The sequence below is a fragment of the Amycolatopsis sp. NPDC047767 genome (assembly GCF_040704195.1).
Taxonomy (GTDB): Bacteria; Actinomycetota; Actinomycetes; order Mycobacteriales; family Pseudonocardiaceae; genus Amycolatopsis.
Genome location: NZ_JBEYSJ010000049.1, coordinates 1 through 57,671, shown reverse-complemented (window position 1 = coordinate 57,671; position 57,671 = coordinate 1). Strand labels below are relative to the sequence as shown.

General features: G+C 70.6%; 50 protein-coding genes and 1 pseudogene (1 of these 51 running past the window's edge). 17 read left to right on the top strand and 34 right to left on the bottom strand.

Features of this window, described 5'->3' with window-relative positions:
- The 7 genes from mmsB to AB0878_RS45600 form a co-directional block, all read right to left on the bottom strand.
- Positions 1-332: the start of a 3-hydroxyisobutyrate dehydrogenase gene (gene mmsB / locus AB0878_RS45630; protein ID WP_366588969.1), read on the bottom strand. Its footprint begins 553 nt before the window's first position; the window shows 332 of its 885 coding nt (coding positions 1-332); the start codon lies at positions 330-332; its stop codon lies beyond the left edge, outside the window.
- On the bottom strand, positions 329-1,366 hold the full coding sequence (locus tag AB0878_RS45625) for an enoyl-CoA hydratase/isomerase family protein (RefSeq protein ID WP_366588966.1): 1,038 nt from the start codon (positions 1,364-1,366) through the stop codon (positions 329-331). Before AB0878_RS45625 ends, mmsB begins: the two co-directional genes overlap by 4 nt.
- A complete protein-coding gene (locus AB0878_RS45620; protein ID WP_366588964.1) occupies positions 1,363-2,502 on the bottom strand; it encodes an acyl-CoA dehydrogenase family protein in 1,140 nt (379 codons plus the stop codon). Before AB0878_RS45620 ends, AB0878_RS45625 begins: the two co-directional genes overlap by 4 nt.
- Before the next feature lie 8 nt (positions 2,503-2,510).
- Positions 2,511-4,010 carry a CoA-acylating methylmalonate-semialdehyde dehydrogenase gene (locus AB0878_RS45615; RefSeq protein ID WP_366588962.1) on the bottom strand — a complete coding sequence of 500 codons (1,500 nt, stop codon included), beginning with the start codon at positions 4,008-4,010 and terminating at the stop codon, positions 2,511-2,513.
- Positions 4,011-4,359: 349 nt separating this feature from the next.
- Entirely contained in the window at positions 4,360-4,593 is a 234-nt protein-coding gene (locus AB0878_RS45610) for a hypothetical protein (protein ID WP_366588959.1), read from the bottom strand.
- 76 nt (positions 4,594-4,669) lie between these two features.
- Positions 4,670-5,749 carry an MFS transporter gene (locus AB0878_RS45605; protein ID WP_366588957.1) on the bottom strand — a complete coding sequence of 360 codons (1,080 nt, stop codon included), beginning with the start codon at positions 5,747-5,749 and terminating at the stop codon, positions 4,670-4,672.
- Positions 5,713-6,015, bottom strand: coding sequence for a hypothetical protein (locus tag AB0878_RS45600; protein ID WP_366588955.1), 303 nt, complete (start codon positions 6,013-6,015; stop codon positions 5,713-5,715). Before AB0878_RS45600 ends, AB0878_RS45605 begins: the two co-directional genes overlap by 37 nt.
- Before the next feature lie 141 nt (positions 6,016-6,156).
- Here AB0878_RS45600 and AB0878_RS45595 point away from each other — a divergent pair, with 141 nt between their 5' ends.
- Positions 6,157-6,861 (top strand): GntR family transcriptional regulator, encoded by a 705-nt coding sequence (locus AB0878_RS45595; protein ID WP_366588953.1) that lies wholly within the window; start codon positions 6,157-6,159, stop codon positions 6,859-6,861.
- A 106-nt stretch (positions 6,862-6,967) separates the two neighbouring features.
- Complete coding sequence (locus AB0878_RS45590; protein WP_366588950.1) at positions 6,968-8,209, top strand: alpha-hydroxy acid oxidase; 1,242 nt, start codon at positions 6,968-6,970, stop codon at positions 8,207-8,209.
- Positions 8,210-8,837: 628 nt separating this feature from the next.
- On the opposite strand, the gene AB0878_RS45585 is transcribed toward AB0878_RS45590, so the two are convergent.
- On the bottom strand, positions 8,838-10,079 hold the full coding sequence (locus AB0878_RS45585; RefSeq protein WP_366588948.1) for a TetR/AcrR family transcriptional regulator: 1,242 nt from the start codon (positions 10,077-10,079) through the stop codon (positions 8,838-8,840).
- Between the two features lie 288 nt (positions 10,080-10,367).
- Here AB0878_RS45585 and AB0878_RS45580 point away from each other — a divergent pair, with 288 nt between their 5' ends.
- From AB0878_RS45580 to AB0878_RS45555, 6 genes are all read left to right on the top strand, one after another.
- Entirely contained in the window at positions 10,368-11,681 is a 1,314-nt protein-coding gene (locus AB0878_RS45580) for a Rieske 2Fe-2S domain-containing protein (protein ID WP_366588945.1), read from the top strand.
- The gene (locus AB0878_RS45575) at positions 11,674-11,952 is read left to right on the top strand and encodes a hypothetical protein (RefSeq protein WP_366588943.1); all 279 of its coding nucleotides are present in this window, start codon (positions 11,674-11,676) and stop codon (positions 11,950-11,952) included. Before AB0878_RS45580 ends, AB0878_RS45575 begins: the two co-directional genes overlap by 8 nt.
- Before the next feature lie 177 nt (positions 11,953-12,129).
- A complete protein-coding gene (locus tag AB0878_RS45570) occupies positions 12,130-13,461 on the top strand; it encodes an MFS transporter (RefSeq protein ID WP_366588941.1) in 1,332 nt (443 codons plus the stop codon).
- Positions 13,462-13,597: 136 nt separating this feature from the next.
- Entirely contained in the window at positions 13,598-14,584 is a 987-nt protein-coding gene (locus AB0878_RS45565) for a PDR/VanB family oxidoreductase (RefSeq protein WP_366588938.1), read from the top strand.
- A gap of 49 nt (positions 14,585-14,633) precedes the next feature.
- A complete protein-coding gene (locus AB0878_RS45560; protein WP_366588936.1) occupies positions 14,634-15,740 on the top strand; it encodes an NADH:flavin oxidoreductase/NADH oxidase in 1,107 nt (368 codons plus the stop codon).
- Positions 15,741-15,824: 84 nt separating this feature from the next.
- Positions 15,825-16,487 carry a GPR1/FUN34/YaaH family transporter gene (locus tag AB0878_RS45555; protein WP_366588932.1) on the top strand — a complete coding sequence of 221 codons (663 nt, stop codon included), beginning with the start codon at positions 15,825-15,827 and terminating at the stop codon, positions 16,485-16,487.
- Between the two features lie 112 nt (positions 16,488-16,599).
- Here AB0878_RS45555 and AB0878_RS45550 read toward each other — a convergent pair whose 3' ends face one another.
- The 7 genes from AB0878_RS45550 to AB0878_RS45520 all read right to left on the bottom strand — a co-directional run bounded on the left by AB0878_RS45550 (position 16,600) and on the right by AB0878_RS45520 (position 24,607).
- A complete protein-coding gene (locus AB0878_RS45550) occupies positions 16,600-17,364 on the bottom strand; it encodes an alpha/beta fold hydrolase (protein WP_366588930.1) in 765 nt (254 codons plus the stop codon).
- 38 nt (positions 17,365-17,402) lie between these two features.
- On the bottom strand, positions 17,403-18,752 hold the full coding sequence (locus AB0878_RS45545; RefSeq protein ID WP_366588928.1) for an MFS transporter: 1,350 nt from the start codon (positions 18,750-18,752) through the stop codon (positions 17,403-17,405).
- 96 nt (positions 18,753-18,848) lie between these two features.
- Positions 18,849-20,009, bottom strand: coding sequence for a CapA family protein (locus AB0878_RS45540; RefSeq protein WP_366588925.1), 1,161 nt, complete (start codon positions 20,007-20,009; stop codon positions 18,849-18,851).
- Positions 20,010-20,130: 121 nt separating this feature from the next.
- Entirely contained in the window at positions 20,131-20,982 is an 852-nt protein-coding gene (locus AB0878_RS45535) for a MaoC family dehydratase N-terminal domain-containing protein (protein ID WP_366588922.1), read from the bottom strand.
- Positions 20,979-22,154 (bottom strand): CaiB/BaiF CoA-transferase family protein, encoded by a 1,176-nt coding sequence (locus AB0878_RS45530; protein WP_366588918.1) that lies wholly within the window; start codon positions 22,152-22,154, stop codon positions 20,979-20,981. The genes AB0878_RS45535 and AB0878_RS45530 overlap by 4 nt, the downstream gene beginning before the upstream one ends.
- Complete coding sequence (locus tag AB0878_RS45525) at positions 22,155-23,540, bottom strand: carboxylesterase family protein (protein ID WP_366588916.1); 1,386 nt, start codon at positions 23,538-23,540, stop codon at positions 22,155-22,157.
- Positions 23,537-24,607 carry an LLM class flavin-dependent oxidoreductase gene (locus tag AB0878_RS45520; protein WP_366588913.1) on the bottom strand — a complete coding sequence of 357 codons (1,071 nt, stop codon included), beginning with the start codon at positions 24,605-24,607 and terminating at the stop codon, positions 23,537-23,539. The genes AB0878_RS45525 and AB0878_RS45520 overlap by 4 nt, the downstream gene beginning before the upstream one ends.
- Before the next feature lie 140 nt (positions 24,608-24,747).
- On the opposite strand from AB0878_RS45520, the gene AB0878_RS45515 reads away from it, so the two are divergent.
- A complete protein-coding gene (locus AB0878_RS45515; protein ID WP_366588911.1) occupies positions 24,748-26,193 on the top strand; it encodes an aldehyde dehydrogenase in 1,446 nt (481 codons plus the stop codon).
- Between the two features lie 10 nt (positions 26,194-26,203).
- Here the strand turns inward: AB0878_RS45515 and AB0878_RS45510 are convergent, their stop codons facing one another.
- From AB0878_RS45510 to AB0878_RS45500, 3 genes are all read right to left on the bottom strand, one after another.
- Positions 26,204-26,962, bottom strand: a complete 759-nt coding sequence (locus AB0878_RS45510; RefSeq protein WP_366588908.1) for an IclR family transcriptional regulator — start codon at positions 26,960-26,962, stop codon at positions 26,204-26,206.
- A gap of 180 nt (positions 26,963-27,142) precedes the next feature.
- A complete protein-coding gene (locus AB0878_RS45505; RefSeq protein WP_366588906.1) occupies positions 27,143-27,967 on the bottom strand; it encodes a CoA ester lyase in 825 nt (274 codons plus the stop codon).
- A gap of 27 nt (positions 27,968-27,994) precedes the next feature.
- Positions 27,995-28,504 (bottom strand): flavin reductase family protein, encoded by a 510-nt coding sequence (locus tag AB0878_RS45500; RefSeq protein WP_366588903.1) that lies wholly within the window; start codon positions 28,502-28,504, stop codon positions 27,995-27,997.
- Positions 28,505-28,678: 174 nt separating this feature from the next.
- Between AB0878_RS45500 and AB0878_RS45495 the strand changes: the two genes are divergently transcribed.
- Positions 28,679-29,575 (top strand): TIGR03619 family F420-dependent LLM class oxidoreductase, encoded by an 897-nt coding sequence (locus AB0878_RS45495; RefSeq protein ID WP_366588901.1) that lies wholly within the window; start codon positions 28,679-28,681, stop codon positions 29,573-29,575.
- 141 nt (positions 29,576-29,716) lie between these two features.
- Positions 29,717-30,529: an SDR family NAD(P)-dependent oxidoreductase gene (locus AB0878_RS45490; RefSeq protein WP_366588898.1), complete on the top strand. Its 813-nt coding sequence runs from the start codon at positions 29,717-29,719 to the stop codon at positions 30,527-30,529.
- Positions 30,530-30,655: 126 nt separating this feature from the next.
- On the opposite strand, the gene AB0878_RS45485 is transcribed toward AB0878_RS45490, so the two are convergent.
- The 3 genes from AB0878_RS45485 to AB0878_RS45475 all read right to left on the bottom strand — a co-directional run bounded on the left by AB0878_RS45485 (position 30,656) and on the right by AB0878_RS45475 (position 33,342).
- Complete coding sequence (locus AB0878_RS45485; protein WP_366588896.1) at positions 30,656-31,084, bottom strand: nuclear transport factor 2 family protein; 429 nt, start codon at positions 31,082-31,084, stop codon at positions 30,656-30,658.
- A gap of 386 nt (positions 31,085-31,470) precedes the next feature.
- Positions 31,471-32,370, bottom strand: a complete 900-nt coding sequence (locus AB0878_RS45480) for an HAD family hydrolase (protein WP_366588894.1) — start codon at positions 32,368-32,370, stop codon at positions 31,471-31,473.
- 21 nt (positions 32,371-32,391) lie between these two features.
- Positions 32,392-33,342, bottom strand: coding sequence for a formylglycine-generating enzyme family protein (locus AB0878_RS45475; protein ID WP_366588891.1), 951 nt, complete (start codon positions 33,340-33,342; stop codon positions 32,392-32,394).
- Between the two features lie 225 nt (positions 33,343-33,567).
- Here AB0878_RS45475 and AB0878_RS45470 point away from each other — a divergent pair, with 225 nt between their 5' ends.
- The gene (locus AB0878_RS45470) at positions 33,568-35,925 is read left to right on the top strand and encodes an arylsulfatase (protein WP_366588889.1); all 2,358 of its coding nucleotides are present in this window, start codon (positions 33,568-33,570) and stop codon (positions 35,923-35,925) included.
- Between the two features lie 74 nt (positions 35,926-35,999).
- On the top strand, positions 36,000-36,632 hold the full coding sequence (locus AB0878_RS45465) for a GAP family protein (protein WP_366588886.1): 633 nt from the start codon (positions 36,000-36,002) through the stop codon (positions 36,630-36,632).
- Between the two features lie 42 nt (positions 36,633-36,674).
- Here the strand turns inward: AB0878_RS45465 and AB0878_RS45460 are convergent, their stop codons facing one another.
- The 8 genes from AB0878_RS45460 to AB0878_RS45425 all read right to left on the bottom strand — a co-directional run bounded on the left by AB0878_RS45460 (position 36,675) and on the right by AB0878_RS45425 (position 48,994).
- Positions 36,675-37,406: a hypothetical protein gene (locus AB0878_RS45460; RefSeq protein WP_366588884.1), complete on the bottom strand. Its 732-nt coding sequence runs from the start codon at positions 37,404-37,406 to the stop codon at positions 36,675-36,677.
- Entirely contained in the window at positions 37,399-40,419 is a 3,021-nt protein-coding gene (locus AB0878_RS45455) for a DEAD/DEAH box helicase (RefSeq protein ID WP_366588881.1), read from the bottom strand. The genes AB0878_RS45460 and AB0878_RS45455 overlap by 8 nt, the downstream gene beginning before the upstream one ends.
- A 66-nt stretch (positions 40,420-40,485) precedes the next feature.
- On the bottom strand, positions 40,486-41,388 hold the full coding sequence (gene thpD / locus AB0878_RS45450; RefSeq protein ID WP_366588878.1) for an ectoine hydroxylase: 903 nt from the start codon (positions 41,386-41,388) through the stop codon (positions 40,486-40,488).
- Between the two features lie 397 nt (positions 41,389-41,785).
- On the bottom strand, positions 41,786-42,253 hold the full coding sequence (locus tag AB0878_RS45445) for a hypothetical protein (RefSeq protein ID WP_366588876.1): 468 nt from the start codon (positions 42,251-42,253) through the stop codon (positions 41,786-41,788).
- 196 nt (positions 42,254-42,449) lie between these two features.
- Complete coding sequence (locus tag AB0878_RS45440; RefSeq protein WP_366588873.1) at positions 42,450-43,448, bottom strand: ROK family glucokinase; 999 nt, start codon at positions 43,446-43,448, stop codon at positions 42,450-42,452.
- Positions 43,445-44,233, bottom strand: a complete 789-nt coding sequence (locus AB0878_RS45435) for an HAD family phosphatase (protein WP_366588870.1) — start codon at positions 44,231-44,233, stop codon at positions 43,445-43,447. The genes AB0878_RS45440 and AB0878_RS45435 overlap by 4 nt, the downstream gene beginning before the upstream one ends.
- On the bottom strand, positions 44,217-47,534 hold the full coding sequence (otsB, locus tag AB0878_RS45430; protein WP_366588867.1) for a trehalose-phosphatase: 3,318 nt from the start codon (positions 47,532-47,534) through the stop codon (positions 44,217-44,219). The genes AB0878_RS45435 and otsB overlap by 17 nt, the downstream gene beginning before the upstream one ends.
- Positions 47,535-47,536: 2 nt before the next feature.
- Positions 47,537-48,994, bottom strand: a complete 1,458-nt coding sequence (locus AB0878_RS45425) for a sugar porter family MFS transporter (protein WP_366588865.1) — start codon at positions 48,992-48,994, stop codon at positions 47,537-47,539.
- A 224-nt stretch (positions 48,995-49,218) separates the two neighbouring features.
- On the opposite strand from AB0878_RS45425, the gene AB0878_RS45420 reads away from it, so the two are divergent.
- A complete protein-coding gene (locus tag AB0878_RS45420) occupies positions 49,219-49,671 on the top strand; it encodes an archease (protein WP_366588862.1) in 453 nt (150 codons plus the stop codon).
- A 41-nt stretch (positions 49,672-49,712) separates the two neighbouring features.
- Here the strand turns inward: AB0878_RS45420 and AB0878_RS45415 are convergent, their stop codons facing one another.
- From AB0878_RS45415 to AB0878_RS45400, 4 genes are all read right to left on the bottom strand, one after another.
- On the bottom strand, positions 49,713-50,435 hold the full coding sequence (locus tag AB0878_RS45415; RefSeq protein ID WP_366588858.1) for a glutamine amidotransferase: 723 nt from the start codon (positions 50,433-50,435) through the stop codon (positions 49,713-49,715).
- Positions 50,428-51,711, bottom strand: a complete 1,284-nt coding sequence (locus AB0878_RS45410) for a MurT ligase domain-containing protein (protein WP_366588856.1) — start codon at positions 51,709-51,711, stop codon at positions 50,428-50,430. Before AB0878_RS45410 ends, AB0878_RS45415 begins: the two co-directional genes overlap by 8 nt.
- Before the next feature lie 440 nt (positions 51,712-52,151).
- Positions 52,152-52,850 carry a DUF6308 family protein gene (locus AB0878_RS45405; RefSeq protein ID WP_366588854.1) on the bottom strand — a complete coding sequence of 233 codons (699 nt, stop codon included), beginning with the start codon at positions 52,848-52,850 and terminating at the stop codon, positions 52,152-52,154.
- An 81-nt stretch (positions 52,851-52,931) separates the two neighbouring features.
- A complete protein-coding gene (locus AB0878_RS45400; protein ID WP_366588851.1) occupies positions 52,932-54,119 on the bottom strand; it encodes a hypothetical protein in 1,188 nt (395 codons plus the stop codon).
- A gap of 349 nt (positions 54,120-54,468) precedes the next feature.
- On the opposite strand from AB0878_RS45400, the gene AB0878_RS45395 reads away from it, so the two are divergent.
- Positions 54,469-55,431: a GlxA family transcriptional regulator gene (locus AB0878_RS45395; RefSeq protein ID WP_366588848.1), complete on the top strand. Its 963-nt coding sequence runs from the start codon at positions 54,469-54,471 to the stop codon at positions 55,429-55,431.
- A 6-nt stretch (positions 55,432-55,437) separates the two neighbouring features.
- On the opposite strand, the gene AB0878_RS45390 is transcribed toward AB0878_RS45395, so the two are convergent.
- Complete coding sequence (locus AB0878_RS45390) at positions 55,438-56,172, bottom strand: hypothetical protein (RefSeq protein ID WP_366588846.1); 735 nt, start codon at positions 56,170-56,172, stop codon at positions 55,438-55,440.
- A 218-nt stretch (positions 56,173-56,390) separates the two neighbouring features.
- Between AB0878_RS45390 and AB0878_RS45385 the strand changes: the two genes are divergently transcribed.
- Positions 56,391-57,347, top strand: a complete 957-nt coding sequence (locus AB0878_RS45385) for a M24 family metallopeptidase (protein WP_366588844.1) — start codon at positions 56,391-56,393, stop codon at positions 57,345-57,347.
- Positions 57,348-57,422: 75 nt separating this feature from the next.
- A pseudogene (locus AB0878_RS45380) lies at positions 57,423-57,671 on the top strand (FAD-dependent oxygenase); the annotation flags it as partial.

The following is a 57,671-nucleotide window of genomic DNA, read 5'->3' as shown; positions in this document are numbered from 1 at the left end:
TGGTGCCCCGCCGCCACGGCCAGCTCGGCCGCGGCGCGGGCGTCGGCCACCTCGATCGTCGAACAGTCGACGAACAACGTGCCGGGTTTCGCCAGCGGCACGATCGACCGGTAGCAGTCGAGGACGTGCTTGCCGCTCGGCAGCATCGTGATCACCACCGAGGCGGCGGCCACCGCCTGCCCGGGAGAGTCCGCAAGGGACAGACCGCTGTCGCGAGCGGCGCTGACGGCCTCCGGCATCGGGTCGTAACCCGTCACCTGCTCCCCCGCCTTGACCAGGTTGGCGGCCATCGGGCCACCCATGTTGCCCAGTCCGAGGAACGCGATGGTCATCGTGCCCACACTCCCTTCAGTTCGGCTTCACCGAGGTCGGCGAAATACGAAGCCACCAGCTCGTCGTCCACTTCGGCCAGGGTCGCCGGCGACCAGCGGGGCGAGCGGTCCTTGTCGATGATCTGCGCACGCACACCCTCGGCGAACTCGGCCGAGCGGAACGCGCGGTGCGAGATCCGGTACTCCTGCGCCAGCGCGTCGCCCAGATCGGTCATGGCGGCGGCCGACCGCAACGCGCGCAACGTCACCTTGAGCGCCGTCGGCGACTTGCCCTCGATCTCCTTCGCCGCCGAGACCGCTTCCTCGCCCCCGCCACGCAGGCGATCGAGGATCTCCTCGACGGTGTCCGGCGCGTAGCAGTGGTCGATCCACGCCCGCGCCGCCGCCAGCCGGCTCGGCGGCGCCGGTTCGGCGACGAGCTCGAGTGCGGCGTCCGGCGTCCGGCTCGCCAGGGCGTCGAACAGGTCGGGCAGCCGCCGCGCGGGCACGTAGTGGTCGGCGAGTCCACAGTGGATCGCGTCCGAGGCCGAGAGCCGGCCCGCCGTCAGCGCGACGTGCGTGCCGGCCTGGCCCGGCGCGTGTGCGAGCAGGTAGGTGCCACCGACGTCGGGGACGAAGCCGATCCCGGTCTCGGGCATGGCCACGCTCGAGCGGTCGGTGACCACGCGGTGGGTGCCGTGCGCGGCGATGCCGACACCGCCGCCCATGACGATGCCGTCCATCACCGCGAGGAAGGGCTTGGGATAGCGGCCGATCAACGCGTTCATCCGGTACTCGTCAGCCCAGAACTCCAGCGACGCGGTGCCACCCGAGCGGGCGTCGTCGTGGATGGACCGGATGTCACCGCCCGCGCACAACCCCCGGTCGCCGGCCCCGTCGACCACGACGGCCCGCACGACCGGATCGACGCGCCACGCGAGCAGGTGCTCGGTGACCGCCCGGACCATGTCGTGGGTCAGCGCGTTCAGCGCCCGGGGCCGGTTGAGGGTGATCCGGCCGACTCCACTGTGGACGAGAAACTCGACGTCGCTCATGCCGCCTCCGCCAGCATCCGGCGGGAGATGATCAACTGCATGATCTCGTTGGTTCCTTCGAGGATCTGGTGCACGCGCAGGTCGCGGACGATCTTCTCCACCCCGTACTCGGCGAGGTAGCCGTAACCGCCGTGCAGTTGGAGTGCCTCGTTGGCGACTTCGAACCCCGTGTCGGTGCAGAACCGCTTCGCCATCGCCGACAAGGCCGTCGCTTCGGGGTCACCGCTGTCGCAGGCGTGTGCCGCCCGCCACAGCAGCGTCCGCCCGGCCTCCAGCCCGGTCCGCATGTCCGCCAGGCGGAAGCGCAGCGCCTGCGCATCGGCCAGCGGCGCCCCGAACGCGCTGCGCTCGGTCAGGTGCCGCACGGTCTTGGCCAGCGCCGTCCGTGCCCCGCCCAGTGAGCAGGCCGCGATGTTGAGCCGGCCACCGTCCAAAGCGGACATCGCGACCGGGAACCCACCACCTTCGCCGCCCAGCAACGCCGTGGCCGGAACCCGGACTTCGTCGAAGCGGACCTGGCGGGTCGGCTGGGCGTTCCAGCCCATCTTGACCTCGTTCGGCCCGAAGGACAGCCCCCGCGTGTCGCGCTCCACGACGAAGGCCGAGATGCCGTGCGCGCCCGGCCCGCCGGTGCGCGCGAACACCACGTAGACCTCCGACGTGCCGGCACCGGAGATGAACTGCTTCACCCCGTCCAGCACGTACTCGTCGCCCTCGCGCCGCGCCCGGGTGGTCAGCGCGGCCGCGTCGGAGCCGGCACCCGGCTCGGTGAGGCAGTAGCTGCCCAGCGCCTCCATCGTCGCCATCCGCGGCAGGTACGCCTGCCGCTGGTCCTCGTCGCCGAACCGGTCGATCATCGCGGTGACCATGTTGTGGATCGACACGTAGGCCGCGATCGACGGGCAGCCTTCGGCCAGCGCCTCGAACACCAGCACCCCCTCGAGGCGCCCGAGCTCGCTCCCGCCGACGTCGTCGGGCAGGTACAGACCGCCGAATCCGACCTCGGCCGCCTTGCGCAACACGTCCACCGGAAAATACTTGTCCCGGTCCCATTCCACCGCACGCGGCGCGAGGTGCTCGGCGGCGAACTCCGCCGCCGTCTCCCCCAGCCCGCGCTGTTCCTCACTCAGCCACATGGGTCACCTCACGCCATCGTGGGCATGACGAAGCTCGCGCTCTCCCGGGTGCCCGAGGGCCAGCGCGAGGTCACGGTCTTGGTCTTGGTGTAGAAGCGCACCGCGTCCGGACCGTGCTGGTTGAGGTCCCCGAAACCGGAGCGCTTCCAGCCCCCGAACGTGTGGTGGGCGATCGGCACCGGGATCGGCACGTTCACCCCGACCATGCCGGTGTCCACCCGCGCGGTGAAATCCCGGGCGGTGTCACCGTCGCGGGTGAAGATCGCCACGCCGTTGCCGTACTCGTGTTCACTCGGCAACCGCAGCGCCTCCTCGTAGTCCGCCGCACGCACCACCGACAGCACCGGACCGAAGATCTCGTCGCGATAGATCCGCATCCCGGGGTGCACCCGGTCGAACAGGCACGCGCCGAGGAAGAACCCGCTCTCGTGGCCCGGCACGGTGAGGTCCCGTCCGTCGACGACGAGCTCCGCACCTTCGGCCACACCCAGGTCCACGTACTCCCGCACGCGCTGCAACGCGGCCGCGGTCACCAACGGGCCGAAGTCGGCGGTCTCGTCGAGCGCCGCACCGACCTTCAGCTCGCGCGTCCGCGCGGCCAGCCGCTCCACGAGCGCGTCGGCCGTCGCCTCACCGACGGGCACCGCGACCGAGATCGCCATGCACCGTTCGCCGGCCGAGCCGAACCCGGCGCCGACCAGTGCCTCCACGACCTGGTCGAGGTCGGCGTCGGGCATCACGATCATGTGGTTCTTCGCACCGCCGAAGCACTGCGCCCGCTTGCCGTGCGCCGCGGCCTGCTCGTACACGTACTGCGCGATGTCGGACGAACCCACGAAGCCGAGCGCCGCGACGCGCGGGTCGACCAGCAACGCGTCGACTGCTTCCTTGTCGCCGTTGACCACGGAGAACACGCCCGGCGGCAAACCCGCCTCCAGGAACAGCTCCGCCAGCCGCAGCGGCACCGACGGGTCGCGTTCGGACGGCTTGAGGACAAACGCGTTACCGCAAGCGATCGCCGGGCCGGCCTTCCACAACGGGATCATCGCCGGGAAGTTGAACGGCGTGATCCCTGCCACCACCCCCAGCGGCCGGCGCATCGAATAGACGTCGATGCCGGTGCCCGCGCTGTCGCTGAACTCGCCCTTGAGCAAGTGCGGGATGCCGACCGCGAACTCCACGACCTCCAGGCCGCGCTGGATGTCGCCGCGCGCGTCGGCCACCGTCTTGCCGTGCTCCGAGGACAGCAGTCGCGCCAGACTGTCCTCTTCGGACCGGACGAGGTCCAGGAACCGCATGAGGACACGGGCCCGGCGCTGCGGATTCCACCGCGCCCACTCGCGCTGCGCAGCCACCGCCGCGTCCACGGCCGCGGACACTTCGGCCGCCGAGGCGAGCGGGACCCGCGCCTGCACGGCGCCGGTACTGGGATCGAACACGTCGGAGAACCGCCCGGACGTACCGGGAACCGGCTTGCCGCCGACGAAGTGGGTGAGTTCGGCTGTCACCGTGCTGCCTTTCCTCGGTGCGCGCAGAGCGCGCAAAGTCTGGTGAATCGAGAGGAGTCCGTCCGCGTACCGCCGTGGTGCGCCGTGACACCGGCCGGCCGGGCGATGCCGGCCCGCAGCGGTGAGACCGCACCAGGGCCGCCCCGTCATCCCTACACAATGGACACTTGGACACCATAAAGTAGGAAGTCCAACTATATGGTGTGGCGTATCCCTCATCTGAATGGCCGGCTGTTTCCTGCCGATACCAGCGTCGGAAGAAGACTCAAAAGTGTTGCGGGCACACCGAAATCGGCCCCGGGACGAAGGACCCGGCGCCGGGCCGGTCAGGGACCGATACGCGGTTCGCTCAGCACCCTTCGGCAGCAACCTCCGCGACCTGGAGTGCCGCGGCGGGCGCGAGCGAGCCCGATTGCGGTGCGAACGCGGGTTTGACGACGGCGCGGTGACAGTGCTGGCACACCGGCACGGGATTCGGGGAGATCCGGCCCAGCACGGCGGTCAGCCCGGGCACGGCAATCTCGGTGCAGATCGCGCGCCCGTGCCCCATCGGCGCGCACAGGCACTGGCAGTCGGTTCTCATCGCCACTCCCTTCGGCTCTTCGGCAAGATGGCGGGTGCGGTCCGCGCGATGCGGAGCGCGGACCGTACCGCGAACTTCACGCCGACTCGGGTACCGGGACGATGTCGCCCACCTGCAGGTCGGCATTGCGCGTCTCCGCAATGGCCACGACGCACCCGAGGCTCACGACCGACAGCGCCGCCATCAGGACGCCGATCGAAATGCTGCCGAACGCGCCCGCCAGCGGTGCCGCGATGAGCGGCGGGATCGCGCCGCCCAGCACCCCACCGAGGTTGTAGGCGAGTCCGGCGCCGGAGTAACGGCACCGCGCGTCGAACGTCTCCGGAAGCAGCGAGCCCATCGGCCCGTAGGAGATGCCGAGCACGGCGAAGGTACCGGCGAGCCCGATCGCGAACGCCGAGGCCGACCCGCTGTCCACGATCGGGAACAGCACCACCGACCACACTGCCGCCGCGCCGAAACCGATGAGCATCACCGGACGGCGGCCCCACCGGTCGCACAGCACCGCGGACCCGACCGTCGTCGCCGCCATCGCGGCGCCGCCGACGATCCCGGCCACGAGCACGACCGTCCGCCCGTGGTGCAGCTGCGCGGTGCCGTAGCTGGTGAGGTACGCGGAAGCCATGTAGAAGAGCGTGAACACCCCGGTGATCGCGCCGCCGCCCAGAAGCACCTGCCGCCACTGCGTGCGCAGCAGCACCACCAGGGGCGCCCGCGGGACCCGCTGCCGGCTCACCACTTCCCGGAACACGGGCGTCTCGTCGACCCGCAGGCGGACGACGAGCCCCACGGCGATGAGCACGGCACTGAGCAGGAACGGGATGCGCCAGCCCCACGAGAGGAACTCCGGGCTGTCGTTCCCGAGCGTGACGCTGGTGAGCAGGAAGGTCACACTGCTGAAGATGAACGCGATCGGAGCACCGAGCTGGGCGAACATCCCGAAGAACCCGCGCCGTCCAGCAGGTGCGTGCTCCGCGGCGAGCAAGGCCGCTCCCGCCCACTCGCCGCCGACCGCGAAGCCCTGGATGAGCCGCAACGCGACCAGCGCCCAGGGAGCGGCCGAGTGCCACGTCTCGGCCCCGGGCAACGCACCGACCGCGAGCGTCGCCAGCCCCATCATCAGCAGCGTGACGACCAGGGTCCGCTTGCGGCCCATCCGATCTCCGAGGTGCCCGAACACGAGGGCCCCACCGGCCGGGCGACGAAGGCGACGCCGAAGGTGGCGAAGGAGGCGACCGCGCCCGCCGTCGCACCCAGCGCCGGGAAGAAGACCTTCGGGAACACCAGCGCGGCGGCCGTCCCGTACACGTAGAAGTCGTAGAACTCGATCGTCGTGCCGGCGAAGCTCGCCGCAGCCACGTTTCGCGTGCGCGTCGGCCGCCTGCTCGCGGCTGTCCGGCCGTCGTCCAGTGAGTCGGTCAACTCTGACCACCTTCTCGTCGGGGCCTCGTGGGCCTATCTCGGCAAAGATTGTTGCACAAAATCTCGCGAGTTGAGCTACAAATCTTTGCGGTAGTGTTGTTGATGTACGTCGGGGCAGGCTGCGAGGGAGGACGCGAGGTCGTGGCGAGGTCATCTGGAGCGTCGCGCGGAGGAGACGGCGCCACCGCACCGGAGCGCGTCGCGGCACTGATGCGCGACGAGCTGTTCGACGGTGCCTACCCGGTGGGGACCCGATTGCGAGAAGAACTGCTCGCCGACCGCTTCGACGTGGGCCGGCACACGGTGCGTGCCGCACTGCGCCTGCTCGCCGAACGTGGTCTCGTGGTCCACGAACGCAACCGCGGTGCGGTCGTTCCGGCGCTGACGCAGCAGCGGATCGACGAGATCTTCGACTTCCGGACCGTGCTCGAGGTGGGCGCCTTGCGCATGGCGCTGGCCAACGGAGCCGATCTCTCGCCGATGCGGCACGCCGTGGAGAAGCTCGAAGGCCTTGCCGCGCAGGCGGACCCTCCGTCGTGGCGCGAGCTGACCGAAGCCCACGGCGACATCCACGAGGCCATCGTGCGAGCCGCGAACAACTCGCATCTGCTGACCTCCTACGGTCGCTGCCAGGACGAAGTGCGGGTCCTGCTCACCGTGATCCGCCCCGAGTTCAACGCCTCGCGCCTGGCGCTGCTGCACCGGCAGCTCCTGGACAAGGTCATGGTCGGCGGAGACGTCGCGATCCAGGCGCTCGTGGACGACCTGGAGCTCGCGGGCCGCGCGGCACTGGTGTCCGCGCTGCGGCGCGCGGAGACCGACGCCGCCCGCATTTTCGGCATCTGAGCACGCAACCCGGCGGATTTGCCCGCCGCAGGCCTTGCGTTCGCCGAGATTGTGTCACAAACTTGCGGCCTATTGCGACACTGGAGTCCGGAGGTCTGTAATGGTCATGTCGGCGCCCGCGGTGCGAGCCGGACGAACGCCGAGGCGTCGTCCGCGGTGGTCGGAGCTGAAGCCGCTCCTCAACCCACGGCTCCCCCAGGGTGATCGCTTGCAACGGCGGCTGGACCGGGCGCACACCATCAGCGACCTGCGAGCCATGGCCCGCGCGCGGACACCGCGGTCGGTCTTCGACTACGTCGACGGCGCGGCGGAAGGCGAGCTCAGCCTCTCCGCCGCCCGCAGGACGTTCGAGGAAGTCCGGTTCCGGCCCCGAGTGCTGCGAGACGTCAGCTCGGTGGACACCACCCGGCGCATCCTCGGCGCGGCCGCCTCCCTGCCCTTGGTGCTGGCCCCGACCGGCTTCACGCGGATGATGCACCACCGGGGTGAGCTCGCCGTCGCGCGAGCCGCGGCGCGGGCCGGCGTGCCCTATTCGCTGTCCACCATGGGCACCAGCTCGATCGAGGACGTCGCGGCCGCGTCGGGGACGGGGCGGCGGTGGTTCCAGCTGTACCTGTGGCGTGATCGCGCCGCCGGCAAGGAGCTCATCGCCCGGGCCCGGGACAACGGCTACGACACGCTCGTGCTGACCGTCGACACCCCGGTGGCCGGAGCCCGGCTGCGCGACGTCCGCAACGGCATGACCATCCCGCCCAGCCTCAGCTTCCGCACGCTCGCCGACATGTCGCGGCACCCCGCGTGGTGGCTGAACCTGCTGACGACCGCGCCACTGGAATTCGCCTCGCTGAGCCACTGGGAAGGCACGGTCGGCGACCTCGTGAACCACATGTTCGACCCGGCCGCGGTGCTCGACGACCTCCACTGGCTGCGCGGGACCTGGGACGGATCCCTGGTGGTCAAGGGGATCCAGCACGTCGAAGACGCGAAGGCCGTCGTGGAGGCGGGCGCCGACGCCGTCGTCGTGTCGAACCACGGCGGGCGCCAGCTCGATCGCGCGCCGCTGCCCCTGCAACTGCTGCCCGGGATCGTCGCCGCCGTGGGGCGGCGCGCGGAGGTCCTGATCGACACCGGCGTCCTCAGCGGCGCGGACCTCGTCGCCGCCGTCGGCCTCGGGGCGACCGGGGTCATGGTCGGCCGCGCCTACCTCTACGGACTGATGGCCGGAGGAGAACGCGGCGTCGACCGCGCACTGGAGATCTTCGCGACCGAGACCCGGCGTACGTTGCAACTGCTGGGCGCCCGGTCACTGGACGAGCTGGAGCCCGATCAGGTCGTCCTCCCCCACTGACCGGGCGCGCGGGCTTCCGATCCCGCCCGGATCAGCTCGGTCCGAACGCGCCACGCCCAGGATCAAGGAGCCGTCGTAGGAGTGTGCCGTCAGGACGGTCGGACCGTCCTGGGCTTCGAGCGCGCGGCGCGCCGCGGCAATCCGCCGCGGGCGCCGCGGCCGAAGCCGCGCAGTCTGCTCAACCCTGCGGCGGTCATCGGGGTGCCGCCGATGCCGATCGGGGTCGCTGAGTCCTGGTCGAAGACAGAGCGTTGGGGCTGCAGGTGATTGCCCGTCGGCAAGGCGTTGCCGACTCCTCTCGGCCGCCACTGCGCGGGGGTTTGCCGTCGCGACCGGAATCGGCCCGGTTCGAGATCTACACCGCGGGAGGCGCGATCCGTGCCGCGGCGGCGTAAACGAACGCGCCGGCCTGAGCATCTCCAGGCAGTGACCGAAGTGGCAACACTCCGACCGGACCGCTTGGAGCACGCCCCGTCGACGGTGAGGTTCTCACCGCAGATGTGGCTGACGAGTTCGCTGCAGAACACTGCCCACAGCGGGCCGAACTCGCCCGGGTCGCCCCGGCGGTCCGCCGGCGACGGATGTACAGACTTTCGTTGAAGCTTCGTCCCGTATCCGTGTCGGTTCGTCAGCTCGAACCTTCGCGAAGACGCCGCACGAAGTCGATGCCGAGTTCCTCGATCTCGTCGATCACGTACGGGTGCCCTTCGGGATCCAGTGTGAAAGCCAGGTCCCACAGGGCACCCGTCACCTCGATGTGCAACGTGTGGCCGAACAGTTCCCCAGGACGGGGGGCGTAGTGGGACATCGCCTGGTGGTTGCGCTCGGCGAGGACGCGGCGATAGTGGGCATGGATTTCCTGCACCTTTTCGGAGGCGTGGCGATCGAACCAGAGCTCCCGCAGGCCCGGACGTCGCGCGAAGAAAGCTTGGTACGCAACCATCTTGCGCTTGTTGAAGGCGGCGAAGTCCTGTCCTTCGGAAGCGGCCTCCACCTCGTCGAGAACTGCCAGGAGGTCGTGCATGTAGGTGTCGGCGACCGCGGCCACCAGGGAATCGAGGTCTTCGAAGTAGCGATACATCGACCCGGGTGACGTCCCGGCCGCGCTGGCGATGGCGCGGACGTTCACGTCCGGGCCGTGCGGCCCCTGGGAATCGATGATCGCCGACGCGGCCGACAGGATCTGCGCCCTGTTCTTCCGCCCTCGCGCCTGTGGCGGAAGTGGCAGCTCCCAGGCATGGGGCGCCGACTCTCCCGCTGGTGCCGAGAGGCTTGCGCCGGGCTGGTCGTGGTCTTTCCGGCCTTCCCGGTCAGTCGGGGGAAATTCGAGACCCAATCGCCTGCAAAGGAAGCGCTCGGACACTTCGCGAATCTCCGCGACTACGCGCGGGTCCCCCTCGGGATCGGACTGGAAAGCCAGTTCCCAGAGGATTCCGGTGATTTCGATCCACGTTTGATAAGCCAGCGGATCGTGCGGCTCGGTCGAATACCCGTGCATTCCCGAGCGCAGGATCTCGGCCAGGCCGGCGCGGAAGTAGCGGTGGATTTCGACGACCTTCTCCGAGGCTTTCCGGTCGAACCAAAGCTCGCGCAGGCCGGGTCGCGCCGCGAAGAACTCTCGATAGATGGTGAAAATGGTGTCCAGCAGCGCACTCGGGGATTCGGTCGGGCGGGACACCCCGGCTTCGACAGCGGAGCTGAGTTCATTGCCGTATTGGGTGGCCACGGCGGCGACGATCGAGTCCACGTCGGGGAAGTAGTGGTAGATCGACGCCACGGGTACGTCGGCGGCCTCGGCGATTCCGCGGAGCGTCAGCGGCCGGCGCCCCGAGGAGGGCGCCGAATCGATCAAGAGTGCCGTGGCGCGCACGATCCGGGCATGCCGCGTCCGCCCTCGTTCCTGAGGCGGGAGGGCAACGTTCGCGGGGCTCGCCGGCGAGTTCTCAGGGGCTGTCGACACCGTCCTGACGCTACAGCCGCCGCCCCGGACGGTCGACCTGCCGGGGGCAGACCTGCCGAAAGACGTGCTTGACAGGCGTCGAGATCAAGTGCGTAAATACCGAAGCTGAACGATGTTCGAGTTCCTGCCCCGGGTCGGACCAGGGGTTCCGTTCGTGCGTTGCGTGTACGCGGCGCGCCTCAAAGTCGAGGAGAAGCGATGCTCAGCTCGAGTGACAACGAGCTACTCACCAAGGTCGGACCGGGCACCCCGATGGGGTCGATGATGCGCGAGTACTGGATGCCCGCGCTGGTGTCCACGGAGTTGCCCGCGCCCGACTGCGACCCGGTCCGCGTTCTCCTTCTGGGCGAACGCTTCATCGCGTTCCGCGACAGTTCGGGATCCGTGGGGATGCTTTCCGCGCAGTGCCCGCATCGCGGCGCTTCGTTGTTCTTCGGGCGCAACGAAGAGGGCGGCCTGAGGTGCGTCTACCACGGGTGGAAGTTCGACGTCTCGGGGCGGTGCCTCGACATGCCGAACGAGCCGGCCGAGAGCAATTTCAAGGACAAAGTCCGAGCCAGGTCCGTGCCGGTTGTCGAACGGGGCGGGCTCGTGTGGGCCTACCTCGGCTCACAGGCCGAGCCGCCGCCGCTGCCCGCATTGGAGTTCTTCGACGACGGACCGAGTGCGACGAAGGCGGTGAACGTCTTCCAGATCAACTGCAACTGGCTCCAGGCTCTCGAAGGCGACATCGACACGAGCCACTTCGGATTTCTGCACGTGGGGCACCTGGCCGACGATGCCGCGCCCGAGGGCACCTTCCTCCGCCACATGCTGGAGGACCGGGCCCCGAGGTACAAGGTGGTCGACACCGAATTCGGCTCGTCCTACGGTGCGTATCGACCTGCCGGAAACGATCAGGAGACCTACTGGCGCATCGCCCACTACCTGTTCCCGTTCTACACCATGATCCCCACCGGGCTTCTCGGCAGCTCGAAGACCGTGACCGCACGGGTGCCCCTCGACGACGAGCACACCATGGTCTACCTGGCCACCGCGGACGAGGTGCCCAGCGATCTCGCGATCGGCGCCGAGACGTACGAGAATCTCAAGCTCCTGCCGAACACCACCGACTGGCACGGCCGGTTCCGCTCCGCTCGTACGCTCGACAACGACTACGACATCGACCGTGACGCCCAGCGCAGTGGGCGCAGCTTCACCGGCCTCGACAGCGTGCCGCTCGAGGACCGGGCGATGACCGAGAGCATGGGAGGCGTCCTGGACCGCCGCCATGAACACCTCGGCAGCTCCGACGTGATGGTCATCCGCGTCCGGCGGAGGATCCTGCGAGCTCTGCGCACCTTCGTCGACAGCGGCGAACTTCCCCCCGGTGCCAACGAGCCCGACCTCTACCGGCAGCGCTCCGGCGGGGTCGTGCTGCCGACCGGCGCCGACTGGCTCACCGCGACGCAAGGACTCCGTGACGGCACCGAAAAGCCGACGACCGATCCCGCGCTGGCCGCCGGTGTCTGAGCCGAGCGAAGCCGCCGGCCGCACCTCTGGCGACGGCGCCCTCGAGCGCGCACTGTCCATTCCGTACATGATGGACGTGTCCACTCGCGAGTCCGAAAGCGGCGAGTGGGTCTGCCGCCTCGAATACCCGGAGCTGGCCGGGTGTGTCGCCGAGAGCAGGGACGCTCTCGACGCCCATGACCAGCTCGAAAGGCAGCGCGAGCAATGGCTGCGGCATCGGGTGGAGACCAACCGGGAAATTCCGATTCCGCGTCCGTCGCTGCGGTCCTGAACGGATCGACGACTCCCCGCGCGGAACTTCATTTAATTGTTTCGCTCTCGTAGCGAATCATCGGCATGCCGAAGCAAAGCCGCTTCCGGCGCCCGCGATCAGATCGAAACCCGGTACGAGAAATAGCTGCAGCCTGTTTTCACCCTCGAATCCCACCGCACCAACGGAGGTACGGTCATGATCGAAGCTTCGGCCGAGTCGAAAGATCCGACTTTGCCCCAGAGAAAGGTGAGCACCGCGCGGGTACTCGCGGCGGCGATGCTCGGCACGACGATAGAATGGTACGACTTCTTCATCTACGGCACGGCCGCCGCCCTGATCTTCTCCCAGGTCTTCTTCCCGAGCAGTGATCCGGCGACGGGCACGCTCACCGCGTTCGCCGCTTTCGGCGCGGGATTCGTCATGCGCCCGCTCGGCGCGGTGATCATCGGGCACCTCGGCGACAAGTACGGACGTCGCCCGATGCTCGTGGCGACGGTCCTGCTCATGGGAGGCGCCACCGTCGCGATCGGCATCCTGCCGTCCTACGCGGCGATCGGGATCTGGGCGCCTTCACTGCTCGTGCTGCTCCGGCTGCTCCAGGGCTTCGCCGCCGGCGGCGAGTGGGGCGGCGCCACGCTGATGGCCATCGAGCACGCACCGCGGCACCGTCGCACGTTCTACGGCGCCTTCACCCAGGCGGCCGTTCCCATCGCCTATCTCCTCTCGGCGGCGATGTTCTTCGTGCTCCAAGGTGCACTCGACCGCCAGGCGCTTCTCTCCTGGGGCTGGCGAATCCCGTTCTTGCTCAGCATCGTGGTGGTGGCCATCGCGATCGTCGTGCGCTCGGGCGTGCCCGAGAGCCCGGAGTTCGCGGCCAAGAGCAAGCGGCCGCAACGCCCGCCGCTGCTTCAGGTGCTGACCAGGTACCCCCGCTCGGTCGCGCTGACGATCGGCCTGACGATCGTGACGAGCACGGATTTCTACCTCGGCCAGGTGTTCCTGCTGTCCTACGCCACGACGAACGCCGGAGTACCGGCCTCGTCGATGCTGCTGGTGACGATCATGGGTTCGGCGGTCAACGCCGGAATGACTTTCGTGGCGGCGCGGGTGGCCGACCGGGTCGGCAACCGAGCGGTTTTCTACGTCGGACTCATCGGGTTGGCGCTGCTCGCCTTCCCGACCTACCTGATCGTCAACACCGGGTCCTTCGCGGCGATCCTCGCCGTGCGCATGCTCGGCAACGCCTTCAACGCCGCGGCGTACGCGCCGATCGCCTCGATCCTCGCCGCCACCTTCAGCGTCAAGGTGCGCTACACCGGGATTTCGCTGAGCTACCAGGTCGCAGCGGTCCTCGGTGGCGGATTCGCGCCGTTCATCGCGCAGGCTTTGCTGACCGCGACAGGATCCTGGATGGCCGTGGCCGGATACTCCGTCACCCTGTGCGTGATCAGCTTCGTGTCCATGAGCCTGCTCGGCAAGGCAGCGAAGGAGAATCGCGAGCAGGCCACGCTGCCCGCCGTGGCCTGAACCGACCGTCGCGAGATCCGGCGGGCGAGCGGTGCTCCCGCTCGCCCGCCCGGTCGACCGCCCTTGCGGCTCGAACCGCGACGTCGGCCCGCACCTCGCCGCGGACACCGGTAAATCGTCTTCTCTCCCTGAAAGGATGCTCGTGCCGCTCTCCTCGTCCAGCATCGAAACAGTTGCCGGTGGCACCGGCGTCTTCCCGAGCGAATTCAGCGTCGTTCGCCGCCGACGCGTGGCCGATGCGGTGATGACGCTCGATCTCGCACCACCGGCGGGAACGCCACTGCCGCAGTGGTCGGCGGGCGCGCACGTCGACGTGGACATTCCTCAAGCCGGACTGACTCGCCAGTACTCACTGTGCGGACCGCCCGGCGCCGATTTTCTGCGCATCGCCGTCCTGCGGGAGCCCGAGTCGCGAGGCGGGTCGTCCTGGTTGCACAGCCAGGTGGCCGAAGGTGCGACGCTTCGGATCAGTGGCCTGCGGAACCACTTCGCATTCGCCGGCAGCGGTCCGGTGGTGTTCGTCGCCGGCGGGATCGGGATCACGCCGATCCGGGCCATGATCGAGGAGGCGCGTTCCCGCGGCGTGCAATGGGAACTGCACTACGCGGGGCGCAGCGCCGAGAGCATGGCCTTCGTCGCCGAGCTCACCGCCCGCTACGGCGACCGCGTGACCCTCTATCCGTCGGGGACCCGGCGGCTCGACGTCCCAGGGCTGCTTCAGCGGCTGTCCCCGGGCACCTCCGTCTACGCCTGCGGTCCCTCCCGTCTGCTGGGCGCGATCGAGAATGCCGCACCGCCGCACGTTCCGGTGCGGACGGAACGGTTCGCCGCCGACGACATCGACACGTCTCAGGACGCGGCGTTCGAGGTCAGGTGCGCGAGGTCGGGCGTCCGGCGGACCGTTCCCGCCGGTGAAAGCATTCTGGTCGCTCTTCGCGACGCGGGTGTCCGGCAGGTTTCCCAGTGCGAGGAGGGCGTCTGCGGCTCCTGCGAGACCGCTGTCCTCGAGGGCGTCCCCGACCATCGCGACATGCTCCTGACCGACGAGGAACGCGCCGAGAACAACGTGATGATGATCTGTGTTTCCCGAGCGAAGACGGCACATCTGACACTGGATCTCTAGGCGGTTCCGGACCCCCGACCCGAACCCGAAGTCCACAAAGGAGTCGAGGTTGAACACGCTCTTCACCCCGTACCGGCTGCGGTCGCTGACGATCCCGAACCGGATCTGGATGTCGGCGATGTGCCAGTACAGCGCGGCGCCCGACGGCGAGCAAGTCGGTGTTCCGACGGATTGGCACTTCGCCCACCTCGCCGCGCGCGCCGCGGGTGGTACCGGATTGATCCTCACCGAGGGTACGGCGGTCAGCCCGGAGGGCCGGATCAGCCCGCACGACCTCGGTATCTGGAACCGCACGCAGGTCGACGGCTTTCGCCGTATCACAACGTTCCTGAAGTCCCAGGGCACGACCGCCGGAATCCAGCTGGCGCACGCGGGCCGGAAGGCCTGTGTGGAGCGCCCCTGGGTCGACGGCGGCCGCCGCCTCGCACCGGGCGAACCGCACGGCTGGACGCCGGTCGGTCCCAGTGCGATCCCGTTCAGCGATTCCTCGACCGTCCCGCAGGCGCTGACCCGGGCGCGGATCGGCGAGATCGTCCAGGAGTTCGCGGCGGCTGCGGAACGTGCCCTGGAAGCCGGGTTCGAGGTCGTGGAGATCCAGGGCGCGCACGGTTATCTGATCCACCAGTTCCTCTCGCCGTACAGCAACCACCGCACCGATGAATACGGTGGTTCGTTCGAGGGCCGGACGCGGTTCGCCCGGGAGGTCGTCGACGCCGTCCGGCGGGTGTGGCCGGAGGACCTGCCGGTGTTCTTCCGCATCTCCGCCACGGACTGGCTCACCGAAAACCCCGACGACGACCGCGAGGGCTGGACCGCCGACGACACCGTCCGCTTCGCCAAGGAGCTGCCGGCGCACGGCGTCGACCTGATGGACGTGTCCACCGGCGCCAACGTGCCCGATGCGAAGATCGTCCGGGGTCCTGGTTACCAGGTGCCGTTCGCCGAGCGCGTCCGCGCCGAGGCCGGGATGCCGGTCGCCGCCGTCGGATTGATCACCCAGCCCGCGCAGGCGCAGGAGATCATCACCTCGGGCAGGGCCGACGCGGTTCTGCTGGCCCGCGAGCTGCTGCGCGACCCGTACTGGGCGCGCCGAGCCGCGACCGAGCTCGGGGGCGAGGTCCGGACGCCGGTCCAATACAACCGCGCACGACCGTGACGCCCTTCCGGCGGTATCGGGCTCCATCTTTCTCGACGTCCCGATCTGATCCGCACCATATCCGCACCACGAAGGAGCACCGCGATGACCGTCATGTCCGAGCACGCACAAGGCCGCGTTGCGGGCGCCACCGGAAAATCCACGGACCCGGAAGCCCCAACGGCCAATCCGCTGGCGGGTAACCCGGGAGTCGTGGGCATCCCCACCGTCATCGCGGGCGCCGTCGGCCTCGGCCTCATCAACATCGGCGCGATGCCCGGCGGTGCCTCCGGCGCCACGCTCGCCATCCTCGGCACCTGCACGGTCATCGGGCTGTTGATCACCACCGTCTGGGCCGCGGCCCTCGGGCAGAACGCGTCCGCCAGCTTGTTCGCCGTGTTCTTCGGGTTCTACGCCAGCTACGCCGCCCTCACGCTGGGCCTGGCCCACGGTTGGTTCGGCACCTCCGTCGTTTCCGCCACCGACGCCCAGGTCACCTGGCTGTTGTCCTGGTTGATCACCATCGTCCTGCTCACGCTCGTCACCCTGCGCCTGCCGTCGAGCTTCACCCTCCTGCTCGGCCTGGTGGACCTCGCCCTAGCCCTGCTCCTCGCCGGCACCATGACCGGGGCCACCGGCCTCACCCGCGCCGGCGGCGCCGTCGTGTTCGCCTTCGTCGCCGTTTCCGTCTACCTCTACGCCGATCTCATGTCCACCGAAACCGGCGGCCGTGGACTTCCGCTCGGCCGGCCCCTGCTCACTCGCTGACACCCCCGCGTGGGCCGGTGAAGCGCCCGAGTGCTTGCGCGACCTTCCGCGCCGCGGCGCTCGTTCCCGGGCTCACGGGGCTTCCCCAGCACGATCCGGCGATGCCGGGCGGTCAGGCGCCGGCTTCCCCGGTACGGGCAGCCGGTTCGGCCAGCCGGTGGAGCACGTCCGCGAGTCGCTCGGGCTGAGACAGGAACGGCGAGTGGTCGGAGTCGATCGCGGCGATCTCTTGGCACGCGGCGGCGCGGTACATCGCGCGCTGGGCCGCGAGCGGGATCGCTTCGTCGCGCAGCGCTTCGACGTAGGCGCTGCGGACTGTGCCGTACGCGGTGGGCGTCAGCGACACCCGCTGGGCTCCGATTCCCAGGCTTTCCGCAACCAGCCGGCCCACCGCTTCGCGGGCGACGTCGGGCGCGCACGTGCCGAACAGGACCTCGGTGGCGTGCTCGGCCGGTAGCGTGTACACGCCGTTGGCGACGTCCCGGCGCTGGTGGCGCGCGGCCGACGACGACCGGAACTCCGGCAGTGCGGTGAGGTCGGCGAGGAGCTGGCCGTCGCCCGGTACGAACGCGCACAGGAAGACCAGTTGCGCGACCCGGTCGGGCACCTGCTCGGCGACCTGGGCGACGGTGAGCCCGCCCATGCTGTGCCCGACCAGCACCACCGGCCGCCCGGCCGCCTCGACGCGGGCCCGGACGGTCGCGACGCAGTCGTCCAGCGTCACGGTCTCGATCGGCCGGCGGCCGTCGCGGCCGGGCAGGTTCACCGCGTCCACGGTGTGCCCCGCCGCTTCGAGCAGCGGGATGATCTTCGCCCAGCACGAGGCCTGGTACCAAGCTCCGTGCACGAGCACGAAATGCGCTCCGGCGTGCTTCATGGTCCTCCTCGTCTGACGTCGAACTCGGGGGGTCTTCCTCAGTCCACCACCGCGGGCTCGGCCACGCCGGGCCGGAGTCCCCCGGCGTGGCCGAGCCGGGCGGCGACGCGGGCAGCGTCGCGAGCCGGACGGATGAAAACGATGGCCAGCACGCCCGATACCACCAGGAGCGCCGCCACGATCAGCCACGACGTCTGCAGGCCCGCGACTTCGCCCTGGGCCGAGGCGATCCGGCCGGTGAGCGCCGGGGCGATCACGCCGGCCAGCGAGTACACCGCGCTGTACGCGCCGAGGACGCCGGCTCGCTGGGCGATCGGCGTGATCTCGGCGCACACCGTCTGCGACACCGCGAAGATCACCAGCGACAGCACGCTCAGGCAGCTGAACACCAGCTTCCCCGCCGCGCCCGGAACAAGCACGAACGCCGCTTCCGAAACGCCCGAGACGAACAGGCACACGCCGGAAACCGTGCCGCGCACGTGCCGGGTCGGCACACCGCGGCGGAGCATCGCCTTCATGAGCGCGCCGAGTCCGATGAAGACCACGACGACCGCGAAACCCTGCTTCACCGCGACGAACGCGCTCGCCTGCCCCAACGACAAGCCCAGCGCGTCCTGCAGGTACAGCGGCGCGTAGGCCCCGTCCTGCACGGTGGCCCAGTTGGCCGCGAACCCGGCGAACACGGTCGCGAGGAACGTGCCGGACAGGAACACCTTGCGGTACGACGCCCACAGCGCCCGGCGTTCCGCGCGCGTTCTCGGGGCACTGCGCCGCGCGACCGGCCGGGCGAGCGGCCCCTCCTTGCCGACGAACGCCCACACGACGCACCACGCGACGGTGATCAGCGCGGTCACCAGGAACGCCGACCGCCAGCCGTGCGCGGAGACCAGGTAGGCGATGAGCGGCGTGCCGACCAGGATGCCGCCGGCCGCTCCGCCCGCGAGCATGGAGCTCGCCACCGGGCGATCCTGGTCGGGGACCCAGTTGTACGCCGCGTGGTTGGCCAACGGAAACGCCGGGCCCTCCGCCGCGCCCAGCACGATCCGGGAGATCAGCACGGTCCCGAGCCCGGCCGCCGTCAGCATCGAGAACTGCGCGAGGCTCCACACGATCGCCAGTGTCAAAAGGATCCATCGCACCCGCAGGCGGTTCGCCGCGAATCCGACGACCAGGGCCGAGACGAAGTACAGGAAGAAGAACCCGCTCGAGGCCAAGCCGTACTGGTCGAGGTTCAGGTGGAGATCGGCGAGCATCGGCTTGACGGCCACGCCCAGCACCGACTTGTCCACGAAGTTGATGATCATGAAGATGAGGAGCACGGTCACCACGATCCAGCCGCGCAGCCGCGAACGCGGCGCGGAACCTGATGGCAGCGGTGGTGTAATCATCGTTGATTCTCCCTTGTGGTGGCCGAAGATCACGTGACGCGAGCGCGTCGAAGTCGCCTGGCGCGAGGCGCGCCAGGCGGAGGTGGTGAAGCAGGATCAGCTCTCGGTGATGACGACCTCGTCGCCGTCCCAGTCGAACTTCGCGTTCAGGCCCGCTCCCTCGGTGGCCTTGCGCAGGTATCCCACGACGTCCTCGCCGCCTGCTTCGCGGGACACGGGCACGGGCACCCCGTGCGGGTCGATCAGGCACGGCACGAGGCCGAGCCGCGACACGGCACCGCCGCGGAGGTCGATGGTCGCCAGCATCGCCTTGCGGGACTCCGGCGGGAACGGGTAGTTCGGGTACGCCGGGTCGATGTGGTCCGCGGCGGACCCCGGCCGCTCACGCAGCCGGGAGCGCATCCGGGTGGTCAGCGGTTCACGGCGGAACGCGAAGTGCGCCTCCCACGGGAACGCGGTCACGAAGTTGCCGAGACAGTAGAAAATCGGCTTGCCCCGGTAGAACTCGACGCCCTTGAGCACGTGCGCGTGGTTGCCCAGCACCACGTCCGCGCCCGCCTCGATCGCGGCCCGCGCCACCGCGGGCTCGTAGTCGGCCAGCCGGATCTCGTTGCGCGCGGCCGCGAAATGCACCAGTCCCATGTGGATCCCGACCATCACCACGTCGCATTTCCCGCGCAGCGCACGGATCTCCTCGCGCATCGCCTCGAGGCTCCACGGTTCGGGCCACGTGTAGATCTGGGGCGGGCCGGCGGTGATCCGGCCCGGTTCGTAGTGCGTGATCACGTCGACGTAGGCGACGCCGGGCTTGGTCGGGGTGGCGGCGTTGGCCTCGACCCCGATGCAGTCGTAGGACAGCAGCCCGACGGTCGTGCCGTTCAGCTCGAGGATCGCGGGTTCGACCGCCTCGTCGATGTTGTGACCCGCGCCGGTGTGCGCGATGCCGTGCTCGTCCAGCCAGGCGAGGGTGTCGGTGACCCCGGGCGGGCCGTAGGTGTAGGCGGGGTTGCCGGCCAGGGTGACCGCGGTGACGTTGCCGGTGAGCAGGCCGCGCAGCTTGTCGGGGTGCGGCGCGGGCAAGCGGTTGTCCCACGCGGGCTGCGGGTCGGTGGTGTGCAGGAACTCCAGGTGCCCGATGACGGCGTCCGCGGCACGCAGGTAAGGGGCCGTGGGCTCGAAATAGGGCTCCGGGTCATCCTCCATGCAGAGCATGAGCTCGCCCGTGGCGATGACGCGGATCGGATCGGGAACCGACATGCGGAGCCTCCTCGCTGCGCGGATGGGCTGAGTATCAAGGCCGGCCGGGGCGGCGTCGACCAGGGTTTTCCGCCGCGTGGAAACCAGGCCGAAGGCGGGCGGCCCGGGCCACGCACGGAGATCAGGCGGACGCGAGCGGTCGCCAGATGCCCGTCGCGGTGGTGCGGCCGGAGTCGTCACGCGCCCGGGTCACGAGCGCGCCGTCCTCCCCCGCGACGGCCGAGACGACCAGGCCCTGGTGGTCGATCAAGGGCGAGACGAGGCGGTAGTCGAACTCCACCGCCGTCACCTCGGGCCGGCGTGCGCGCGCGGCCTCCGCCATGAGCAACGCCTGCAGTGGACCGTGCACGACCAGCCCGGCGTAACCCTCGACGTCGCGGGCGTAGTCGCGGTCGTAGTGGATGCGGTGGCCGTTGTAGGTGAGCGCCGAGTAGCGGAACAACAGCACCGGATCGACCACGATCCGGCGCTCCTCGCCCTCCGGCGGCACGACCTCGGCGGACTCGGGTGCGCCGGGCCCGGCCGCGGTCGCCGCGCGGTAGACGAGGTCCTGTTCCTCGTCGACGACCACGCGGCCGCCCTGGCTGATCTCGTGCGCGACGGTGACGAAGGTCAGCGGACCGGTGCTGCCCTGCTTGTCCACAGACCGGCGCACGAAAGTCCGGCGCGTCGCCTCCTCGCCGACGAGCAGCCGGTCGAGCCGGCGCACCCGCCCGCCGGCCCACATCCGGCGGCGGCCTGGTCCCGGCGGACGGGGCACGCCGGTGACCGGGTGGCCGTCGGGGCCCTGCGCGGAGCGCGGCGGGCGGTCCAGGAGGTACACCCAGTGCCACAGCGGTGGCAGTCCTGAGCCGGGCGCGGGCTCGGGAACCTCGATCAGGCCGGCCAGCGCGTGGGCTGGCCCGCCGGTGAGGACCTCGGTCCGCACCACGTGCTCGGCCGTTTCCCGTCCGGCGACGGTTTGCTCGTTCACCACGTCTCCTCCTGTCCGGCCCGCGCGCCCAGGAACTCGGCCCGCACGGCGTCGGTGTGCGCGCCCAATGCCGGCACCGGCCCCATCGCCGGCTCCCGGCCGGCCACGGTGACGGGCGGCAGCAGCGCGCGGATCGGCCCGTTCGGGGTGTCCACTTCGCGCCAGCGGCCGCGGGCCTCGTGCTGCGGGTGCTCGGCGAACTCGGCCGGTGTGCGCAGCCGCGCGTTGGCGATGCCGACCTCGTCCAGCAGCGCCACGAGCTCGTCCGCGGTCAGCTTCCCGAACGCGGCTTCGACGATCGGGGTCAGCTCGTCGTTGTGCGCCACCCGGTCGGGGTTGTGCGCGAACCGCGGGTCGCCGGTCAGGTCGGGACGGTTGAGCACGCGCTCGCACAGCACGGCCCACTCCCGGTCGTTCTGCAGGCCGAGGAACACCGTGCCGCCGTCGCCCGCCGGGTAGGGGCCGTAGGGCGCGATCGACGCGTGCCGCGCGCCGGTGCGCTCGGCCGCGCGCTGCCCGTACACCGAGTAGTAGTACGGCTGCGCGACCCACTCGCCGAGGGCGTCCAGCATCGCGATGTCCAGCGCGCTGCCTTCCCCGGTCCGCTCACGCTCGTACAGCGCGGTCAGCACCCCGCTGTAGGCGTACATGCCGGTGGCGACGTCGGCGATCGAGACGCCGACCTTCACCGGCGTGTCCGGCGTGCCCGTCACCGAGACCAGGCCGGTTTCGCACTGCACCAGCAGGTCGTAGGCCTTCTTCCGGCGGTACGGCCCGGCCGTGCCGTACCCGGAGATGGCGCAGGTGATCAGGCGCGGGTGGCGGGCGCGCACCGTCTCGGCGTCGAGGCCGAGACGGTCCACGGCACCGGGCGCGAGGTTGTGCAGGAACACGTCCGCCTTCGCGATCACGGCGTCCAGCAGCGCGCGATCGGCGGGTGCCTTGATGTCGAGCTCCACGCTCTCCTTGCCGCGGTTGAGCCAGACGAAGTAGCTGGCCTGGCCGTGCACGGTGCGGTCGTAGTCACGGGCGAAGTCGCCGGCGCCGGGCCGTTCCACTTTGATCACCCGGGCGCCGAGGTCGGCGAGCTGGCGCGTGGCGAACGGCGCGGCCACCGCCTGTTCCAGAGAGACCACGGTGACACCGGACAGCGGCAGGTTCTTCAGGTCCATTCAGGACACCTTTCGCACGACAGGGGCACCGGGCGCCCACTGTGGCCAGTCGAGCACGCCTCGGTGCAGGAATGAGCGGTAGTCGCGGCGCAAGCGGGCGGAGACCTGCTCGACCCCGTCGTCACCGTCGAACAGCCGGGCCGGCTCGGGACTCCGGTGGGTACCGAACAGCACCGGCACGTCGAGCGTGTGGGTGGCGCCGAGCCAGCCATCCCACAGCGTCGCCGGCCGGCAGTATTGCGTGCGCCACACGGGCCCGGGCGCGGTGGCGGCCCACTCGTCGGCCGGTTCGTCGAACAGGGCCACGGTGGCCGCGGCGGCCACGGCCCAGCGTGAGCCGAGTGCTCGCTCGGGCGGCAGCGCCCGGGCCGCGGCCTCGTACCGGGCTGCGGCGTCGCCGGGGAGCAGCGCCTCGGCCAGGGTGCGCGCCTCGGCATCGGAGAGCTCGCGCGGGGAACGCTCGTCGAGCAGGAAGAACGTGCCCTCGTCACCGGTGGTGCCGAGCAGCGTCGGCAGCGCGCCGGGAGCGGGCAGGCCGCGCGCCAGTTCGCCCGCCGCGACCGGGCCGAACCGGTGCGCGGGGGCGATCGCGGCCGCGGCGGTGATCAGCGCGTCGTTGCCGGCCTCGGCCAGCGCGCGCACCGGCACGCCCAGCCAGGCCGCCAGGCGCTCGACCCCGTCGGCGGCCGCGTCCGGCTCGGCCAGGCGGGGCAGGCCGCTGTGCAGGGCCAGTGCGGAGATCCGCTCCCCCGCGCCGGGCAGCGCGGACTGGATCGCGGCGCTCATCGCGCCAGCGGAGTCACCGGCCAGCGTGACCCGGCCGGGGTCACCGCCGAACGCGCTGATGTTGCGGCCCACCCACTCCAGCGCGGCCCGCTGGTCGAGCAGGCCGAGGTTCGCGTGGTCTCCGGTCAGGTCGGGATGCCACGCGAAACCGAGCGGGCCGAGCCGGTAGTTGACCGTGACGACGACCGCGTCGACGTCCTTGGCCAGCACCGCGCCGCGCAGGGCGGGCACGTCGCCCGAGCCGTTGGTGAAGCCGCCGCCGTGGAGCCACACCAGCACGGGCAACGCGCCCGGGCGAGCGCCCTCCGGTGCCCACACGTTCAGCACCAGGCAGTCGGCCCCGGACGGCACCGACCGCCCCAGGATCAGGCGGGCACGGAGACTCCCGGGCTGTGGAGCCGCCGCGCCGAACTGCACGGCCGGCCGCACACCCCGCCAGCGCCGCGCCGGCCCGGGCGGGCGGAACCGCGCCGCCCCGCTCGGCGGCGCGGCATACGGCACACCGAGAAACGCGGCGACCCCGTCCTCGGCCGTGCCTTCGAGCTCGCCCGACTCGACGTGTACGCGGCGCGCCGAGCCCGATGGGGAGCCCGCTGTCATTCGACCCGGAGGCCGAGGCGGCGGGCCGCCCTGTCCGCGGCCTCCCGGGCGGCCGGGGCGACGTGCCCCGTGATCGTGCGGGCGGTCGCGACGGCGGCGTCGAGACCGATGTCGCCGAAGATGATCTTCAGCTCGAGGTAGTTCACCGCGGACGCCTCGACCTGCGCCACGATCTCGTCGCGCACCGAGTCGGCGGTGCCGATGATGCCGTTGCCCTTGGCCAGCACGCGCTCCGTGCCGAACACGCCGTCGAGCCGGTGGTCGTCGTGTTCGTGCCACAGGTGCAGGAGGCGCTCCTCGTGCAGCTCGTTGGCGCGGCCGAAGACGTCTTCCGCCTCGGCCCGGCTGCCGGCGACGACGACGGGGCCGGAGATGCCGAAGCGGGGCTGCCCGGTGATCGGGTTGAGGCGGCCTTCGTCGTGCCGGTGCTTCTCCCACGCGGTCCAGAAGGTGGTACCCACCTCGGCGACCGCGCCGTCCTCCCACCGGGTCACGAAGTTGATGCCGTTGGCGGCGGCCCACTCGGCGGTGACCGCGCTGCCGGAGGCGTACCACAGCTGCGGGTACGGGCTCTGGACCGGCAACACCGACAGCGCCGCGTCGTAGTCGCGCAGCAGCGTGCCCTGGTGCGTCATCCGGCCGGTGCGCAGTGCGTTCGTGACGGCGGTCAGCGTCTCCTGGTAGATCTCGCGTGCCTGGTCACCCCGCACGCCCAGGATGCCGAGTTCCAGCGGGCTGATGCCGGAACCGACGCCGAAGTCCAGCCGGCCGTGGGTGAGCTGGTCCAGCGTCGCGATCTCCTCCGCCAGGCGGAACGGCTCGTAGGCGGGCAGCACGTTCACCAGCGTGCCGAGCCGCATCGTGCTCGTGAGCCGGCTCAGCGCCGCGACGAACAGGTTGGGCGACGGGCAGACGGACAACGGTGTGCCGTGGTGCTCGGTCACGTGGTAGTGGGCGAAGCCGAGCCGCTCGACCTCTTGAGCGAACCGCAGGCGATCGTCGAGCAGCTCGCCCACGCCGCCCCGGGCGAGGTCGAACGAATCGAAGATCCCGAATTCCAAAGCCATGCGACGACCTTTCCGCTTCTTCGCGTGCCGGTGGATGTCGGATCACTCTGGAGCACGGGAGGCGACCGGGTCGAGAGGATCTTTCCATCGCGCGGAAGCGGTGCGTGGACAGCGGAAACCGGTGTCCCTTCACTGGCTCCATGACGATGGACTACTCCTCGCTGTTCCTCGACGGGGCCTGGCTGGCTCCGCGTTCGGCCGAGCGCATCACGGTCCGCTCGGCCTCGACCGAAGAGGTTCTCGGGTCCGTGCCCGACGCGGGCGAGGCCGATGCCGACCGGGCGGTGTTCGCGGCCCGGCGGGCGTTCGACGACCCGCTCGGCTGGTCCCGCTGGACCGGCCGGCAGCGGGCCGAAGTGCTCGAGAAGCTGGCGGACGCCTTGGAAACGCGCCGGGACGAAATGGCGCGGCGCGTCAGCTCGCAGAACGGCATGCCCATCACGATGGCGGCGGCCGGAGAGGCGGACCTGCCGGTGTGGCTGCTGCGGCACTTCGCCGGCGTCGCCGCCGTCACGAACGTCGAGCACGCCCAGCCGAGCATGCGCGGCGGCACGACCTGGGTGCTCCGCGAAGCGCTCGGTGTGGTCGCCGCGATCACGCCCTGGAACGCGCCGCAGTCACTGGCGTCGTTCAAGTACGCGCCCGCGCTGGCGGCGGGCTGCACCGTGGTGATCAAGCCTTCGCCGGAAACCGTGCTGGACGCGAACCTCCTCGCCGAAGCGGCGGCCGACGCCGGACTACCGCCGGGGGTGCTGAACGTGCTCCCGGCCGGCCGTGACACAAGCCGGTACCTGGTCGCGCACCCCGAGGTGGACAAGATCGCGTTCACCGGGTCGACCGCGACCGGGCGCGCGATCGCCGAGGTCTGCGGGCGGCTGCTGCGCCCGGCCACGCTGGAGCTGGGCGGCAAGTCCGCCGCGGTGTTCCTCGACGACGTCGACCTCACCGCGCCCGGCCTGAACGTACGGCTCGCGTCCGCGCTGCTCGGCCACACCGGCCAGACGTGCTACCTCGGCACCCGCGTCCTCGTGCCGCGCGGCCGCCACGACGAGATCACCGAATACCTCGCCGCTTTCGTGTCATCGCTCGAGATCGGTGACCCGCTGGACCCCGCGACGCAGCTGGGTCCGCTCGTGACCGCGGCACACCGCGACCGCGTCGAGGGGTTCATCGAGCGCGGACGAGCCGACGGAGGCACCCTCGTGACCGGCGGCGGCCGACCGGCCGGGCAGCCCACCGGCTGGTACCTGGAGCCGACCGTGTTCACCGGGCTGGACCGCGACAGCGTGGTGGCCCGCGAGGAGATCTTCGGTCCCGTGCTGACCGTGCTGCCCTACGCGGACGACGACGATGCCGTCCGGATCGCGAACGACAGCCCGTATGGCCTCGGCGGCAGCGTGTGGACCGCCGATCCCGAACGCGGCCACGGCGTGGCCCGGCGCGTGCGAACCGGGACGATCGGGATCAACGGGTACCGCGTCGACCCGGGTGCGCCCTTCGGCGGGATGAAGGACAGCGGCCTGGGCCGCGAGCTGGGCCCGGCGGCCCTGGCCGGCTTCCAGGAGGTCAAGGCCGTCTACGGGTGAGCCGGCGGGCTCACCCGGCGTCGGCGATCGACCGGGAGATGGACGACGCGTACTGGCGCAGCGTCGGAACCAGGCGGGCGAGGTTGACGTCGGTCGCGGGCGCCAGGACCGTCAGCGCCATCGGCGTGCGGTCGATCCCGGTCGCGACGGGCACCGACAGCGAGGACTGCCCCGCCGTGCTCTCCGATCGGGACACGGCGAACCCCGCCTGCCGCGCGGCCTCCAGCTGCGCGAGCACGAGGCGCGGCACGACCTGCGTGTACGGGGTGCGCCGCTCCAGGCGCGTGCGCAGCGCCTCGGCCAGCACCGGCCGGTCCACAGTGGACATCAGCAGCTTGCCGGCGCTGGTCGCGAACAGCGGGATCTCGTCGCCGGCGTGCGCGAGATAGATGCTGTCGAGCTTGCCCCGGACGGTGTCGATGCACACCAGGCGGTCGCCGATCATGGTGCTGATCGCGACGGCGGCGCCGGTGCGTCCGGCGAGTTCGTTGGCGAACGGCAGCGCCGCGCGGCGCAGCTCCCGTTCCCAGGACGAGGAAGCGCCGAGGCGCCAGATCTTGTCACCCAGCCGGTAGCTGCCGGACTCGGTGCGTTCGACCCCGCCCCAGGCCACGAGCTCGCCCAGCAGCCGGTGCGTGGTCGAAACCGGCAGCTCGGCGCGGCGGGCCACCTGGCTGAGCGTGAGCGGCTCGGATCCGCCCAGCAGGTCCAGGATGCCGAACACGCGACCGACGTGGCTGCCGAGCTCGGCACCGGGCTTCCGCGCCATCACTCCTCCGGGTACTGGGGCTGCGGGACGACCACCGGCGGCGGAGCGCGCCCCGCGCACGTGTCGCCCATGTTAACCCGGAAGGCCCAACGCTTCCACGATCTTCCACGATACGGAAAGGCACCGCGTGGCGCAGTCGCGTCACCAGGTGTGCCGCTGGACCGCGGGCCCTGCCGGCACTCACCGGCGGGCCAGGATCGCCTGTGCCCGCCGCACCACCGGGCGGTCGATCATCTGTCCGTCGTACACCGCCACGGAACCGTCCCGGTCCGCCGCCAGCACCCCGCGAGCCCACTCGACTTCACGATCCGTCGGGCTGAAGCGCCGGTTCGACGGCTCCACCTGCCGTGGGTGGATGCACAGCTTCCCCGTGAAGCCCAGCAGCACCGCGTGGTCGAGGTCGGTGGTCAGCGCGCCCTCGTTGGCCAACGCGGTCGTGACGCCGTCGACCGGGGCACCGCGGCCGGCGACGGCGGCGGCCAGCACCACGGTGGACCGGGCGTAGCGCAGGGCCTCGTGCGAGCGGTGGTCGACGCCGAGCTGTGCGGCGAGGTCGACGCTGCCGAACGCCGGACGGACGACCGACGGACACGCGCACAGGGCGATCGCGTTCGCGATGCCCGCCGCGGTCTCCAGCAGCGGCACCACGCCGCTGCCTGCCGGCAGGGCGGCGGCGACCGCGGCGAGCGTGGCCGGGTCTTCCGCTTTCGGCACCAACACGCCCGCCGCGTGCGGGCCGACGGCCGCCAGATCGGCTTCATACCAGGAAGTCCCGGGCGCGTTCAGCCGGACGACCGCCCGGTGCCCCTCGGCCAGCCACGCCCGGGCGTTTTCCCGGGCTTCGGCCTTCTGCGCCGGCGCGACCGCGTCTTCCAGATCCACGACCACGACGTCCGCGCCGGCCGCGGCCGCCTTCGCGAACCGTTCCGGACGGTGCCCCGGCACGAACAGGAACGTCCTGGCGTGCCGGAGGTCGTCGCTCGCGGGTGACTCGTTCGTCGGCATTTTCCGTGCCGCTCCTCGGATGCGCGGTCAAACCGCCACGCGGTCGGCGACGCGGCGGAACCTGCTGCCGTGGAACAGCAGCGGTTCGACACCGTCGGGCTGGTGGATGTCCTCCACGAGCAGGAAGGCGACCTCGTGGTCACCGGCCGCCGTCAGGTCCGCGATCGAGCACGTGAGCGTGAGCGCGGAGCCACCGATGTGCACGGCCCCCTCGGGCGTGGCCGTCCAGTCGACCTCGGCGAAGCGCTCGCCCGGCCCGGCGAGCACGCGGCAGTACTCGGCGTGTTCCTCGGCCAGGACGCTGATGCCGAGGTGCGTGGCCTCGCGCAGCCGCGCCCACGTCCGTGACCGCGCGCCGAGTGCGACGCTGACGAGCGGCGGATCGAGGGAAACGGACGTGAACGAGCTCGCGGCGATGCCCGCGGGCGCGCCGTCGACGAACGCGCACACCGCGGTCACCCCGGACGGGAACGCCGCGAACGCGCGGCGGAGGTCCTGGTGTCCGGGGCCGGGGATCGGTGCCGATGCCTGTGTCATGTCTGATCACCTCGGGATCACGGGTTGTGGTGCTCGCCAGCTTCAGACGTCGTGCGCTGCCTTGTCGACGTTGCGCTTCCGCGGCGTGGAAACGCGGTGTTGCGACCGACGCCGCCGGGCTGAACGCTCGGTTCCGCCGCAAACCCGACCAGATCTGCCTCGGAGGTTCCTGACATGTCCCCCACCGCGCCGGTGCGGATCGGCCTAGCCCTGCCCCACGACGTCCCGGGCGATCGCCGGGCGCTGGTGACCGCCGCGCAGGACGCCGGGTACCGGTACCTCACGCTGGCCGACCACGTCGTCGGCGCGGACACCACGCACCGGCCCGGCTGGACCGGCCGCTACACCGCCGCGGACCCGTTTCGCGAGGTGTTCGTCCACTTGGGACACGTGTCGGCACTCACCACCTTGGAGCTGGTGCCCAGTGTGGTGGTCCTGCCCCAGCGCCAGACCGCGGTGGTGGCGAAGCAGACGGCGGAGCTGGCGCTGCTCAGCCGTGGCGGGGTGCGGCTGGGGGTCGGCGTCGGCTGGAACGCCGTGGAGTTCGAAGCCCTCGGCGCCACGTTCGGCACTCGCGCCGAGCGAATGGAGGAGCAGATCGCCGTGCTCAGGCTGTTGTGGTCGCGCCGCGCGGTGTCCTTCGACGGCCGCTACCACCGGCTGGACGCGGTCGGCGTCGCTCCGCTGCCTCCCGAGCCGATCCCCCTCTGGCTCGGCGGCGGGCTCGGCAAGACCGAGTGGGCGCGCGAACGAGTCCGCCGCCGCGTCGTGGCACTCGGCGACGGCTGGATCACCGCACCGCAACTGGCGCCGGAGCAGCTCGCTCCGGCCGTGTCCGCGCTGCGGGAGTGCGCCGAGCGGGCGGACCGTGATCCGGCTTCGCTGGGGATCCAGGCCACGCTCGTGGTCGGTGCCGGGGACGACGACGCGACGCTGCGGGCGAAGCTCGCGCACATCCGTGCGGCCGCGCCGACGCACCTGACGGTCGACTGCCGCGGGGCCGGCCGCTCGGCGGCCGAACACGTCGAGATCAGCACCGCCGCGGCAGCGCTGATCTCGAACGAGCTGTGAACCCCGCGGCACCGATTTCCATGGCGCGGAACGGTTTCGTTGCGGCCGCGGCGTGAGGCCGGGTAAGCCGACCTGACGCAGCCGGGCCGCCTCGTCGACTTGTCCGGCGGTGGTGACCGGCGAAGTTCACATGGAGGTCGAATGCATACTGCTGCAGAGGGTTTTCGGGACGCGGTCGCCGTGGTGACGGGCGGAGCGCGCGGGATCGGCCGAGCCTGCGCCCTCCGCCTGGCGGAGCTCGGCGCGCGCGTCGCCGTCGTCGACCGAGACTTGGCCGCGGCAGCCGAGTACGGCGAGAGCCTCACCGCGTCGTCGGTCGCGGAGGAGCTCATCGCCCGGGCCGGGGCCGGCCTGGCCCTGCAAGCCGACCTGGCTTCGCCGGAGCAGGCCGCCGACGCCGTCCACGCGGCGTCCGCGGAATGGGGGCGGGTGGACCTGCTCGTCACGACGGCGGGTGGCGCGATCACGCCGTACGACAGGAGCCGGGCCAGCGTCGTTCCGGACGAGGACCTGACCGCGCTGCTCGACGCGAACGTGCGCACGGCTGTCAACTGCTGCCGCGCGGCGGTGCCGTTGATGCGTTCAGCCGGCGGCGGCGCGATCGTGACGGTCGCGAGCGGCACCGCGCTCAGCGTCCGGGCCGGTGGCTACCTGGCCGGGTACGGGTCCGCCAAGGCGGCCATCGTGCAGTACACCCGCTATCTCGCGGCGGAGGTCGGGCCGGACGGGATCCGCGTCAACTGCGTGGCCCCGGGCGTGATCCGCACGGCGCGCGTCGTCGCGCAGTCGAGCCGCACGGGGATCGTCAGCGACGAGGCCGCCGCCACGATTCCGCTGGGCCGCCAAGGGGAGGCCTCGGACGTCGCCGACGCGGTCGAGTTCCTGTTGTCGCCCATGGCGTCCTACGTGACCGGACAGACGCTGGCCGTCAACGGCGGTGCGGTGATGCACTAGCGCGGCGCACACGGTCCGGGGCAGCCGTCCCGGACCGTGTGTCCACAAAGGATCGACAAGGGCCGGGGGCCGCGTCACGGCGGCCCCCGGGCGATGCGAGCGGACGGCGTTTCCGCGGCGCCCGCGCTAGCTCCGTGCCGCCTTCCGGGATTCCGCGACGCGCCGCAACTCGACGACGTCCCACCAGAAGGGCCGGATGTCGGTGATCTTGCCGTCCTCGATCCAGAAGAACTCCGCGAGGAGCATCGACCACCGCTTGCCCTCGCCGTCGAGTCCGGTCGGCTCGCACAGCGCGACGACGCGGTTCGGCCCGTCGGCGATGATCTCGTGGTACTTGATCCCGTCGGCGCCCAGGGTGCCGAAGATCTCCAGCCTCGCGGCGTTGGCGTCCTCCCCCGTCCAGGAGCCCGGAACCGGGAACCCGTCCGGCAGGGTCACCCGGTAGTTCCGGTCCCGCACCTCGAACAGGGCCTCGAGGTCGTCCCGGGCCGTCAGCTCGTAGGCCTGCTGCACGATGGCGCGATTGCGCTCCTCGACCGTGCGGTGCTCACTCATTTCGCTCTCCATTCCGGTGGTGGCGACGGGCGAAACCGCGCCGAAAAGTCTGTTGTGGACTGATTTCAGGCCGGCGCCGACCATCACGGCGACGGAGCGCGCGGTCGGTGCCGGCGGTGAACACCGACGCGTTCAGCCCGAGCAGGGGGAACCCATTCGCCGCCGATGAGGACGCGGTCCGGGTGGCGAAGCGGCGTCACCTTGTCGTGAGGGCTCATCGGGTCCCTCCGTGAGTTTTGTCGATCACCGTCCCGAAGGTAAAGCGGCGGGCGGCCTTCGCGCCGCGGGCGTTTCCACGTGGTGGAAAGGTCGGTGGATCGCGCGTCGGCCGGCGGCTCCGGATCGGGCCCCGGTGGGCGGGAAGCCCCGGTGAGAGCGTCAACCGCTCAGAAGACGGTGTGCCAGTCGTCGCGGATGCTGATGACGGTCCAGCCGTCGCGGCCGGCCTGTTCGAGTGCCTGTTCGGCGCCGGCGGTGTAGGCGAACTCGCGGTCGGGGTCGTCGTGGAGGACGAGGAGGCGCAGGGTCGGTTTACCGGTGTGGTGGGTGAAGCGGAGCATGGGGATGTCGCCGTTGGCGTTGCCCGCGGCCAGCAGGGGCCGGCGTCCGGTGCGGCTCCAGATGCGGACGGGCTTCTGCGGGCCGTCGTCGAGGTAGTCGAGGACGGGTTGGTGGCGGATGGTGCCGCCGTGCTCGTCGTCCTCGTAGGACAGGGTCGCGGTGCTGCCGATGACCTGCTCGCGCGGCACGCCGTAGACCGTCTGGCTGATGGGCCGCATGAAGTCGCGGCCGCCGCCTGACGCGATGTAGGTGCTGAAGCCGTTGTCGCGCAGGTGCGCCAGCAGTTCGACCATCGGCGCGTAGGCGCAGCGCGCGTACGACCTGCGCAACGTGGGGTGCTGCGTGGTGGTCAGGAACTCGTTCGCCTGGGCTTCGAAGTCCTCGACGCCGATGCCGGCGTACGCCTCGAGCACTCCGGCCGCGAGGGTGGGGAGCTGGGTGTCGTCCCCGGCGTAGTGCGCGGCGACCACCGCGCCGAACCACGCCAGGTCGTTGTCGTACGCGGCTTTCCAGGGCTGCCGCGAGCGCAGCTCGGGAGTCTCCCCGGCCATCGCGACGAGGCGGCGCAGGATGAAGTCCAGCTGGATCGGAACCGGTTTCTCGCACCACAGCGTGCCGTCGTTGTCGAAGGTCGCCACCCGTTCGTCGGCCGGCACGTCCGAGGCGTGCTCGACGAACTCGGTGATCGCCTTCTTCGCCGCGCCCTCACGCCAGGTGGTCAGCACGAGGCAACCGTCCTTCCCGGGTCAGGGCCGGACCACGCAGCGGAGACCGACGTGGCAGGTCGCGGTGTCGACCGGTTGCCCCATGCGGGCGGCAGGCCGGTAGCGACGGCAGTAGTCCGGCGAGCACAGGTACGAGCCGCCCTTGATCACCTTGCGCGGAACGCGTTCACCCCGTGCGATGCTGCGGTCCCGCGGACTCGGGCCACAACAGGAGCCGGGTCGCTCGTCGTGGGCGGAGTACCAGTCCGCGGTCCACTCCCACACGTTGCCGATCATGTCGTGGAGGCCGTATCCGTTCGGCGGGTAGCGCCCGACCGGCGCGGTGCCCAGGTATCCGTCGGCGCCGGTATTCGTGTACGGGAACCGGCCCTGCCAGGTATTGGCCATCCACACGCCGCCGGGGGTGAGCTCGTCACCCCACGCGTAGCCGGCGCGGTCGAGCCCGCCCCGCGCGGCGAGCTCCCACTCCGCCTCGGTGGGGATGTCCTTGCCGGCCCACTGCGCGTAGGCCTCGGCGTCCTCCCACGCCAGGTGCACTACAGGATGGTCGGGCCGCTTGCGGATCGAGCTGCCCGGGCCGGACGGGTGGCGCCAGTCCGCACCGGGCACGGAGCTCCACCAGTTGTAGGCGTTGCGCAGGTCGACCTCGTGCCGCGGTGCGACGAACACCGACGACGCCGGCACGAGAAGCTCAGGCGCCGCATCCGGGTAGTCCGCCGGATCGGGTGCCCGCTCGGCGAGCGTGACGTGGCCCGTGGCGCGGACGAAGCGCTCGAAGTCACGGTTGCGCACCGCGGTGGGCTCGATCCAGAACGCGCCGACCGTCACGTCGTGGACCGGGCCTTCCTCCGGGTAGTGCTCGTCGGAGCCCATCGCGAACGTGCGGCCGGCGATCCACACCATTCCCGTCGTCGGGTCCGGGTTCGCGGCCACGGCCGGCCGACGGCCCTGCCCCGTGTGCGCCGTGGCCATCCGGTGTCCCCTGTCTGCTGTGCGCGACGTCGCCACACATTCGCAGCGGGCCCGATCGCGCTTCATCACCCGTGCCGGGTGACCTGCGCCGGACGATCCCCACGACGGAACGGCGCGAGCCCGACCCCTGCGGTGTTCACCTGGTGCAGGTGAAGCCGGGCGCCGCCGCACGCGGTCGGATGGGGTGGTCGAGGCCGCCTTCACCCGGGGGATCCGAGGAGTGACATGAGCAACTCGTTCCAGGGCAAGATCAACGTCGACATCCGCGACTCGGTGCCCGACTGGGCACCCTTCGAACCGGCACAGGCGGCCGAGGGTGCCCCGAACGTGGTGTACCTGGTTCTCGACGACGTCGGGTACTCCGCGATGAGCTGTTACGGCGGCGTCATCGAGACCCCCAACATCGATCGCATCGCGGCCGACGGCGTGCGGTTCACGCAGTGGCACACCACCGCGCTGTGCTCACCGACCCGGTCCTGCCTGCTCACCGGGCGCAACCACACCCGCAACGCGATGGCGTGCATCACCGAGGCGGCGATCGGTTTCCCGAATGCCAACGGCACGATCCCGCCGGAGAACGGCATGATCTCCGAGATCCTCGAGGAGCGGGGCTGGAACACCTACCTCGTCGGCAAGTGGCACCTGTGCCCGACCGACGAGATGAACCTCGCCGCGACGCGCCGCAACTGGCCGACCGGGCGCGGGTTCCAGCGGTTCTACGGCTTCCTCGGCGCCGAGACGAACCAGTGGTACCCCGACCTCGTGTACGACAACCACCCCGTGGACCAGCCGAAGACCCCGGAGGAGGGCTACCACTTCACCGACGACATCACCGACAAGGCGATCGAGTTCATCAAGGACGCCAAGGCGATCGCGCCGGACAAGCCGTTTTTCCTCTACTACGCGCCGGGCGCGTGCCACGCGCCGCACCACGCACCGCGGGAGTGGATCGAACGATTCGCCGGCCGCTTCGACCTGGGCTACGACGCGCTGCGCGAAACCGTGCTGGCGCGGCAGAAAGAACTCGGCATCGTGCCGGCCGACACCGAACTCCCGCCGATCAACCCGATCGGCACTCCCCAGACCCGCCAGGGCCCGGACGGGCAGCCCTTCCCGCCGCTGGACTACACGAAGCCGTGGGACTCCTTGTCCGACCGGGAGAAGCGGCTCTTCGCGCGCATGGCCGAGGTCTACGCCGGCTTCCTCGCCCACGCCGACCACCACATCGGCCGGCTGCTCGACCACCTGGAAGAGACCGGGCAACGGGACAACACGCTCGTCATCCTGGTCTCCGACAACGGCGCCAGCGGCGAGGGCGGCCCCGACGGTTCGGTGAACGAGAACAAACTGTTCAACGGCATCCCCGACGACCTCGACGAGAACCTCGCGATGCTCGACGAGCTGGGCGGTCCGAAGACCTACAACCACTACGCGAACGGCTGGGCGATGGCCTTCAACACGCCGTTCAAGATGTGGAAGCGCTACGAGTTCAACGGCGGCACCGCCGACCCGTGCATCATCTCCTGGCCCGCGGTTCTCGGGCACGGCGGCGAGATCCGCCACCAGTACCACCACGCGATCGACCTCGTGCCCACGATGCTCGACTGCCTGGACGTGCAGGTGCCGGAGGCGATCAAAGGACACGCGCAGAGCCCGCTCGACGGGGTGAGCATGCGCTACAGCTTCGCGGATCCCTCGGCGCCGTCGGCCAGATCCACCCAGTTCTACTCGATGCTCGGCTCGCGCGGGATCTGGCACGAGGGCTGGAAGGCCGTGACGACACACCCGACGATCAGCGGCTGGAGCCACTTCGACGACGACGTGTGGCAGCTCTACCACACCGACGTCGACCGCTCCGAGGTGCACGACCTCGCGGCCGAACGGCCCGAGAAGCTCGAGGAGCTGATCCGGCTCTGGTTCGCGGAGGCCGACGCCAACGGCGCGTTCCCGCTCGACGACCGGTCACCACTGGAAATCCTCAACACGCCGCGGCCGCAGCTGTCCGCGGCCCGCAACCGGTACGTCTACTACGCCGACGTCGCCGACGTTCCCGAACAACAGGCGGTCAACATCCGCAACCGGTCCTACTCGATCGGGTCCCTTGTGGACATCCCCGGCAAGGGCGCCGAGGGCGTGCTGTTCGCCCACGGCGCGCGGTTCGGCGGACACGCGCTCTACGTCAAGGACAACCGCCTGCACTACGTCTACAACTTCGTCGGCATGCTGGAGCAGAAGATCGACGGGACCGAGGACCTGCCGACGGGTGAGAACCTGATCCTCGCGGCCTCGTTCGACAAGGACGGTGAGGACCCGCCCGGCATCGCCACCGGAACCCTGTCGCTCTACCACGGCGACCAGAAGGTCGGCGAAGGCCGCATCAAGACACAACCCGGCGCGTTCGAACTCGCCGGCGAGGGCCTGTGCGTCGGCCGCGACAGCGGGGCCGCCGTCACCGACGACTACCGGGGACAGCGCCCCCACCGGTTCACCGGCGGCACCATCAAACGGGTCGTGATCGACGTCAGCGGCGAACCCTACGTCGACCAGGAGCGCGAGGCCGAGGCGATGCTCATGCGCGAGTAGCCGCACGCCGGTCTGCCGTCGGCACCTCCCCCGGGTCGCCGCCGGCCGGCCGGCCCGAGGAGGTGCCGACGGCGATGTTGTCCGAAGCTGTTCCCGCCGCGTTCGGTGCGGCGATCTACCCGCCCGCCTTGCTGTTCATGGCGTTCCTGCTGGTCAATCCGCAACCCAGGAAGCGGGCGCTGATCTTCCTGGCCGGCGCCGTGTTCATCACCCTCGGCTTCGGCTTCCTCTCGGTGCTGGTGCTGCAGAGCAGCGGAGCCGAGAGCCCCCAGCACCACACCGTGCCGGCCTGGATCGACCTCACCATCGGCGTGGTGCTGGTGGCCTTCGCCCTGGTGGTCTGGTTCCGGCCGCCGCGCGGACCCAAGGCCGCCAAGAAGCGCCGCGAGCTCGGCGTGATCGGGTTGCTGGGCGTCGGGATACTGATGTACACGCCGACGGCGTTGTACCTGGCTTCGCTGCACGCCATCGCCAAGGCGCACGCCAACCTGCTGGTGACGGCGCTGAGCATCATCCTCGTCGCCGTGATCTACATGCTGCTGATCGAGATACCGATCATCGCCCACGCCATCTGGCCGGAGACGACGATCCGCTGGGTCACCGCCGTGAACGCGTGGCTGGGACGACACGGCCGGACCATCATCGTCGTCGTGGCGGCCGGCTTCGGCATCTTCCTCATCGGCTCGGGCATCGCCCACCTCGTGTGATCCACACCGCCGGGACGAACCGGGAAACACCGGGTGCCGAAGCTAACCGCCGTGCTCTCCGGCGAGGGCCCGGTACGCCGGGCGGAGCAGCTCGGTGACGTCTTCACCGCCCACCGTGATCGCGAACGGCGGGGCCTGGCCGAGCAGCGCGTCGAACTGCGCTCGCGGCCCGGGCAACGGCGCCGCGCCGCCCAAGCCCGGGGCCTGACCGCAGTCGAAGAAGGAGTCCATGACCTCGGTCAGGGCCGGAGACCGGTCGTCCGGATCGAGCGGCTCCGCGGAGATGAGCCGGTTCTTCAGCTCTTCGAGCAGCGTTTCGCGGTCCCGGCCGCGCAACGCGAGGACGGTGAACGGATCGTCGCCGACCTGCGCCACGAGCGCCGAGAACACCGCGTTGAGGTGGCCGCACGGCACCTCGACGTCCGGGCAGGTGCAGTCCAGTGACACCTCCCGCGCCGACGACGGGAACAAGGGCAGCCGCAGCGCGGTGAAGATCTGTTCGACGTCACGGGGCAGCTCGCCGCTGAGCAGCTGGACCGTGGCCGACGCTTTCGCGGCGAGGGCATGGGTGATCGCCGCCCAGTCCGTTTTCCCGAACGCCGTGAGCCCGATCCGCACCTGCTGGGGGCGGCCGTCCTGCACCGTGGCGTCGACGCGCCCGGCACCGACCTCCAGCGACACGACGCGCCCCTGGCCGCGCGCCGGCAGGAGAACGCCGATCGCCGTCAACGCCCGGATGAACCGGGTCGCCCACCACGGGAGTGGCTCAGTCATCGATCGCGTCCTCCCCCAGCGTGAGCACTCCGCGCAGCGCGTCCGTCGACAGCTCCGTGAGCCAGCTTTCGCCCTCGCCCACGACCATGCCCGCGAGCGCGCGCTTCTTCGTGATCAAGGTGTCGATGCGGTCCTCGATGGTGCCCGGGCAGACGAACTTCCGCACCTGGACGTTGCGGCCCTGCCCGATCCGGAACGCCCGGTCGGTGGCCTGGTTCTCCACGGCCGGGTTCCACCAGCGGTCCAGGTGCAGGACCTGGCCGGCGGCGGTCAGCGTGAGCCCGGAACCGCCTGCCTTGACCGAGAGCAAGAGGATCCGCGGCCCGTCTGTGGACTGGAAGCGTTCCACGATCGCGTCTCGCGCCCCTTTTGCCAGGCTGCCGTGCAAAAACGCGACTTCGACGCCGAGCCGCTCCGACAGATGGGGCACGAGCATATGACCGAATTCGGTGTACTGCGTGAAGCACAGCACCCGATCGCCCGATGCCAGGATTTCCGCCAGGATCTCTTCGAGGCGGGCGACCTTGCCGGAGCGGTGCCCGATCGGGGAGCCGTCGTGCAGCAGGTGCGCGGGGTGGTTGCAGACCTGCTTGAGTTTCGTGATCGCGGCGAGGATGTGGCCGCGGCGCTTGATGCCGCGGCTGTTCTCGATCTTCTTCATCATCTCGTCGACGATCGCGCTGTACAGCGTGCCCTGTTCGCGGGTGAGCCGGTATTCCTGCCTGATTTCGATCTTTTCCGGGAGCTCGGGGACGATCGCGGGGTCCGTCTTCACCCGGCGCAGCAGGTACGGCTGGGTGAGCCGGCGCAGAGCGGCGGCCGTGGCGGTGTCGCCCCGCCGCTCGATCGGGACCGCGAACCGCTGCCGGAACTCGAACCTGCTGCCGAGCAGCCCGGGGTTGAGCAGGTCCAGCACCGACCACAGGTCCGCCAGCCGGTTTTCCACCGGGGTGCCGGTCAGCGCGAGCCGGTGCCCGGCCGCGAACCGGCGCACCGCCTTGGCCGTCGCGGTGTCGGCGTTCTTGATGGCGTGCGCTTCGTCGAGCACCAGGCGCCGCCAGGTGAACGTCTCGAGTTCGTCGGCGTCGCGGGCGGCGGTGGCGTAGGTCGTGACGACGAGGTCGGCCGCGACGACCTGCTCGGCGAGCGCGTCCCCGTGTGCGCGGGCGCTGCCGTGGTGGGCGTGGACACGCAGCCCCGGGGCGAAGTTCGCCGCCTCCCGCTGCCACATCCCGACCAGCGACATCGGGCACAGCACCAGCGTCGGCCCGTGGTCGTGGCCGGCGCGCTCGACGGCCTCGAGGGCCAGCGTCTGGACGGTTTTGCCGAGACCCATGTCGTCGGCCAGGCACGCGCCGAGCCCCAGCGCCGACATGAACACCAGCCAGGCGACACCCCGCTGCTGGTAGGGGCGCAGGGTGGCGCGGAACGACGGCGGCAGCTCGACCGGCTGGAGTGTCCGGTGGACCCGTCCGGCCAGGACGTCCCCGACCCAGCCGTCGGCGCTGACGTCGGTGACCGGCAGCGGTGTCTCCTGCCCGAGGTGGACGAGCTCCAGCAGCTCGGCCGCGGTGATGCCCCGGGTCTGCCGGTGCGGGTCGCGGCGCAGGTACTCGAGACCGGCGCGGAGCCGGTCGGCGTCGACGCTGATCCACCTGCCCCGCAGCCGCACCAGCGAGGTCTTCGCCGCGACGAGCCGGGCCAGCTCCTCTTCGCCGATTTCGTCGTCGCCCACCGCGATCGACCAGCGGAACCCGGCCAGCTCGTCGCGGCCCACCCGGCTGCGGGCGACGACCTGTTCCGAGGGAGCGCTGCGGACGGACAGCCGCAGCGCGAGCCGGCGCCGGCCGTCCCAGGTGGCCGGAAGCTGCACTTCGAACCCGGCCTCGACCAGCCGGGTCGCACCCGAGGTGAGGAACAGTTCGGCTTCCTCGAAGGTCAGGTCCTGCTCGGCCGGCCGGTCCCGGCGCAGGGCCGGCGCCAGCATCGGTTCCACCAGCGCGGCCCGGCCCAGTTCGGCGACCAGCAGACCCTCGGGATCCCGGACCAGCCCGGTCGCCCGGCCCGACCAGATCTGCTCCGCCGGCAGCAGCAAGCTCGGATCGGCCGTCGCCCGCAGGAGGAACTGCAGCTGCCACTTGGTGCCGTCGCCGGTCTGGTCGTCGGGATCGTCCGCGTCCTGCGGACGCAGGGTGCCGACTTCGGCCAGCCGGAAACACGCCCGGCCGTCGACGACGTCGGTGTCGGCGACCTCGTCCCACTTCGCGACCGCGTCGGCCAGGACACCGAGCTCACCCAGCGGCAGCTCGACGCGGGCGACGCCGCCCTGCAAAGCGGACAGCCACACCCCGGCCGGGCCCCGGCCCGCGCGCAGGTCGACGGGCGGATCCGCCCGCGCCAGCCGGTCCCGGACCGCCGCGTCGACCAGGGTGTGGAGGGCATCGGTGACGAGTGCGCGAGGCGAGGCCCCGGTGAGCGGCGCGATCTGCTCGGCCCGCCCGACCGGTGGCATGGCCGCGACCAGCGCCTCGAACGCGACGAAATCCACGCCCTGGAGCACCGGGCGCCACCGCGCCTCGGCCACATCGCCCTGGCGGACCAGCGTCGGCAGAACCCGCCCGCGCCGCACCAGATCCGCGGCCAGGCGGGCCACCGCCCGCAGGTAGGTGACCGAAGAGCCGTACGAAGCCGAGTCGTCGAGGTCGTCCAGTTCGGTCGCGTCCACGATCAACGCCGGCACCGACCACGGCCGCAGCGACGGTGCCGGCCCACGCCGCTTGCCACCCGCCGCCTCGGAGGAGGCGAGCGGCCGGTTCGCCCGCGACGGCAGCAGCAAGGTCACCGACGTGGGTTTTCCGGGATGCAGAGCGGTCAGCTTCGTGCTGGAGACGGCGAACGGATGCGGAAGCGCGATCCGCGCCGAACGGCTCGACGTGCCGGCCGGGCCTCGGTCGTGCTCCGCCCAGAGCAGCAAACCCCGGCCCGGAGACCACAGAGCGTGCACCAAGGGCAAGGTCTGTGGCTCCTTCGTCCGATCTGCGTTCCCCGCAGATCGTCGCACGGCAGGGCCAGGTTGCGGCTAGTGCGTGGGCGCGAGGGGCGTGAAGTCGCGGGCGGCGACGAACGGGGGACGCGGCGCGGCCGCGGCATACGGTTCCCGCAAGGTGTTCTCCACGCTGTTGAAGACCACGAAAACGTTGGCCCGCGGGTAGGGGGTGATGTTGTCGGCGGATCCGTGCATCAGGTTGGCGTCGAACCACAGCGCGTGGCCGGCAGGACCGGTGAACTGGTCGATCCCGTGGGCCGCCGCCAAGCGCGTGATCGTGGCCTCGTCGGGCACACCGACCTGCTGTTCCTTGAGGGAATCGCGGTAGTGGTCCCCCGGCGTGGCGCCGGCGCACTGCGCGAACTCCCGGTGGGAACCGGGCATCACCATCAGGCCACCGTTGAAGGGGTAGTTGTCCGTCAGTGCCAGTGACATGCTGACCGCGCGGGGAACGGGCATGCCGTCTTCGGCGTGCCAGGTCTCGAAGTCGGAGTGCCAGTAGAAACCCTTGCCGCGGAAGCCGGGCATGCAGTTGATCCGGCTCTGGTGCACGTACACCTCCGAGCCGAGCAGTTGCCGGGCCCGGTCCAGCACCCGGGGATCGCGCACCAACCGTGCGATGAGCCGACTGATGCGGTGGACCTCGAAGATCGACCGCACCGCGCCGGAAGCCTTCTCCCGCACCACGCGTTCGTCCGCTGCCAGCGTCTCGTCGGCGCACAGCCGGTCCAGCTCCGCGCGCAGCACGTCCAGTTCCTCGTCCGTGACCGACGACGGGACGATCGAATACCCCCGTTCGGCGTGCGCGGCCAGCTCGGCCGGGGTGAACGGCTCGCGCAGCCGGCCCGGCCACACCACGGGCACCTCCCGGCGCAGCAACGCCGGCTCGCCGCCGATCCGCGTCGGATATCTGTCTTCGGTCTTGGTGCCCGTCATCCGTCCCAGCTCCTTCCGAACCCGAACGGAATCCACATTAACGGGAAAATTCCGGAGATCGGCAGGAACTGCGCCCGCCCGGTTCGATTGCCGGACGGCGGGGTATCGCGCGTGGTCACCCGCCTTGGCGCGGCACGCCGTCGTGAAAAAGACGCCGCCGGACCGTCGAACTGATCGACAATTCCTTCGCCGGCACCCCTCGCATGCTTGCGTAACCCGGGAACCCGGCCCGGCTCGCGATCCCGGCCGCGGAGTCTTCCCGGTCGGCAGTGGTGGCGCCGAACAGGGCCACGGATCGATTTCGGCTGCCGGGCCGGCGCGGTGAAAAGTTCGTCGTGAAAAGTTTCCGGCTCGGCACCCGATCAGACAGAAAGGTGATTTCTCGCGCGTTGCCTGATCAGCGTTTTGTGGTGATCGTGGTGACCGGCAGGCCGAACCGGCGCTCGGCCTGGTGTGGCAGGTCGGCCCGGAGCCAGCGCGAGGCGCGCCGGGGCAGCGTGGCCACGATGATCTCGTCGAACTCGCGGCCCGCGAGCACCTTCTCGATGGCTTCGAGCGGCTGGGCGCTCCCGAGGCCGCCGTCCGCCTGGACCTTCCGGGCGGCGAGGTCGGCGAGCACCTGGTCCAGCCGTTGCCGGGCCTGCGTGGTCGCCTCCTCGTCGGAGGCGGGCCGGCCGAAGTCCAGCACGACGCTGGGCATCGGCATCAAGCCGCCGGCGGCGGGCACCGTGTGGTACTGCGCGGCGGCGGTGTTCGGGACGAGCACGTAGAAGGAGCTCGGCCCCGCCTCGATCCTCTTGTGGAGCTCTTTCTGCAGCTCCGGACCCAGCAGGGTCTGGTTCGCGACCACGAGGTAACTACGCATGACGACCACCCACCCGGTCAGCCCTTGACACACTGTGCAATCTCATGATAATTCGCCGCACCTACCGCGGTCTACGGGCGAAGGGCCGCAGCGGTCGCGGTAGAGCCGACGTGGAACCCACGCGCAATCCGGGCCAAGATGTCCACAAAGGACTCCCCGGTCGAGAATCCCGGCCGGCGCCTGGAACCCGCCGGGCTCACCGCACATGGGACAGGTCCGCGGCGCCCACGAGTCCGGCCTCGTTGCCCAGCTCGGCGATCCGTACCTTCGCGGCGGGTCGGTGTCCGCGGCCGGTGAGGTTCTTGCGGAAGACGGCCTCCGTCGGCGCGCGCAGAATCTCCCCGGCCTCGCACACGCCGCCGGCGATGACGAACATGCCCGGGTCGAGGATCGCGGCCAGCGCGGCCATCCCGCGCCCGAGCCACTTGCCCAGCTCGTCGAAGCAGTTCAGGGCGGTCACGTCGCCCGACTGCGCAGCCTCGGTGACGAGGTGGCCGGTGATGCCCGCCGGACGTCCGCCGGCGAGCCGCAGCAGCTCCTGGGCCATCGAGGGCGCGACCGTCGCCTGCTCCTGCGCCTCGAGCACCAGCGCACGCCCGCTGCCGTACTGCTCCCAGCAGCCGTGCAGGCCGCATCCGCAGCGCCGTCCGTCGGGGACGATGGTGAAGTGCCCGATCTCGGCGGCCAGCCCGAAGCGGCCCCGGTAGAGCTTCCCGTCGAGGACGACCCCGCCGCCGATCCCGGTCCCGATGGTCAGGATGACGACGTGGCTCTCGCCGCGGGCGGCGCCGAACCGGGCCTCGGCCCACGCGGCGGCGTTGGCGTCGTTCTCCACGATCACCGGCACGCCGAGCCGGTCCTCCAGCGACTCCCGCAAATGCTCGTCCCGCCAGGCGAGATTCGGCGCGAACATCACGGTCGACCGCTTCTCGTCGACGAACCCCGCCGCGCCGAGGCCGACCCCGACCACGGTGTACTCGCTGGTCAGCTCGCGAACGGCGTCAGCGATGGAGTCCTGGGTCTTCGACGGGTCGTCGGCGGGCGTCGGACGCCGGGTGCGGGCGACGATGTGCCCGCTCTCGTCGACCACCCCCGCGGCGATCTTGGTGCCCCCGATGTCGACGCCGATGGCGAGGGTCCCCTCGGCGGCCTCGTGCAGCGGCCGGGGAACCGCCTCCGCCGCCGGGCTGCTCATGGCGCCCGCCCGGTCAGGACGTGGCGGCCGAGCGCCGCGACGTCGATCTCGTCGAGGGAGGTCACCACGAGGTCGGCCCGCGCGGCCGCGAGCAGCGCCTCGTCGTCGGCCCTGGCGATGCCCAGCGCCGCCATCCGGCCGGCCTTCGCGGCCTCGATGCCACTGGCCGCGTCCTCGACGACGAAGCAGTCTTCGGGGGCGACGCCGAGCTCGGCCGCGCCGGTCAGGAAGATCTCCGGATGCGGCTTGCCGTGGGCGAAGTCGCGGCCCGAGATGTCGGCGTCGAACGAGTCGAGCAGGCTCAGCCCGGGCGTCACGAAGCCGGCGGAAAGGCCGTTCTGCGCGGCGAAGGTGTCGAGGCGGATCTGCCGCAGGAAAAGCCCGGCGTTCTTCGACGACGACGCGGCCGCGGTCGGGATGCCCGCGGCCTTCACCGCGAGGACGAAGCGCAGCGCGTCGGGATACGCCTCGAACTCGCCGGCCTCGATGAGCTTGATGACCATTTCCTGTTTGTGCGCACCGTAGAGCTCGACGCGCGCCTTCGCGTCGGGCACCTCGAAGTACTCCAGAGCGGCCAGCGCTCCGGCGGCCCGGGGTTTGCCGGACATCACCTGCTGGTAGACCTGCGGAGTGAAGCGGTCGTCCGACCACGTGGTCCGGTCGCGGATGTCGGCCCACTCGGTCTCCATCAGCTCACGCAGCGAGTCCTTCCAGGCCCGCTCGTGCGGGGAGTCGACGAGCACGCCGTCGACGTCGAAGATCGCGCCCTCAAAGCCTTTCGCCATGGTGGCTCCCTTCCGCGTGGCCGGCATGGCTTGCCACCGCCGCCGGCGCGGGCTCGGCGGACACGGTGAAGACCCGGCTGTCCCCCGCCCCGAGCTCGTGGACCTCGTCCCCGACGCCGACGAAGACCGGCCCGCGGAAACCCTGCGGGAGCGCGAAGACGGTCAGCTCGTCGCCCGTGATCGACACCCGCAGCGGTACGCCGCGGTACTGCATCGGGAAAACCAGGCCGTCGAGCCGGTTGAGCTGGGTCGGCGCGAAGAACAGGACGCCGTCCCGCACGGCGCTGCCGACGTAGTAGCGCTGCAGCAGGTCCAAGGTCCCGGACATGACACCCATGTGGATGCCTTCCTTCGTCGTTCCTCCTTGGACGTCACCGATGTCGCTCTCCAGCGCCACGATGAACCGATCCCAGGAACTCTTCGGGTCCAGTGCGGCGAGCACGCCGGCGTGGGTGACGAGACTCAGCGTCGAACCGTGGGAGGTGCGCCGGTCGTAGTAGTCGATCGTGCGCCGGGCCAGCTCCGCATCGTGCTCGTAGCCGAGCCGGTGGAAGAGCGTGCGCAATTCCTCGCCGGAGAACAGGAAGAACAACATGACCGCGTCGGCCTGCTTGGCCAGTTTGAACCGGTCGGGATCTTCGCCCTCGGCCTTGAGGATCCGGTCCAGCCGCTGGATGTTCGCGTGCTCGGCCCGGTAGTGCTCCCAGTCGAGCTCGTCGAGGTCCTGGTAGCCCTCGAACTGGCTGATGACGCCGTCCGGGTGGAACGGCACGTACATCTTGCGGCTCATCTCGTCCCACGTGCGCAGCTCGTCATCGGTCAGTCCGAGGCGGGCGCTCAGCGCGGCGCGGCGGCTGGCCGGCAACAGCCTCAGCACCCGCGGAGCGGTGCCGGCGATCCAGGCCACCATCACGTTGGTGTACGCGTTGTTGCGCAAACCGCCTTCTTCGCTGCCGGGATGGCGCTCGTGGAACTCGTCGGGTCCCATCACGCCGTGGATCTCGTAGCGATCGCGTTCCGGGTTGTACCGCGCGATCGAGGCCCAGAACCGCGCGATCTCGAGCATCAGCTCGGCGCCGTAGTCGCGCAGGAACTCCCGGTCGTCGGTGGCCTGGTAGTACTGCCAGACGTTGTAGAAGATGGCCGCGTTGACGTGACGCTGGTTGTGGCTGAGATCGGGGTCCCACGAACCGGAGAGCGGGTTGAGGTGGACGACCTGGGTCTCTTCGGTGCCGTCACTTCCGCTCTGCCACGGGAACATCGCGCCGCGGAAGCCCGCTTCCCGCGCGGCGGCACGCGCTTCGGCGAGCCGGCGATAGCGGTAGAGGAGCAAGCTGCGCGTGATGGTGGGCAGCCGGAAGTTGAGGAACGGGTAGATGAAGAGCTCGTCCCAGAACACGTGCCCGCGGTAGGCCTCGCCGTTGAGCCCCCGGGCCGGGACACCCGCGTCGTGCCGTGCGGTGTGCCGGGAGCAGACCTGCAGCACGTGCGCCACGTGGAACCGCAGCAGCAGCTCGACCCGGGGTTCCCGCGGGAGCTCGAGATCGGACACCGCCCACAGCTCCCGCCACGCCGACGCGTGTTCCACGAGTGCCTCGGCGAAGTCCGGGTAGCGCAGGACGCCCCGCCCCGCGGCCGCCAGCGTCTCGGTGATCGCGTTGTCGTGCGAGGTGAACAGCGACACCATCTTCTCGACCCGGACCGGCCGGCCCCGCGCCACGTCGAAGGTGATGACCTGCTGGATGTAGTCGTCCATCTGATCCAGGGCGCGCTCCACCGGAAGCTGTTCATCGTCGAGGAAGACGCGGGTGCGCGCGGCCTCGGTGACGTAGATGTCCGACTGCCGGGTCTGCACCTTCAGCGCGATGGTCTCCGGACCGAAAGTACGCGGAGACACCGGGTCGAGGTGCCGTCCCTCGAGCTCGCGGTAGCGGGCGACCTGCTGGTTGGTCACCCGGCCGTCCAGCCCGGAGATCACCTCGACGCGACCCGACCAGTTCTCGGGCGTCAGCGTCCACTCGATACCGGCCTGGTGGCTGTGGGCCATGCTCACGAACCTGCGGCTGCGCAACGTCGTCTCCCGGCCGGCGCGGTCGCGGAAGCGCAGGACCCGTTGCACCATCGCGAGCCGGATGTCGTAGGAGTGCTCGTAGGAGATCAGGTCGACGTTGCCGAGCCGGATCGCCTCCTCGCCCTCGATGCGCAGCTTGAGCACCAGCCAGTTCGGCAGGTTGACCAGGTCCTCGTTCTGCACCGGCCGGCCCCCGAGGATGGTGGTTTCGCGGTTGAAACCACCGTGGGCGTAGGTGCCCGGATAGTGGATCTTGTCGGCGTCCTCCCACTCGGCCGCGCCGCGGGTGCAGAAGTACCCGTTGCCCGTGGACGTCAGCGACTCCCGCAGCCCTTCGGTGCCGGGATCGAAGTGGTCGTAGCCGACCACGCAGTCGGATTTCCGCTCGTCTCGGGGTTCGCCCTCGCCGACGGCCAGAGTGGACAGCAGCTGCGCCACCTCTTCCGGGGAGGAGAGCGCGAAGTCGGCCGACGTGCCGCGATCGGCCACCTCGGGGTCGGCGGCCCGTCCGACGAAGATGCCGACGCCGCCGCGATCGGCCAGTGCCCGAAAGGCGTCCTCGTCGGTGATGTCGTCGCCGAGGTAGATCGGGACCACGTCCGGCGAGTCCAGGTGCAGGGCGCGGAGCAGGTGGAGGACGGCTTTGCCCTTGTGCCAGTCGATCTTGGGCTGAAGCTCGTAGACCATCTTGCCCGGCGTCATCTTCAGCCGATCCGGATGCTCGGCGAGGAGTGTCTCGACCACGGTGGTGATCCGCTGCCGCCCGTCCGGGTCGACGAGCCGGTAGTGCACCGCGACCGAGGCCTTCTTCGGTTCGATCACCACGCCCGGGATCGAGCCGGTTTCGGTGCGCAGGCGATCGGTGACCTCGCCGATGACGTCCTCGAACCCGCTCGCGGCGTCGTGGTGGATCTCGCCGGCGGCCGGGCTCCAGATGTCGAAGCCGTGGCTGCCGGCGACCACGAGGTCATCGATTCCCATCAACCGCTGCACGTCGAGCCGGTCACGCCCGCTGACCACGCAAACCGGGCAGCGCATCGCCAGCGCGCGCACCGTTTCCCGCATGCGCTCGGAGATCAGGGCGTCCTCGGGGTGGTCCACGATCGGGGCCAGCACACCGTCGTAGTCGAGGAACACCGCCGGGCGCCGGCCGGCCAGCCGCTCGGCGAACCGATCACCGTCACGCAGCGCGTGGGGAAGTTCCCGGACTTTCGACGTCGGCTCGGTCATGGTCAGGCCATCTCCTCCAGCTCACGCCCCTTCGTCTCCTTGACGAACTTGAACACGAAGAAGATCGACAGGAAGGCGAAGAAGGTGTAGACGCCGTAAGCAAGTCCCAGCCCGACGTCCGACAATGCCGGAAAGGTCGTGGAAATGGCGAAGTTGGCCAGCCACTGCGCCGCCGCGGCGACGGACAGGGCCATCGCGCGGATCTTGTTGCTGAACATCTCACCGAGCAGCACCCACACCACGGGGCCCCACGTCGCGCCGAAGAACACGACGTAGACGTTGGCGGCGATGAGCGCGATCGGCCCGGCCGAACCCAGGTCCGGCGTGCCGTTCACGACCGGCGCGGTGCCGAAGAGCAGGGCGAGGACGCCGAGACAGACGAACTGGCCGATCGAGCCGATCACCAGCAGCGGCTTGCGGCCGATGCGGTCGACCAGCGCGATGGCGATGACTGTGGTGAGGATGTTGGTCACCGACGTGATCACGGTGATCGCCAGTGCGTTCTGCTCGCTGAACCCCACCGCCTGCCACAGCACCGAGGAGTAGTAGAAGATCACGTTGATGCCGGTGAACTGCTGGAAAATCGACAGCCCGATGCCGATCCAGACGATCGGCAGCAACCCCAGCCGCGGGCCACGGACGGTCACGAAGCCGGTGCGTTCGGTCTTTCCCCTGACCGTCCGGATGATCTCCGTGATCCGCGCGTCGACGTCTCCGCCGACGAACCGCCGCAGCACCTCGGCCGCTTTGGCCAGCTGCTCCTTCTGGACCAGGTGCCGCGGTGACTCCGGGATCGTCAAGGCCAGCAGGCCGTAGGCGAGGGCGGGAATCAGCAGCGACAGGAACATCCACCGCCACGTCGCGAGGCCGAACCACAGCGGATCCGACGCGCCGCCCGATCCGGCGACCAGTGCGTAGTCCACGAGCAACGCCACGAAGATGCCGGACACGATGGCCAGCTGCTGCAGCGAGCCCAGCCTGCCGCGCAGGTGCGCCGGCGAGATCTCCGCGATGTAGGCGGGAGCGATCACCGATGCGGCACCGACGCCGAGACCTCCGACCAGCCGCCAGAACGCGAGTTCCCAGATCGAGAACGAGAAGCCGCTGCCCACCGCGCTGATCGCGAACGCGATCGCCGCGAGCCACATGACGCGGATCCGGCCGTAGCGGTCCGCGATCGCACCCGCGAACCAGGCGCCGATCGCGCAGCCGATCAGCGCCGCGGCGACCGCGAACCCGAGGACGAAGGGCGACGCGTTGAAGGTTTCCCCGACCGCCTTGACCGCGCCGTTGATCACCGCGGTGTCGTAGCCGAAGAGGAAACCGCCGAGCGCCGCCGTCGCGGCGACGAGCACGGTGCGCCCGGTACTCGGGGTGGGATAGCTGACCCGATGCGCAGGATTGCCCAGCGGCCAAGGGGGTTCGCTCGACGGTGGCGGTTCCTCCGGTGTGGTCCCCATGTGGACCTCCCCCGCGCGAGGGTCTCCGAGGCAGGCTGCGCTCGACGGCTCCCTCACGCCTCTCTCCAGAGTGTGTCCTGGTTCACATTCCGTCAAGAGGGCCGCCGCCCGCGTAATTTGCACCCGGCGGGCGGCCGGTCGTGCCGGAGCCGACGGCCGAGGCTCGCTCGGTTCGCCTGGTCCGGGTGAGGCCGGACCCGGGCTCTGCCCCGGATGCTGCACTGGTGGGGAGGTTCGAGCGGAAACCATTGCCGAAGCAGGACGCCCGCGGTACGCGGCGCGTCGTGCACGCCGCTGACCTGCGCATCGAAGCGTGGGGACCGACGCGGGAAGCGTGTCTGGCGGAAGCCGTCCGGGCCCTGGTGGAGAGTTTCGCCCGGACCCGGCTGCACCGCGGGTCCACGGCCTGGTCGTTCGAGGTCTGCGGCGCGACCGACGGTTCGGTGCTGGTCGCGTTGCTCGACAAGGTCATCCTCACGATGCGGACTCGGTGCCTGATCCCGGTCACCGCCGAGGGGATCGTCGTGGACGGCTCGACGGTGCGGCTGCGCTGCCAGATGACCGACCTCGGCTCCGTCATCCCGACCGGGGCGATTCCGAAGGCCGTGTCCCGGCGGGAGGTCCGCTGCGAGCGCACCGAACGCGGCTGGCGGTGCGCGGCCCGGATCGACGTGTGAGCCGCCGCGAGGTCAGGCGGCTCCGCGCCGGTCCTGGAGGATCACCAGTGCGGGCCGCGCGTGGCTGCGCGCAACCGTTCGTCCCGTAAGGCGTCGACCTCCGGCAGAGCCAGCGGTGCCGGCGGGGTACCGAGCACCCATTCCAGGAGCCGGTCGGCCAGCGCCGGGTTGCGCGCCAGCACCGGGCCGTGGAGGTAGGTCGCCAGTATCCGGCCGGTACCCGCGCCCTCGGTGCCGTCCCCGTTGCCGACGCCGGCGCGGACCGAGCCGAGCGGACAGCTGCCGGGGCCGACGAGCGTGCGGCCCAGGTGGTTCTCGAAGCCGGTGAGGGGTTGTGCCGTCAGCTCGGGTTGGACGTCGACGACGATTTCCCCCACCGCACGCCGCCGTCCCGGAGCCGACACCACGTCGAGCAGGCCCAGCCCGCGGTGGGAGACGGTGTCGGGCGTCGTGAAGGTCATGCCGAGGATCTGAAGCCCGGCGCAGACACCGAACACGACGGCACCACGCGTGACCGCCCGCTGTAGTCCGGGGTGCCCGTGCAGGTCCGCCGCCGCGAGAGCTTGGGCGTCGTCTTCGCCGCCGCCCAGCAGGTACAGGTCGAGCGAACACGGCACCGCCTCGCCGTGGCGGGTCTCCGTCACGCTCGCGGCGATGCCCCGCCACTGCAATCGCCGCCGCAGCACCTGGGCATTGCCGCCGTCGCTGTAGGTGCCGAGGATGTCGGGCAGCAGCACCCCGATCCGCACGGCCGACTCAGCCATCGCCGAGCTGCCGCCGGAGATCACGGAAAGCCGTGTAGTTCGCGACGAGCTCGACCGGGCCGGGCGCCGGCAGTGAGGCGACCGCGGCGAACGGACTGGGACAGAGCGTGTGCCGCACCTCGGCGTAGGTGAGGCGGACGGCCAGATCGGTCGCCCGGTCGCCGGAGGCCACGACCTGGCGTCCGCGCAGCTGCTCGAACCGCACGTCCCACAGCCACGACATGTCCCGCCCGTCGGCCTCACCGCTGTTCACCGCGATCACGACCGGCGACCGGGAGTCGAGCAGCGGCAACGTTTCCTCCCAGCACGCCGGGTTCTTCGCCAGCATGACCCGCACACTGTGCCCGGACACCCAGGCCTGGCGGTAGCGGCCGGCGACGTCGGCGATCGGGCGCAGCTGCGCGACGGCCACCTCCGGCGAGACACCGAGCCGCGCGGCGGTGGCGACCGCGATCGCGGCGTTGGCGGCGTTCGCCCGGCCCGGCAGGCGGAGGCCGAGCTCGATCTTCGAGCCCGCCGCGGTTTCCACCGCATCACCGGTCAGTGTCCACAACGGATCCGGCCGGGCAAGACCACACGCACAGTGCCAGCCGGTGGTTTGCCGCACCACGGCTCGGCCGCAGCGGGCGCAGGCCACGGCGTCGGCGTGCCACCGCCCTCCCGCGCCGACCCACACGGGGTGCGCGGAGCCCAGCGCGGCCGAGGTGACCAGCGGATCGTCGCAGTTGGCGACCACGGTCGTGTCCGGCAGCGCCGCGGCGATCGCCCGCAACGCCCGTTCCGTCGTCCGGACCTCGCCGACCCGGTCCAGCTGGTCCCGGCTGAGGTTGAGCAGCACGAGGCACGCCGGGCGCACCTGCGCGGCAACAGCGGGCACGTACGTCTCGTCGACCTCGAGAACCGCCAGGGCGGCCCGATGCTTGCCCACCAGGGCGGCGACCACCCCGTCGGTCATGTTCGCGCCGTCGCTGTTCGTGGCCACCTCGCCCAGCGTCCCCAGGATCCGGCTGAGCATGAGCGCGGTGGTGGTCTTGCCGTTGGTGCCGGTCACCAGCACCACCGTCCGACCGCCGCCGATCCGGCTCAGCACGCGAGGATCCAGCGCGAGTGCGATCCGCCCGCCGATGACGCCGCCGCTGCCGAGGCCCATGCCCCGCGACATCGCCGCACCGAGCCGCCCGGCCGCCACCGCCAGCCACGTCCGCACCGGCAGCCGCCGCGGCACGCCCGGCACGACGGCCGGCGCACCGACGGCACACGATGATTCGGGGCTCACGCACGGCCTCCTTCGCGCTTGGTCGCCGTCCCCCTCGTCCGCCTTGGCCGGGCGCTGAGACGACGGCACGTCCGATGCGAACCGGGCGGCGTGTTCGGTTGACCCACCAGCGTACGTCGGGACGCATCGGTGCGCGTTCGAGTACGGACGGCGGGCGCTGTCCTAGTTGCCCTGTTTGTCCGTAGTGGCCGCGGACTTGCCGCCGTGTGCCAACCCGCGATCGTCCTTCACGCGGTGAATCACTGGCGAGGCGGCATTTTCAGACCCGCTCCGGGCGTATCCACTGGGTGCGCTCCTGCCGCGTCCGCTGGGCGGCATCCCGGGCGAGAGCAACCGCAGCCCCCACTGCCCGAAGTCGACATCCGCGAAGATTCGCGAACTCCCGCTGATCGACCACAGCCGCAGCAGCTCGTTCGGAACTTCTGCTCCGGGCCACGCACTCAGGCTGCGGTTGGCGAGGAGCTGTTCGCGCGCATCCACAGGACGACGTCAAGACAGCGCAGCAGACTGATGTCGTCCACGTCGCCGGCCTCGGCGCGCAGGTCCGCTACGGCGGCTGCGCGCGCCCCGTCGGCGTGGAACCACGTCCACAGACACGCCCAGATGCTGTCCGGCTGGCCGAGAACCGCTTTGACCCGGCTGTCGTAGACCGGCAGCAGGCGCGGCCGCTTCCGGGCCAGCAGCTTGTTGGCCGTGACCCACCTGTCCTTGCCACCACAGCGCTTGAACAGTTGCCAAAGCTGCGTCGCCGCCGACGCTTCGCTGTAGACCTCCCACGGTGCCTCGTGCATCGACAGATCGGAAGGGATCGCCGCAAGGAGCGCGGAGATCTCCGCGGCGTGAGTCATCGTCACATCGACGGCGACGTCGGCCAGGTCGGTGATGCCGAGGAAGTTGAGCGCGAGGACATCGCACTCGGTGACAGTGTCGGCGAAAACGGGCTGGTCTCCGGTACCGGCGAATCGCTCGAACCATCGACCGGTGTACCGCGGTGCACCGTCGTCCTGATTGAAGTACCGGCCCAGCGACGCCACCGACTCGGCTCGATCTGTGCCGCGGACGCAGCGATCGAGCAGACCGTGCTCGCGCGGGTAGGCCTGGGCCGACGGAACCCGCCTTGAAGTCGAATGCACCTGCACGCCCCTCACCACAGCTGGTCGTGAGGTGACGTCTCGGGTGTCACGCTGATCGTTACGACGGGGCGAACCAATTGACTGCCCTCAGTGGACGAACCCCGGAACCAACCCGAGAGCAGGAACCACCACCCCCGTGCACACCGTCATGGAGACGACGTTGCCGACGAACGGGTGGATCGTGGCGGGGAGCCGGCGGGAGGTGTACGCCGCGAGGGGTGGGGCGAGGATCGCGCCCAGGATGGCGCCGGCAGCGATGGACGGGGCGGTCGGGCCGTACGTCAGGACGACGGCGGGTGCGACGGACACCAGGGGGACGAAAGTCGGGTACCAGCCGTGGCGGGCCCACTGGCGGTGGTAGAGCAGGACGGCGAGCGTGGAGGTCAGGACCTGCGTGGTGAGCAGCGCCGGGAGCAGCGCGGTGCCATGGACCGGAGTCAGCGGGTTGAGCAGGTACGTGAGCAGCGTGCCGGCGAGCAGGCCGGCCGAGCTGATTTCGTTGCCGTGGAACGGGGCTTCGGTGAAGTCGGCCAGGACGCGGCGGAGGACCCACGCCGGTCCTTGGCGGGGCGGATCGACCGGGCCGGGTGCCGGTGCCGGCCGGCGGGGGAACCACGGCAGGATCCGGCACAGGGGAAACGCGAGCAGCGCACTGAGCCACATGCTGCCGGCCGTGCCGATCGAGGTGGGCAGCCCCAGGGGGTAGCACACGAACTGGACGAGCCCGATCGCGATCGGCGTCGTCAGCGCGGCGCCCAGGACGGCGCCGGTGAGGGCCACCCGCCAGCCCGGCCCGTAGAGCAGCACGACCGAGGGCGGGATTGAAACGAACGCGACGAACGTCGGCTGCCATGCGCCCGTGGCGGGGATCGTCCAGCCCCACGCGAGGTTCGACAGCAGCAGCCCGAGCAGTGCCGAGCCGGTGAGCCACGGCCACAACCCGGTGCGGGCGGCGATCGGGAACCCGGCCCAGCGACGCCGGCGCGTCGCGGCGACGTGGGCGAGCCAGCCGCCGGCGAGCAGGCCGAGCCCGCCGAGATCGGTTTTGAACGACTGCGCCTCGGTCGTGTCGCCGAGGCACCAGCGCAGGAATGACGGAAGCCGGGAGTACGCCCGCTCCTGCCACCCGTCGTAGCCGGGAAGCAGGTGCGGCAGCGAGCCGCTGACCGCCGAGAGCAGGTAGGCGAGACCGGCCGTCACGGCCACGAGCGCACCGCCCGCGAGCCAGCGGCCCACCGCGCGTCCGGCCGTGGGCGCGGGGAGCTGGGTGGTCATGGCGCCGGTGATCGGCGACCGGCCGAGAAACGTGCCACCGCTTTCCTCACCGACCCGGTTCGCTCCACCCCGTTGGTCCGTCCGGCCCGAAGCCGGGGACGAAACCTCGTATCCGCGTGATTCCGGTGTCCGTCCTTCGCGACCGAGCAGGAACCGTTGTCCCACCACGGCTTCCCGGCGGGCTCCGCCAGTCTGCCGGGAGTGGTGAACCGGGCTGCAGAGCGAAAACCGACCGGGTTCCCACAGATCCGGACATCGGTTCGGCACCGGGAGCCCTGGATGCCACGCTTCGGGCAACCCGGCGCTTCGGCAACCGCGCGCCGGGTTCGACGATTGAGAGGTCAGGACCGTGCCCAGCTCGAGGAACGTGGTGTTCGTCGTCTTCGACGGGGTGAAAAGCCTGGACGTGGCCGGGCCGGCCGAGGTCTTCGCCGAAGCGAACCTCTTCGGGGCGGACTACTCACTGTCCTATGTGTCACCTTCGGGCGAAGCCGTGGCCACCTCGACCGGGTCGACCATGCCCGTCGACGGTCCCGCCGACAGCGTGACGCGCGCGGACACCGTCGTGGTCTGCGGTGGCGACGTCCTCGTCGGCGCCCCCATCGATCCCGAGCTCGTGGCCGCCATCCGGGTGCTCCGCGAGCGGACCCGCCGGCTCGTCTCCATTTGCACGGGTTCCTTCGCCCTGGCGACCGCCGGCGCGTTGTCCGGGCGCCGGGCAACCACCCACTGGCGCCACGCGCGGCTTTTCGCCCGGGCGTTCCCCGACGTCGACGTGCACCCGGACGCGCTCTTCGTCGAGGACCGGGGGGTGTTCACGTCGGCGGGGGTGTCCGCCGGGATCGACCTCGCCCTGGCCCTGGTCGAGGCCGACAACGGCCCCGACCTCGCGCGGGCCGTGGCCCGGAACCTCGTCGTGTTCATGCAACGTCCCGGCGGCCAGTCGCAGTTCTCCGCCCCGCTGGAGATCAAGCCCGCCCGGACGCCGACGCTGCGAGACGTCGTCGATCTCATCTCCGCGGATCCCGGTCTGGATCACAGCGCCGGCCGGCTCGCCGACCGGGTCGGGGTGAGCACCCGGCACCTCATCCGGCTCTTCCAGGCGGAGTTCGCCATGACGCCGGCGAGGTACGTCGAGAAGGTCAGGCTCGATCACGCGAAGTCGCTGCTGGATTCAGGGCACAACGTCGAAGAGGCGGCGGCGGGAGCGGGGTTCGGCAGCCCGGAGACGATGCGCCGCACCTTCGTGGCCCGGTTGGGGCTCTCGCCGAGTCAGTACCGCGACCGGTTCAAGAGCACGGGCAGGTCGTAGAACCCGTCATCCGACCGCGAAATTCAGGGCCAGACGAAGTGCCTTGCCCAAGGGTTTCGGAACGAGCAGCGCCATCCGGCCGTCGGGCAGTTCTTCGGCGTTCCGGCGAGCCAGCGCCGAAAGAGTGCGGTGGATGTCGTGCGACGGGTACAGGGCGTAGGCCTGACCGATGGCCCCGGGCGGCAGGTGCCACCTGCGGATGCCGGCGAGATCGGCCATGGCACCGCCTTGGACGTAGTAGCCGATCGGGTCCGTGGACCGGTCGAGGCCGGGCGTCGCGTGCGCGACCACGGCATCGGCGGCTTCGAGGGCTCGGCGGCGCGGCGCGCCGGCGCGCTCGAAAACCTCGAGGACGGTGTCCGCCGACCGCCGGGTGAAATCCTCCCCCGGCACGCTGACGAGCATTCCCGAGTCGTGCAGCAGTGCCGTCACGAAGAGAAGTTCCGCGTCGACCTCGGTCTGGTCCGCCTGGGCCAGCGCGGTTCCGAGCAGCCAGGTCCGGTAGCCGTGGAAGAGAAGCGTGGTGCCTTGCTTCTTGGCCGTCTCCGCGGCGGTGCTCGCGACTTCGGTGTCGGGAAACTCCGGAACGAGCGGTTCCGCCGAACGCGGCCGGTTCATCGGCCACGTGAGGAAACCGCCGATCGTCTCCAGGACGAATTTCCGCATGCCGGCGCGGACGGTGGACCGCTCGGCGCGGGTCAGCACGCCGTTCGTTTCGCAGACCCAGGCGTAGCCGGCCATCGCCGAGGTCGATCCACTTGCTGCGTCGCCGCTTGCGCACACGAGGGGCTCCAGTGAGACGGGGGTTTCTGCTTCCACTTTTCGTGCTCGGCGAAGAGCCGGCCAGGCGGTGAGTGACCGGCGTCCCACACATTCGGACCCGGCTGAGCCGGACCGGCGAGATGGTCCGATTCCGTCCGGATCTGGGGGATTTTCGTCGGATTCCGCTCTTCAGTGCCGTGCGGGGCACGCAGACGCTGGAGCTGATCAACTCGACGCCACCACCGGAGGCACCGCACTTGACCCGCGAACTGTTCACCGACGAAGAACTCGTAGCGTTCAAGGCGGCGCAACGTCTCGCCTTCGACGCGGTTGTCGCGATCGAAGCCGAATTGCACGAAGGGATCACCGAGCAGCAGGCGGCCGGGAAGCTCGAGCGCTGGCTGCGTGCGCGTGGCGTTTCCCACTTCTTCCACTACGGCTTCGTGTGGTTCGGCGACCGTACCCGATTCAGGGACTTTCCGCCTCTTCCGCGCCGGGCCCGGGACCTCCTCGAGTCCAAGACGGCCCGGGGCAGTGGAACCTACCGGCCGAGCGGTCGCCGGCTGGCCCACGGCGACGCGGTCATCCTCGATGTCGGCCCCATCCATCGGGGTGGCGCCGCCGACATCGGGCACTCCTGCACACTCGGCGAGCCGACGGAGGAATTCCACGAAACCCGAATGGCGCTCGCCGCCTTTCGCCCGATGATTCTGGAGCTGGTGCGCAAAGGCGACACCCAGGCCAGGATCGACAAAGCGGTGGACGAGTACACCCGAGATCACGGTTATGTGAACATCCACTCGATGTACCCCGGTTCCGCGATCGCGCATCGCGTCGGCCGGGTGCCCGGCCTGCGGCTGCCGACGTTCAACGTGAAGGGGTTCAGCCCGCAGACCGTCGGCTACCTGGCCGGCGACATCGTCGGATCGGCCCTGCGCCTGGACGTTCGCTCCGCGCCCTTCTGGAAGCCGAAGTCCGACCGGCCGTGCGAGCCGGGGTTGTGGGCGTTCGAGCCGCACATCGGCCGCGGCGAGGTCGGCGCCAAGTGGGGCGAGGTTCTCGTGGTGACCGAGGACACCGCCTACTGGCTCGACGACGACCTGCCGCACGTTCGGTATTGGGCTGACCACGGTGTCGCCCAGGACCTTTCCTGAGCGGCGACAGCACCGGCCGCTTTCCGCACTTCACCGTTCCCCCTGAGAAACACCATGACTTTCGACGATTCTTCTTTGCCGCCGGTGCTGCCTGAGGATGCCGCGGCCCTGGCCGCCGCGGTGGCGGGTTCGGTTCTGCTGCCGGGTGACGTGGGATACGACGATGAACGCGCCGTTTTCAACCTGAACCACGAGCTGGTGCCCGCGGTGATCCTGGTGGCGCAGAACGCGGCCGATGTCCAGGCCGCGGTCGCGTTCGCGGCGGACCGGCATCGGCCGGTTCTGGTGAAGACCACCGGCCACCAGATGGTCGGCACGGCCTCC

Bases quoted from the DNA above. Each gene is read 5' to 3' on its own strand.
- AB0878_RS45555 (WP_366588932.1), top strand. From the start codon at position 15,825: ATGACCGTCATGTCCGAGCACGCACAAGGCCGCGTTGCGGGCGCCACC.
- AB0878_RS45580 (WP_366588945.1), top strand. From the start codon at position 10,368: ATGCTCAGCTCGAGTGACAACGAGCTACTCACCAAGGTCGGACCGGGC.
- AB0878_RS45610 (WP_366588959.1), bottom strand. From the start codon at position 4,593: ATGAGAACCGACTGCCAGTGCCTGTGCGCGCCGATGGGGCACGGGCGC.
- AB0878_RS45400 (WP_366588851.1), bottom strand. From the start codon at position 54,119: ATGACCACCCAGCTCCCCGCGCCCACGGCCGGACGCGCGGTGGGCCGC.
- AB0878_RS45485 (WP_366588896.1), bottom strand. From the start codon at position 31,084: ATGAGTGAGCACCGCACGGTCGAGGAGCGCAATCGCGCCATCGTGCAG.
- AB0878_RS45490 (WP_366588898.1), top strand. From the start codon at position 29,717: ATGCATACTGCTGCAGAGGGTTTTCGGGACGCGGTCGCCGTGGTGACG.
- AB0878_RS45510 (WP_366588908.1), bottom strand. From the start codon at position 26,962: ATGGCGCGGAAGCCCGGTGCCGAGCTCGGCAGCCACGTCGGTCGCGTG.
- AB0878_RS45390 (WP_366588846.1), bottom strand. From the start codon at position 56,172: ATGGCCGGCTACGCCTGGGTCTGCGAAACGAACGGCGTGCTGACCCGC.
- AB0878_RS45605 (WP_366588957.1), bottom strand. From the start codon at position 5,749: ATGGGCCGCAAGCGGACCCTGGTCGTCACGCTGCTGATGATGGGGCTG.
- AB0878_RS45415 (WP_366588858.1), bottom strand. From the start codon at position 50,435: ATGGCTGAGTCGGCCGTGCGGATCGGGGTGCTGCTGCCCGACATCCTC.
- AB0878_RS45565 (WP_366588938.1), top strand. From the start codon at position 13,598: ATGCTCGTGCCGCTCTCCTCGTCCAGCATCGAAACAGTTGCCGGTGGC.
- AB0878_RS45470 (WP_366588889.1), top strand. From the start codon at position 33,568: ATGAGCAACTCGTTCCAGGGCAAGATCAACGTCGACATCCGCGACTCG.
- AB0878_RS45520 (WP_366588913.1), bottom strand. From the start codon at position 24,607: ATGGCTTTGGAATTCGGGATCTTCGATTCGTTCGACCTCGCCCGGGGC.
- AB0878_RS45500 (WP_366588903.1), bottom strand. From the start codon at position 28,504: ATGACACAGGCATCGGCACCGATCCCCGGCCCCGGACACCAGGACCTC.
- AB0878_RS45435 (WP_366588870.1), bottom strand. From the start codon at position 44,233: ATGGCGAAAGGCTTTGAGGGCGCGATCTTCGACGTCGACGGCGTGCTC.
- AB0878_RS45620 (WP_366588964.1), bottom strand. From the start codon at position 2,502: ATGTGGCTGAGTGAGGAACAGCGCGGGCTGGGGGAGACGGCGGCGGAG.
- thpD (WP_366588878.1), bottom strand. From the start codon at position 41,388: ATGACGGGCACCAAGACCGAAGACAGATATCCGACGCGGATCGGCGGC.
- AB0878_RS45590 (WP_366588950.1), top strand. From the start codon at position 6,968: ATGTCGGCGCCCGCGGTGCGAGCCGGACGAACGCCGAGGCGTCGTCCG.
- AB0878_RS45440 (WP_366588873.1), bottom strand. From the start codon at position 43,448: ATGAGCAGCCCGGCGGCGGAGGCGGTTCCCCGGCCGCTGCACGAGGCC.
- AB0878_RS45495 (WP_366588901.1), top strand. From the start codon at position 28,679: ATGTCCCCCACCGCGCCGGTGCGGATCGGCCTAGCCCTGCCCCACGAC.
- otsB (WP_366588867.1), bottom strand. From the start codon at position 47,534: ATGACCGAGCCGACGTCGAAAGTCCGGGAACTTCCCCACGCGCTGCGT.
- AB0878_RS45530 (WP_366588918.1), bottom strand. From the start codon at position 22,154: ATGGACCTGAAGAACCTGCCGCTGTCCGGTGTCACCGTGGTCTCTCTG.
- AB0878_RS45475 (WP_366588891.1), bottom strand. From the start codon at position 33,342: ATGGCCACGGCGCACACGGGGCAGGGCCGTCGGCCGGCCGTGGCCGCG.
- AB0878_RS45570 (WP_366588941.1), top strand. From the start codon at position 12,130: ATGATCGAAGCTTCGGCCGAGTCGAAAGATCCGACTTTGCCCCAGAGA.
- AB0878_RS45515 (WP_366588911.1), top strand. From the start codon at position 24,748: ATGACGATGGACTACTCCTCGCTGTTCCTCGACGGGGCCTGGCTGGCT.
- AB0878_RS45545 (WP_366588928.1), bottom strand. From the start codon at position 18,752: ATGATTACACCACCGCTGCCATCAGGTTCCGCGCCGCGTTCGCGGCTG.
- AB0878_RS45625 (WP_366588966.1), bottom strand. From the start codon at position 1,366: ATGAGCGACGTCGAGTTTCTCGTCCACAGTGGAGTCGGCCGGATCACC.
- AB0878_RS45460 (WP_366588884.1), bottom strand. From the start codon at position 37,406: ATGACTGAGCCACTCCCGTGGTGGGCGACCCGGTTCATCCGGGCGTTG.
- AB0878_RS45540 (WP_366588925.1), bottom strand. From the start codon at position 20,009: ATGTCGGTTCCCGATCCGATCCGCGTCATCGCCACGGGCGAGCTCATG.
- AB0878_RS45505 (WP_366588906.1), bottom strand. From the start codon at position 27,967: ATGCCGACGAACGAGTCACCCGCGAGCGACGACCTCCGGCACGCCAGG.
- AB0878_RS45550 (WP_366588930.1), bottom strand. From the start codon at position 17,364: ATGAAGCACGCCGGAGCGCATTTCGTGCTCGTGCACGGAGCTTGGTAC.
- AB0878_RS45525 (WP_366588916.1), bottom strand. From the start codon at position 23,540: ATGACAGCGGGCTCCCCATCGGGCTCGGCGCGCCGCGTACACGTCGAG.
- AB0878_RS45465 (WP_366588886.1), top strand. From the start codon at position 36,000: ATGTTGTCCGAAGCTGTTCCCGCCGCGTTCGGTGCGGCGATCTACCCG.
- AB0878_RS45425 (WP_366588865.1), bottom strand. From the start codon at position 48,994: ATGGGGACCACACCGGAGGAACCGCCACCGTCGAGCGAACCCCCTTGG.
- AB0878_RS45445 (WP_366588876.1), bottom strand. From the start codon at position 42,253: ATGCGTAGTTACCTCGTGGTCGCGAACCAGACCCTGCTGGGTCCGGAG.